The organism is Massilia sp. (genome assembly GCF_031995545.1).
In the GTDB taxonomy this organism is placed as follows: Bacteria; Pseudomonadota; Gammaproteobacteria; order Burkholderiales; family Burkholderiaceae_D; genus Telluria.
Genome location: NZ_DAMAGA010000035.1, coordinates 1 through 57671, shown reverse-complemented (window position 1 = coordinate 57671; position 57671 = coordinate 1). Strand labels below are relative to the sequence as shown.

The following is a 57671-nucleotide window of genomic DNA, read 5'->3' as shown; positions in this document are numbered from 1 at the left end:
AACCATTTGGGCCACTAGCTGGCGCTCTCGAGCGCAAAGATTTTCTATCAGGACCACAATTTGACTTCCACCAGCTCACGCATACCGACGGCAGCGGCACATCCGAATTCCTCTTTTCCCACCATGAACGTGATCGGCTTCACGCCTGGATCGGCTTCACGCCTGGAATAGTGGCTGCGCCTGGTGATGGTAATTTTCGTCGCCAATATCGCCGGCAACCTGATCTCGAGCCGCCTCGCCACCCGCTTCGGCCTGCGTAACACGGTGATCTGGATGGGCGCGGTAGGCAGCGCGATCAGCACACCGCTGCTGTTCTATGTGCCGCAGATGTTCATCGGCGACTTCGCGGTGGCCTGCGCGTTCGGTGCGCTGTACGGCCTGACGCTGGGCGGCTTCGTGCCGCTGTCGGCGCTGATGCCGCTCCTGGTGCCGAAGAACCGCGCCGCTGCCCTGTCGGTGCTGAGCCTGGGCGCCGGCGCCTCGACCTGGGTCGGCCCGGCCATCGTCGCCATCTTCAGCGCCTCGCTGGGCGTGGCCGGCATCATCTGGATCTTCGCCGGCCTGTATGCGCTCAGCGCGTTCCTGATGATTCCGCTGCGCGATCCGGAGGGACTGCGCGACGCGGCGCCGGCCTGACTTACCACCACGTGAAGTTCAGGTCCAGGCCGATCTTTTGGGCCAGGAAGAAGGTGCCGAACACCAGGCCGGTCAGCAGCAGCGCGAAGAGGACGGCAATCTTGCCGACCATGCGCAGCACCGCGCGGCGCTCTTCCTGCTTGCCCTTCTTGCCTTGGTCGTAATGCCACTTCACGGCGAAAAACATGCCGGTACATAGGACGATCACCTTGAACGTGCCGGCGATGATAGGGAACCATTCCATAATATTTGCGTACTTCCAGGTTTGTACTTGAGGATGCTTACTTGGCCGGAGCGATGTCCGGTCAGGTGGGAGGATGGTATTGCTGCGGGTTCTGAGGCATTCTACTCAAAAGCAATTTCCATACATTGAGACAAAATGTCCCAGTTGAAAACCATACAAGATGACGATTCGCCAAGCTGGCTGCCGCACCTGGCCAGGCACGGCGGACCGCGTTTCCTGCAGATCGCCGATGCCCTGCAGGCGGCGCTCGCCAGCGGAACGCTGAAACCGGGCGACCGCCTGCCGCCCCAGCGCCAGCTGGCAGCGCAACTGGACGTCGACCTGACCACGATCACGCGCGCCTACGACGAAGCCCGGCGCCGCAACCTGCTGGAAGGCCGCGGCGCCCGCGGTACCTATGTGGCGGCGCCGAAGGTCGAACTGGACTCGGTCCTCGACCTGAGCATGAACACCCCGCCACCGCCGGACGGCGTCGACTTCGACGACCTGCTGAAACAAGGCCTGTCCCAGGTGCTGATGCAGGCAGACAACGAATTGCTGATGACTTACCACCTGGGCGGCGGAAGCGATGCCGACCGCAAAGCCGGCGCCCGGTGGCTGGCGCCGATGTTCGGACCGCTCGATTCACGCCAGCTGGTCGTCTGCCCGGGGGCGCAGGCGGCGATCGCCGCCTTGATGCTGGCGCTGACCGAGCCCGGCGACGTCATCCTGGCGGAGCCGATGAGTTATCCGGGATTGCGCGCCGCCACCACCCAGTTCGGCCGCCGCATCGTCGCGGTGGGAGCGGACGGGCACGGCATGGTGCCCGAGATGCTCGAGCAGGCCTGCCGCCGGCACCAGCCCGGGCTGGTCTACCTGAATCCGACCCTGCAAAACCCGACCGCCATCACCATGCCCGAACACCGGCGCAAGGCGCTGGCCGGCATCGCGCAGCGCTGCAATGTCCGCATCGTCGAGGACGATCCCTACTGGCTGCTGGCCGATGCCGCGCCGCCGCCCATCGCCGCGTTCGCCCCCGAACACGTGCTCTACATTTCCACCCTGTCGAAATGCCTGACGCCCGGCCTGCGCGTCGCCTTCGTGCTGGTACGCGACCCGCAGGTGCGCGAGCGTTTCCTGGTCGCGCTCAGGTCGTTTGCACTGATGGCCGCGCCGCTGACGGCGGCCCTGGCCACGCAATGGATACTCGACGGTTCGGCCGACCGATTGCTGCAGGGCGTGTGCAAGGAGGCGCGCCTGCGCCACCGGATGGCGCGCGACATCCTGGCCGGGCGCTACGGCGGCGCCGGCGACGGCCTGCACGTATGGCTCGCGCTGCCGGCCTACTGGCACTCTTCGCAGCTGGCGCAGGCCGCCGACAGCGAGGGCATCGCGGTCACCCCGGCCGAGGCCTTCGCAACCGGCGACGCATCGGTGAATGCGATCCGGATCTCGCTGGGCAGCATCAAGGACCGTGGACACCTGCAGGCGGGGCTGCAGCGGCTGTCGCATCTGCTGGCGCAGCGGCCCGAGCCTTTCAACCCTGCCGTTGTTTGACATGCCATCGCGCCAGGCGCATACTGGATGAAGATGTTAGCGCTATCAACTATTAAAAACACCATAGACATCCGGAGACAGACATGCTCAACAGCGGGCCCGAAACGGCGGCCGCCACGCCGCCTGCCGCGCAGTCCAAGGCGCCCCCGGCCGCGCCTTCCACCAGCCAACTAGGCTGGCGCGAAAAGCTCAGCTATGGCGTGGCCGACATGGGCTTCAATTTTTATTGGGCCAATATCGCCACCTTCCTGCTGATCTTCTATACCGATACCTTCGGCATCTCGGCTGCGCAGGCTGCCACCCTGCTCGCTTCGATCAAGCTGATCAACGCCTTCACCGACCCGCTGATCGGCGCCGCCGCCGACCGCACCACTACCCGCTTTGGCAAGTTCCGCCCCTACCTGGTGTGGATGTCGGTGCCGCTGGCCGCCGCCGCCGTGCTCACCTACACCACGCCCGACCTCGGCGCCGACGGCAAGCTGCTGTGGGCCTACGGCAGCTACCTGGCGATGATGGTCTGCTACACCTGCGTCAACATACCGTATAACGCCCTGTCCGGCGTGATGTCGGCCGACCCGCAGGAACGCTCCACCATCAACGGCCTGCGCTTCATCTTCGCCTTCGGCGGCAGCACGCTGGTGACGGCCGCCACGCCATCGATGGTGGGGTGGCTGGGCGCCGGCGACGACGTGCGCGGCTGGCAGCTGACCATGCTGGCCTGGAGCGTGGCCGCCTCGCTGCTGTTCCTCGTCACCTTCCTCAACACGCAAGAGCGCGTAGCGCCGCCGCCGAACCAAAAAAGCGACGTGCTGCGCGACATCCGCGACCTGGCCGCCAACCGTCCATGGGTGGTGCTGTTCGTGCTGGCGCTGGTAATCATGGTGACCATCACCCTGCGCACCACTACCTCGGCCTACTACTTCAAGTACGTGGTCGAGCGCCCCGAACTGATGGCCAGCTTCGTGCCGACCTATATGGTGTTCGCCGCCATCGGCGCCGCCTGCACGCCGCTGCTGACGCGCTTCATCGACAAGAAGCTGTTGATGATCATCCTGATGAGCGCCACCGCCGTGCTGTCGTCGGCCTTCTTCCTGATCCCGCCCGAGCGCATCGACCTGATGTTCGTGCTGCAGGCCGGCCTGGGCCTGGTGCTGGGACCGAAGTCGCCGCTGGCGTTCTCGATGTATGCCGACACTGCCGACTACAACGAATGGTCCACCGGCCGCCGCGCCACCGCCATGACCTTCGCCGCCGCCACCTTCTCGCAAAAGCTCGGTACCGCGGTCGCGGTGAGCGTGATCGGCGCCGTCTTCACCTCGCTCGGCTACGTGCCGAACGCGGCGCAAACGGTCGGCTCGCAGGCCGGCATCGTGTGGCTGATGTCGTTCGTGCCGGCCGCCTTTGCCCTGCTGGCAGTGCTGGTCATGTTCTTCTATAACCTCGACGCCAGGCTGCTGGCGCGCATTCAGCTCGAACTCGCCGCACGCAAGGCGGCGCCATGACATCCACGGAGACCCGATCCATGCTGCACCCGCAAGACGACCGTTATGTGCTGACCAGCCCGACCGCCATGCCGCAGGCCGGCGGCTTCCTGTGGAACCGCAGGATGATGATCCAGGTGACCTGCCGCGGCTATGCCACCGCCCAGTTCATGCAGCCGGAACCGGCCAAGTATTCGCACGCGCCGAACCTGGAAGCCAAGTCCTTCATGCAGCCGGAGCAGGCCTATTACGCCCACCATCCGGGCCGCTTCTTCTACGTCAAGGACGAAGAGACCGGCGAGCTGTTCTCGGCGCCCCACGAACCGGTGCGCGGCGGCGTCGACCGCTTCGAATTCTCGGTCGGCCCGCAAGACCTGCGCTGGACCGTGGAGAAGCTGGGCATCCGCATCGAACTCACCCTCACGCTGCCGCTGGAAGACGTGGCCGAGCTGTGGTCGTTCGCGGTCACCAACCTGTCCGGGCGTAAGCGCAAAATCAGCGTCTACCCCTACTTCACGATCGGCTACATGTCGTGGATGAACCAGTCGGCCGAGTACCGGCACGACCTGGGCGGCATCGTGGCCTCGAGCGTGACGCCGTACCAGAAGCTGGAAGACTATTTTAAAAATCGCCTGTTCAAGGACAAGACGGTGCTGCTGTGCGAGCAGGCGCCGGATGCATGGGAAGTCAACCAGTCCGCGTTCGAAGGCGAAGGCGGGCTGCATGCGCCGTCGGCCGTGAACGAAGAACGCCTGGCCTGCGGCGACGCACGCTACGAAACGCCGGTCGGCGTGGTGCAGTATCGCTTCGATCTGGCACCAAACGCGCAGGAGCAGCGCCGCCTGCTGTTCGGCCCGGCATTCGACGACGCCGAAGTCGCGCAGCTGCGCACGCGCCACCTGAGCGAAACGGCCTTCGCCGCCGCCGCGCGCGAGCAGCAGGCGTACCAGAAGGAAGGCGCCGGCGTGCTGTCGATCGCCACGCCCGATAAGGAATTCGACAACTTCGTCAACCGCTGGCTGGCGCGCCAGGTCTTCTATCACGGCGACGTCAATCGCCTGTCCACCGACCCGCAGACCCGCAACTACCTGCAGGACAATATGGGCATGGCCTACGTCAAGCCCGCCTCGGCGCGTGCCGCCTTCCTGCACGCCTTGAGCCAGCAGGAACCGAGCGGCGCGATGCCGGACGGGATCCTGCTGTTTGCGGGCGCAGAGCTCAAGTACATCAACCAGATCCCGCACACCGACCACTGCGTGTGGCTGCCGGTCTGCCTGCGCGCCTATCTCGACGAGACCGGCGACGACGCCATCCTCGACGAACAAGTCAGCGCCGCCGACGGCAGCACGAAGAGCGCCTTCGAGCGCATCTGCCTGGCGATGGACTGGCTGCTGCACAAGCGCGACGCGCGCGGCCTGAGTTACATCGAGCAGGGCGACTGGTGCGATCCGATGAACATGGTCGGCTACAAAGGCCGTGGCGTGTCCGGCTGGCTGACCGTGGCCGCCGGCTATGCACTGAAACTCTGGAGCGCCATGTGCGCGGCGCGCGGCGAAGCGGCGCTGGCGGCACGCTTCGAGGCCGGCGTGCAGGACCTGAACCGCGCCGCCAACACCCACCTGTGGGACGGCGCCTGGTACGCGCGCGGCATCACCGACGACGACGTCAAGTTCGGCGTCGCGGCCGACCCTGAGGGCCGCATCTACCTGAATCCGCAAAGCTGGAGCTTCCTGTCGGGCGCGGCCAGCGACGACCAGCGTTCCCTGATGCTTGCCCAGATCGACGAGCAGCTGGCCACGCCCTACGGCGTACAGATGTTCGCCCCGCCCTACAGCAAGATGCGCGACGACGTCGGCCGCGTCACGCAGAAGCACCCAGGGTCGGCCGAGAACGGCGCGGTGTACAACCATGCGGCCGTGTTCTACATCTACAGCCTGTACACGATCGGCGAAACCGAGCGCGCTTTCGATGCGCTGCGCAAGATGATTCCGGGGCCGGATCAGGAGGACTACCTGCGGCGCGGCCAACTGCCGGTGTTCATTCCGAACTACTACCGCGGCGCGTACAAGGAATACCCGCGCACGGCCGGGCGTTCGAGCCAGCTGTTCAACACCGGCACCGTGGCCTGGGTGTATCGCTGCGTGATCGAAGGCTTGTGTGGTTTGAGGGGCGACGGCAATGGACTGGCGGTGGCGCCGCAGCTGCCGGCGCACTGGCCCGGCATGTCGGTCACGCGCCACTTCCGTGGCGCGACCTTCGAGGTCGAGATCAAGCGCGGGGCGGTCGATCAGGTCACGGTGAACTGCGATGGTGCGATGCTGCCGGCGCCACGCGTCGACAACATCGAGCCAGGCCGCACCTACCGCCTGGAGGTAACGGTCCCGTAGGGTTGGCGGCTATGCCGCCGACGCGTCGATTGTTACCGGCTCCGATGTCGTATCGGACGACCGTGCCGCCAACGATCACCGCGTCGGCGGCGAAGCCGCCAACCCTACGTTTATTGCATGGTGTACGTCTGCTGCGCCGTATCCACGGCAAATCCGCGCGCCGCATCCCAGTACGTGAACCAGTAGCGCACCGTGTCGCCAACCTTCAACCCACCCGCGGTGTACGTGTTATTGCTGCCGCTAAGCTGCATACGCACGTTCTGCTGCGCCCCGTTGTTCACGGTGTAGTGCACATCGGCCCAGCCCCCGGTAGTGGTCCGGAACTGCAGCATGGTGCTCGACGTCTGCGTCGCCGACGTCGGACCATTGTTCTGCGGCGGCGGCGTCACCGTACCACCGCCACCCGACTCCCACACGATATCGTCGATCGCGAACTGGAAGGCGGACGTCGGCAGACTGCCGTCGATGCTCGAGATCATGAAGATATCGCTCAGCGACTGCGCCGCCACCAGTGTTCCAAGCAGGTTCGAGACCGGAATCGAAGCCTGCGCCCACTGCCCGTTGCGGGTCAGGCCATAGGCCGTGGTATTGGCCGGGAAGTTGACCCAGTTCTGATTGGTGTAGGTATCGCCCACGCCGATGCGGAAGCCCACATTCGCCGGAATCTTGATGCGGAACTTGACCGTGCCGTTGCTGCGGTAGTTGCTCAGGTCACGCGCCTGGCGCGCCTGGATGCCGCCGCCGAACCACTGGCCGGGCGTGGTGTAGTTCCAGGCGATCACGTTGCTGCCTTCGTAGGCCGCGGTGTTGCCGGCGCCGGTGGAGGCGGTATTCCACAGGAAGATGTCGGAGCTGGTACCCGCCACCAGCTTGCCGTTGACGGCCGTGTTATCGGTGAACACGCCGAACTTGCCGGCCACCTCGGGCACGGTCTGGTTGCCCAGCTTGACCTGGCCCTTGCCGTCGAGCTGATACACGCGCACATAGTCGACGTACATCGTGCCCGGCAGCGGCGCCGTGACCTGCCCCGGATTGGCGGCGTCGGTGAAGTTGCCGCCCACCGCCATGTTCAGCAGCAGGTAGAACGGTGCCTGCAGCGCGCTCGAATTGACCGGCAGCGGCGCGTCGTACATATTGCGCTCGACGCCGTTGTCGACCACCGAGAAGCGCATCTCGCTCTCGGTCCAGTAGAAGCGGTAGGTGACGAAACGGTTCGCCAGCGAAGCAGAAGGCACGACCCAGTTCTTGGTCTGCCACGCGGTGGACGCGGCGCAGCTCTCGTTGCCCGGCACGCAGGCCGCCTGCTGCCAGGTAATCACGTTCGAACCGACGAAGTGGTTCGACGACGGCGCATTGCCCTTGGCCCGCTCGACCGCCTTGTGGCCCATCTCCATCACGTCGATCTCGCCGTTGCGCGGCCAGCCCTGCGAACTGGTGCCGAGCAGCCAGGCTGCCGGCCACAAGCCGGTGCCCAGGTTCGGCGTGGCGATGCGGAATTCGATCATCCCGTACTGCACCTGCACCTTGCCGCGTGTATCGAGCCGCGCCGAGGTGAACGCGTTGCTGCCGACTGTCTGGCTGCGCGCCTGGATCGCCAGCGCGCGCGTGCCCGATTCAAACGGCACGTTGACGATCGAGGCGTTATTGGGGCTGTAGGTCTGCAGCTCTGCGTTGCCGTAGCCGCACAGGCCGATCTGGCAGCCGTTGCCGTCCTGGAGGTTCCAGGTGCCGGTGTTGACGCTGTTGCCGTTGAATTCCTCGGACCACAGCAGCTGGCCGATTTGCGGGTTGGTGACGCTGGCGGCGGCTTGCGCGCCGCAGGCCAGCAGCAGGCCGGCGGCGAGCGCGCGCAACGGCTTGCGCTTCGAATGATGGATCGCACGACTGGTCGAACGGTGGTTGTTCACTTTGGCTCCTCTTTTCTCACTTTTTTCACTTCAATGAAAATGTGGCTGTGCCACACTGCGCCAACTTGGGGGTTGGTCTCGAATGAATGTGATCGAAAGCTGGAATTGGAAACCTTTCCAATCGTGTGTGGAAAATATAGTCTGATTTAACCGGGGCGTCAAACCGATGAGAACGCTGCGTGTGGCGTTACCCCACACGCATAAGCGATGGCGGTGGCTTAGCGTTTAGGCGCTGTGGCGCAGGATCTGCTCTACCAGCTGCTCCGGCGTATCGCGGATATCGAGCGTCACGCCCGCCTCGTCCGCCTGCAGCGGCTCGAGCGTCGCGAGCTGGCTGTCGAGCAGCGAGACCGGCATGTAGTGCCCCGGCCGATCGCTCATGCGCTCGGCCAGCACCGCGCGCGGGCCGGCCAGGTGGGCGAAGCGCACGTCGGCCGCGCCGCCGCGCAGCACGTCGCGATACGCGCGCTTGAGCGACGAGCAGCCCAGCACCACGCCACCCGCCGCGTGTCGAGCGATCTCGCCCTGCAGCGTCAGCAGCCAGTCGCGCCGGTCGTCGTCGGTCAGGGCGACGCCGGCCGACATCTTGGCGACGTTGGCGGCGCTGTGGAAGGCGTCGCCTTCGATGAACGGCACGCCGAGCCGATGCGCCAGCAGCGCGCCGATCTTGCTCTTGCCGCAGCCGCTGACACCCATTACCACCCAGGTGGTGGCCGTCGATGCGCTCTGATCCGCGCTCTGATCCGTAGTCATGATGTTTCCTGATAGCGCTAACAAAACCATCGATTGTAGCGCTTTGGGCGCGAATGTAAAGCGCGCCCGGGCGTAACCGCAGGTCAGGGACAGGACTGCGCGGCGTCAGGCGCTCTCGCGCTCCTGCAGCGAGAAGCCGAGGTCGATGCGTCTCTGCTCCGGCTCGCTGCCCTTGATCAGCTGCAGCAGCAGCGACGCCGCCTCGAAGCCGATCCGGTAGCGCGGCGTGCCGATCGTGGTCAGGGACGGCATCATCCAGGCCGACGCCGGCAAGTCGTTGAAGCCGCATACGGCCACGTCCTGCGGGATGCGGATGCCGTGGCGCTGGCAGTGGTAGACCGCGCCGTGCGCCAGGTCGTCGTTGCAGCAGAACACGGCGTCGCAATCGGGTACCTGTTCCAGCATGCGCTTGAGCAGATCGGCGCCAAGCGCGATGGTCGAAGGATCGGGCACCATCAGTTCCAGTGCCTCGTCGAACAGGCCGGCCTCGCGCATCGCCTGGCGATAGCCGTCGGCGCGGCGCAGCGTGCGCTCGTCGAGCTGGGCGCCGATGAAGCCGATGCGGCGGTAGCCGCGCCCGATCAAATGGCGCGTCATCGCCATGCCGGCATCCAGCTGCGAGAAGCCGACCGACAGCACGTTGGGGTCGTCGGACAGGTCCATCATCGACACCGCCGGCACGTTCGACGCCGCCAGCATCGCCGACACCGCCGGGCTGTGGGCCAGGCTCGACAGCAGGATGCCGTCCGGGCTGGACTGCAGGTAGGTGCGCAGCAGCTTTTCTTCCTCGGCTTCCGAGTAATGCGTGTTGCCGATCAGGAGCTGGTACTGGCCCGGCCCCACCGCGTCGTGGATCCCTTCCAGCACCGCCGTGAACACGGCGTTCGACAGCGACGGCACCAGCACCGCGATCACGTGCGACTGGCTCGAGGCCAGCGCGCGCGCCGCGCGATTCGGCACGTAGCCAAGTGTTGCCACGGCCTGTTCGACCTTGGCGCGGGTGGCGTCCGACACCATCTGCGGCTGGCTCAGCGCGCGCGACGCGGTCATGATCGACACGCCGGCCAATCCCGCCACTTCCTCGAGCGTCGCGCGCCCCGTCCCCCTGCCCTTGCCCCTGCTGCCGCCCTGGCCCCGGCTGCCCTTGTCCATCATGCTCCTGTTCCGATCGCTACTGCCGTCATGTCGATGCCGGGCGCCGCGCGCCAGGCCGATGCACAGCATACCATCGGCCGCGCCGCTCCTGTGCAGAGCTCAACGCGACGCCATGCACCGGATGAGTGCGTTATGCTTGACGCGTGACAGCCCCTGCGGCAGAGTGCCGCCATTGTTTACCCAACGCGTCCATGTTCGTCGATTTTCAGCCGCCACCCGCCAGCGCCCCGGCGCCGCAAGCCGATGCCGCCGTCTCGTTCGAGGCGGCCTATGCACGTGCGCGCGAACATGCCAACGGCGGCCAGCCCGAACTGGCGCTGGCCGAGTACAGTGCCCTGCTGGCGCGCTCGCCCGGCAACGCCGACGTGCTGCTGGGACGCGGCATCGTGTATTCGCGCCTGGAACGCTGGGATGAAGCCGAAGCCGACCTGACGGCGGCGGCGCGCGTGGCGCCCGACTATGCCGATGTGTGGTCGGCGCTGGCCGACCTGTATCGCTGGAGCGCGCGCCCACAGCAGGCGATCGCGGCCTACGACCGCCTGATCGCGCTGCAGCCGGACGTTCCAGCACATCGCGCGGCGCGTGCCGCCGTACAAAGTGGTGAAGCCGATGCGGCGCCCGTCACGCAAGAACCGCCGGCCATCGCGCAGCAGCGCGCCGCCAGCCCCGATGCCGCGATCGCCGCCGGCTACAGCTGGCTGGCCAACCTGTCCTCGTCCTGGCTCGACGTCGGCGACACCCCGCGCTGGAACGAGCAGACGCTGAGCGTGCGCCACTACCTGCGCGGCGGCTCGCTCGCCTTCGAGACCCTGCGCGCGCACCGCTTCGAGCAGACCGGGCACGCCTGGGCCCTGGACGCCTACGTCGACCTGTGGCGCGGTGCCTATGCCAACCTGCGCTACCAGAAGGCGCCGGGCGCGCGCCTGTTCCCGGCCAACGCCGGCCGCGTGGAGCTGTACCAGGCGCTCGGACGCGGCTGGGAACTCTCGCTCAGCGACGACGTGCTCGGCTTCGACCAACGCGTGAACATCTACGGCGTCGGCATCGCGCGCTACGTCGGCAACTTCTATCTGCAGCTGCGCCACCAGAACATCGTCTCCGAAGGATCGCACGGTTCGGGCGATCGCCTGCTGGGCCGCTACTATTACCGCGGCGACGCCGACAGCTACGTCGAGCTGCGCGTCAACCGCGGCCGCAGCGACGACGCGCTGTCCCTGACCGGCGGACGCACGCGTTCGGGCGGCGGCGGCATCGACGTGCTGCATTACTTCACGCGCGACTGGGGCGGGCGCTTCGGCGCCAGCCTGTCGCGCGACGGCGGCGCGGGCCGTGAACGGGGCGTGACGTTCGCGCTGTATCGCCGATGGTGACGGCCGTGACAGCACCGCCGCGCACTGCCGGCGCCATCGGCGGCGCACTGGCGCATGCACTTGCTCATGCGCTGGCTGCGCTGCCGGCATTGGCCGCCGCCTGGCTGTGCCTGCGCATCGCCGAGAGTATCCACGCCGGCGCCGCCGGCATGCCGCAATCGACGCTGTTCGGCGCCGCCGTCGGCAACGACGCGCTGGCGCTGCTGCGCTACGCCTTCCTGATCCTGCTGGCCGCGCTGCCGCTGGCATTGACCACGTCGCGCCGCCTGCGCACGGTGCTGCTCGGCGCCGGCTGGAGCGTGCTGCTGTGCGCGCACGCGGCCCTGCTGCAATACCACTGGAGCGCCGGCGTGCCGCTCGGCGCCGACCTGTTCGGCTATGCGCCGGGCGAGATCGGCAAGACCGTGGCCGCCGGCATGGCGTTCGACGCTCGCCTGGCGGGCGCTCTGCTGCTGGCGCTGGCCGTGCTATGGACCCTGCTGCTGCTCATCGAGCGTTTCGCCTGGCCGCGCGCCGGCCGCCTCGGCGTGCTGGCGGCGCTCGGCGCCAGCGTGCTGGCCTTCGCCGTGCTGCCGGGCCACTACACGCCGCGCGTGGTGGAGAGCGATGCCGAACGCGATTTCCTGGTCAACAAAAGTGCCTGGTTCGCAGACCGCAGCCTGGACTGGCTGGCCGGCGCCGCACCTGCGCGCGCGGTGGCGCAGGCACCGGACCGGGCGCCGTGGCAAGGCGCCGATCCGCAGTATCCCTTCCTGCGCGCCGAACGCACGCCGGACACGCTCGGCCCCCTGTTCAAGCCCGCCACCGGCTGGAGCACGCCGCCCAAGCTGGTGTTCATCATTGTCGAAGGCCTGGGCCGCACCTTCTCCGGCCCCGGCGCGCGCCTGGGCAGCTTCACGCCCTTCCTCGACGCGCTGGCCGGGCGCAGCCTGTACTTCGAAAACTTCCTGGCGCCGCAGGGCCGTACCTTCGGCGTCCTGACTTCGGTATTCGGTTCGCTGCCGTTCGGCGAAGGCGGCATGGCGGCGCTGGGCGAGCGCATCCCGCGCCATGCTTCGCTGCCGTCGGTGCTCAAGGAGCAAGGCTACGCCACCCGCTTCTACACCGGCTCCAACGTGGAGTTCGACAACGAGACCCAGGTGCTGCGCGCGATGGGCGTCGAGCAGATCGTCAGCGAGCGTGATTTCGGCCCTCCTTACGTGTGCGCCAACGAATGGGGCTACGGCGACCGCGACCTGATGCGCATGGTGCTGGAGCGCGAACGCGCTCTCGGTGCCGCGCCGGCGCTGACCATCGTCCAGACCACCGGCATGCACAACCCGTTCACCTTCCCCGACCAGGCCGCGTGGCGCGAGCGGGTCGAGCGCCGCGTGGCCACGCGCCGCCTGCCGCCGCTGCCGGTGTACACCGAACAGCGCGACGTCTTCGCCAGTATCATGTACATGGACGACGCGCTGCGCATGTTCTTCGAAGAGGCCAAGAGCCTGCCCGGCTACGACAACACCATCTTCGTCATCACCGGCGATCATCGCCTGCCCGAGCTGCCGATGCAGACGCGCCTGGAGCGCTACCACGTGCCGCTGATCGTGTACTCGCCGCAGCTGAAGGCGCCGCGCGCGATCAAGTCGGTGTCGTCGCAGTTCGACCTGGCGCCGGCGCTCTTGGCCTACCTGTCCAACAATCACCGCATCAAGACCCCGGCGCAAGTGACGTGGCTTGGCGCCGGCCTGGATACCGAGCCGTCGCTGCGCAACCTGCACGCGATTCCGCTCAAGCAGACCAGGACCGAACTGAGTGACTTCATCTCCGGCATGGCCTACCTGGGCCAAGACCGCCTGTACACGCTGGGCGACGGCATGGCGATCGACCGCCTCGACAACGATGTGCTGCTGGACCAGGCACGCGCGCAGTTCGCGTCCTTCCTGCGCGCCAATGCCACGATCGCGAGCGGCGCCGCGCTGGCGCCGGACGGCATTTCCCTGGTGCCCTTCGGCGGCGAACGCACCCTGCGCATCGCGCCGCTGCTGGCCGAAGCCGGGGCGGTCGGCGTCAGCGGAATACGCGTGCGTCCCGGCAGCGGGCGCCTGACGATCGAAGCCACCATCACCAATCACGCCACGGCATCGTCGCGCACCTTCGCGCCGATGCTGGTCGTCGCCGACGAACATGGCGCGCAGCTGGCCGAGAGCGTGGCGCCGGCATTGGTGCTCGGCGCCGGCGAAGCGGTGCGCGTCGCGCTGCAGCCGCCGCGCGAGCTGGCGGCAGGCGTGTATTACGTGTCGGTGATTCCCTCGCACCCCGACACCGGGCGCGCGATCGGCGCCGGCCAGTATCACTTGCCGGTGAAGCTGGACTGAGCTGGGTCATCCGAGTTCGTTGCACTCCTGTCACGCTGTTGTATTCCTGCTGAATTTGCCGAATTCTCGGGTCAATATCGTTTCACCCCAGCAACTGTAGGGTTTATACTTATTGCGAACAGGCAATCCTGCCCTTCGCTGGAGAGAAACCCGCATGCGTCTCAACACCCCGGTCACCGCCAATGAAATCCTGCTCGGCGAAGGCAAGACCATCGTGTCCACCACCGACCTGCAGGGGAATATCCGCTATGCCAACCCGTACTTCGTGCAGATCAGCGGCTACAGCGAAGAAGAACTGATCGGCGCGCCGCAGAACATCCTGCGCCATCCCGACATGCCGGTCGAAGCCTTCGCCGACATGTGGCAATCGATCCGCGCCGGCCGCCCGTGGAGCGGCATGGTCAAGAACCGCTGCAAGAACGGCGACCATTACTGGGTCTATGCCAACGTCACCCCGGTGCTGGAGAACGGCCGTCCGGCCGGCTACATGTCGGTACGCACCGCACCGACGCGCGAACAGGTGACGCAAGCGGCGGCGCTGTACGCCGAGTTCAAGGCCGGCAATCCGCGCCGCCTGGTCCTGCGCAATGGCCGCGTCGAGCGCAGCGGCCTGGCCGGGCGCATGGCCGCGCTGGGCCGCCTGCCGCTGCGCGCCCAGGTCAATGGCGGCATGAGCGCCGTCAGCGCGCTGCTGGCCGCGCTCACGCTGGCCTGCTGGCAGGCCGGCTTGCCGGCATGGACCTCGGCAGCGCCGCTGGCTTGCCTGGTGCTGGTGCTTGGTCTGTGGTCGAGCCTGCGCCGCAACGTGCTCTCGCCCCTGGCCGAAGCCGGCGTCTTCGCGCGCAGCCTGGCCGGCGGCGACCTCACCTGCCGCATCGCGCCGCGCCGCGACGACGAGATGGGCCAGCTGATCGCCGCGCTGCGCCAGTCGGCGGTGAATCTGTTCAGCGTGATCGGCGACGTACGCGCCAACTTCGACGAGATCCGCCATACCAGCGGCGAAATCGCCAGCGGCAACATGGACCTGTCGAGCCGCACCGAGTCGCAGGCATCGAGCCTGCAGGAGACCGCGGCCAGCATGGAGCAGCTCACGCGCAACGTCGGCCACAGCGCCGACGGCGTCAGCTCGGCCAACGCGCTGGCGGCACGCGCGGCGACGGTGGCCGGCGACGGCCAGCGCCGGGTAGCGGAAGTGGTGAGCACGATGGACGCGATCAGCGCTTCGTCGCACAAGGTGCTCGACATCGTCGGCATGATCGACGGCATCGCCTTCCAGACCAACATCCTGGCCCTGAACGCCGCGGTGGAAGCGGCGCGCGCCGGCGAGCAGGGCCGCGGCTTTGCGGTGGTGGCGGGCGAAGTGCGCACGCTGGCCCAGCGCAGCGCAGCGGCGGCCAAAGAGATCAAGGCGCTGATCGACGCCTCGATCGCCACTGTCGACAACGGCAGCCGCCTGAGTGTCGCCGCCGGCGCCGCGATCGGCGAAGTGGTGAGCGCGGTGGGCGACGTCACCCGCGTGATGGACGACATCGCCACCGCCACGCGCGAGCAGTCGGGCGGCCTGGGCCAGGTCAACGGCGCGGTCAACCAGCTCGACACCATCACCCAGCAGAATGCGGCGCTGGTCGAGGAATCCGCCGCAGCAGCAGCTGCCCTGGCGCGCCAGGCCGACGACGTGGCGCAGGCGCTGGCGGTGTTTCAGCTGGAAGGCCGGCGCACGGCATCGCTGCGCCTCGCCGCGTAGGGTTGGCAGCTCAACAAAAATCGCGGCTGCGCGCATCCAGCCCGCCCAGCAGGTGCGACAGATCGACCAGCCGCTTGGCCACCAGGTGGCGCACCTCGCCCTCCTTCTGCCACACCCCGTACACCCCGAGCAGCGGTGCGTTCAGTACCTCGCGCCGCTGCTGCTCCACCAGCGTCGGCCACACGATCACGTTGATGTTGCCGGTTTCGTCTTCCAGCGTCATGAACAGCACGCCCTTGGCGGTGCCGGGCCGCTGGCGCACGGTGACCAGGCCGCAGGCGCGCGCCAGCTGGCCGTTCTGGAAGGTCATCAGGTCGGATGCCGGCATGAAGCGCTGTTTCAGCAAACGCTCGCGCAGCAGCGCCAGCGGATGGCGGCCCAGCGTCAGCCCCTGCGCGCGGTAGTCGCCGACGATCTCCTCGCCCTCGCTCGGCGCCACCAGGCTGGGCGTCTCTTCGCGCGGTACGGTCGGACGCAGCAAGTCCTTGTCGGGCGCCGCGCCGGACGCCTGCCACAGCGCTTCGCGCCGGTGCCCGGCCAGCGATTGCAGCGCGTTGGCCGCGGCCAGCACTTGCAGGTCGCCGCGGTCGAGCTGCGCGCGGCGCGCCAGGTCGGCCACGCTGTCGAACGGCTGCGCCGCGCGCGCCTGCTCGATGCGCTCGGCCGCGTCCTGATTCATGCCGCGCTGGAGCGACAAGCCAAGCCGCACCGCCGGCTGGCGCGAGCGGTCCTCGGGGTCGTATTCTTCCAGCGTCGAATCCCAGCCACTGACCGTGACGTCCACCGGCCGCACCTCGATGCCGTGGCGGCGCGCGTCCTGCACCAGTTGCGACGGACTGTAGAAACCCATCGGCTGGCTGTTGAGCAGCGCGCACAGAAACGCTGCCGGCTCGTGGCACTTGAGCCAGGAACTGGCATACGCCAGCAGCGCGAAGCTGGCCGCGTGCGATTCGGGAAAACCGTATTCGCCGAAGCCCTGGATCTGGCTGAAGATCGCTTCCGCGAATTCCTGGGTGTAGCCGCGTTCCAGCATGCCGCCGACGATGCGGTTGTAATACTGTTCCAGCCCGCCCTTGCGCTTCCAGGCCGCCATCGCGCGGCGCAGCTGATCGGCCTCGCCCGGCGTGAAGCCGGCGCCCAGGATCGCCACCTGCATCACCTGTTCCTGGAAGATCGGCACGCCCAGCGTGCGCTCCAGTGCTACCTTCATCTCGGCGCTCGGATAGTGCACCGGCTCCAGCCCCTGGCGCCGGCGCAGATACGGATGCACCATGCCACCCTGGATCGGCCCGGGCCGCACCACCGCCACCTCGATCACCAGGTCATAGAACTGGCGCGGCCGCATGCGCGGCAACATGCTCATCTGCGCGCGCGACTCGATCTGGAACACGCCCACCGTGTCGGCATTGCAGATCATGTCGTAGGTGGCCGTATCGTCGGCCGGGATGTCCTGCATCTCGAACACTTCACCGTGGCGCAGGCCGACCAGTTCCAGCCCGCGCCGCATCATCGACAGCATGCCCAGCGCCAGCACGTCGACCTTCATCAGGCCCAGCTCTTCGAGGTCGTTCTTGTCCCACTGGATCACGCTGCGCTCCGCCATCGCCGCGTTCTCGATCGGCACCAGGCGCGAGAGCTTGCCGCGCGCGATCACGAAGCCGCCCGGATGCTGCGACAGGTGGCGCGGGAAGTTCAGCAGCGACTGCGCCAAGGTCGCCCACTGGCGCGACAGCGGCGCGTCGGGATCGAGACCGCTCTCGGCCAGGCGCCCCAGCAAATCGGCGCGGCTGTCGAACCAGTGATGGGTCTTGGCCACCTTCTCGACGATGGCGAGATCGATGCCGAGCGCACGCCCGCTGTCGCGCAGCGCGCTCTTGGGCCGGTAGCTGATCACCACCGCCGCCAGCGCCGCCCGTTCGCGCCCGTACTTGCGGTAGATGTACTGGATGACTTCTTCGCGCCGCTGGTGCTCGAAGTCGACGTCGATGTCGGGCGGCTCGTTGCGCTCCTTCGAGATGAAACGTTCGAACAGCAGACTGGCGCGCGCCGGATCGACCTCGGTGATGCCTAGGCAGTAGCACACCGCTGAGTTGGCGGCCGAGCCGCGGCCCTGGCACAGGATCTCCTGCGAGCGCGCGAAGCGCACGATGTCGTACACGGTCAGGAAGTAATGCTCATAACGCATCTCGGCGATCAGCGCCAGCTCGTGCTCGATCTGGGCCTGCACCTTGGCCGGGATGCCGGCGGTGAACCGGCGATGGGCGCCGATCCAGGTCTCGCTGCGCAGGTAGCTGCTGGCGTCGTGGCCGGGCGGGACTACTTCATCGGGATACTCGTAGCGCAGCTCGTCGAGCGAAAAAGTGCACAGGCGCGCGATGCGCACCGTCTCGGCCAGCGCCTCGCGCGAATACAGGTTGGCCAGGCGCAGGCGCGCACGCAGGTGCTGTTCGGCGTTCTGCGCCAGGCCATAGCCGCACTGCGCCACCGGTTTGCCCAGACGGGTGGCGGTGAGCGTGTCCTGCAAGGGTTTGCGCGAGCGCACGTGCATGCACACGTGGCCGAGCGCCACGATCGGCAGGCCGTGCTGCCATCCCACCTCTTCCACCGTGGCGCGGTGGGCGTCGTCGAAGGCGCGGTGCAGCAGGTTCAGCCCCAGCCAGGCACGCCCCGGGAAGGTGGCGGCCACCCACGCGGCCTGCGCGTGCAAGCGGTCGACGTCCTTTGCCTCGTGGCCCGGATAGGGCGGCAGCAGGATCGCCAGGCAATCGGGCATGTGGCGCAGGTGGGCGCTGGCCGGCGCCGGGTCGGCCAGGTCGCCGGGTGTCAGGTAATAGGTGCCCTTCTCGCTGCGGGTGCGCCCGAGCGTGATCAGTTCGGACAGGTTGCCGTAGCCCTCGCGGTTCTGCGCCAGCAAAATCAGGGATGGCGCCGCGCCGCCATCCGGGTCCTTCAAATGGAAATGGGCGCCGACGATCAGTGGCAGGCCGGTCTTCTTGGCTTCGGCATGGGCACGCACCACACCGGCCAGCGAGCATTCGTCGGTCAGCGCCAATGCGAAGTAGCCCAGCTGCGCCGCGCGCGCCACCAGTTCCTCGGCATGCGAGGCGCCCTGCAAAAACGAGAAGTTCGACAGGCAGAACAACTCGGCATAGGGCGGCAGTACCTGGGATGACGGCGGCTGGAATTCAGGCATGGGCTACAATGCTGACAGAACAGCAAATACTGTATAAAAACACAGTATAACCGACTAGCCAACCTGACAAGGATTCTCGTGCTTCCTTCATACACTGCGCATGCATTGCGTTGCTTCGGCGCCGCGCCCGGCGACGGTAATCCGGCCCTGGTGATCGAAGACGACGCCTCGCCCGCAGCGGCGCGGCAAGCCTTTGCACGCGAACGCAATACCACCTGCGTCTGGATCGATCCGGCGCCGCAGGACGGTATCGCCGCAACCGTCGACTTCTACTATCCGCACACGCGCAGTCCCTTGTGCCTGCATGCCACGCTGGCGGCGGCGCAGCTGCTGTTCGCGCGTCACGGCGCCGCAGTACCGCTGACGGTACGCACTGCGGTGCATGGACAGGAACTCGGCCTGGCGCGCATCGGTGACGACCTGTTCGTGCGCCTGGCGCCGCAGGAGGTAGCGCAACCCGCGCTGGACCCCGGCTTGATCCCGCGCCTGCTGCGCGTGTCCGATGCGGCCCTCACCGGCGCGGCGCAGGTGGCCTCGGTCGGCAGTCCCAAGCTGCTGGTCGAAGTGCGCACCGCGGCCGAACTGCATGCGCTGGCGCCGGACCTGGAAGCCATCGCCGCCTGGAGCAAAAACACTGGCGTGAATGGCATGTATGCCTGGTGCCGTCACGCGGACGACGTCTTCGAAGGCCGCAACTTCAACCACCTTGACCCGCGCCTGGAAGACAGCGCCACCGGCGTCGCGGCCGGCGCCCTTAGCGTGCTGCTGGGACGCGGACTGACGCTACGCCAGGGCAAGGCGAGCGGGCGCGATTGCCTGATCCGCACCCGCATCGAAGACGGCGCGGTGCTGGTCGGCGGGCGCGTGGAAGCGCTCCCATGAAGCGTCCGATGTCACCATCTGTCTTCGCTTTGTCACCTTTTGTCGCGGGCTTATGCATGGGCTAGAGTTATAGCTCTACAACGTTGCATTAATGCTACAGTGCGATGGTTATCGAAGGATCAAGCGATTAAACTCCGAATTTCCTTCGGAGAAAATCGTGCCTAACCTGAAAATAATGTCTCGCTCGCTGTTGCTGGCCTTGTACGGCAGCACCGCCCTCGCCGCCTTCCCGGCCATCGCCCAGAACACCCTCGCCACCCCGGCCGCCCCTGGCGTCCAGGCCGGCGACGTGGTCCCCAGCGTCAGCGTGGTCGGTTCGCGCCGCGTCGGCGTCGCTTCCGCCACCGACACCCCGGTCGCGGTCGACTTTATCCCGATGACCAAGGCGGCCGAGCAAGGCGGCCAGTTCGACCTGGCCCAGGCCCTGGCCACCCTGTCTCCGTCGTTCAACTCGACCCGCCAGACCGGCGCCGACGGCGCCGACCTGATCGACTCGGCGGCCCTGCGCGGCCTGGGTTCGGACCAGACCCTGGTGCTGGTCAACGGCAAGCGCCGCCACACGGTGGCGCTGGTGAACCTGTTCGGCGCGCGCAACCGCGGCAACACCGGCACCGACATGAACGCGATCCCGCTGATGGCGATCCGCGAAGTGCAGGTGCTGCGCGACGGCGCCGCTGCCCAATACGGCTCGGACGCGATCGCCGGCGTGATCAACATCGACCTCAAGAAAAACCTGGGCTGCGAATCAGTGGTGGGCTACGGCCAGTACACCGCCGGCGACGGCGAGAACTGGCTGGCCTCGGCCTACTGCGGCGTGGCCGTGGCGGGCGGCGTGCTGGGCATCACCGGCGAATACTATGACCGCGGCCGCTCGAACCGCTCGGAACCGGGCAACCCGCGCATCATCGGCGACACCAAGTCCGAAAACCAGACCGTGTACCTGAACGGCGACTTCCCGGCCGGTCCGGGCAACAAGTTCTACTTCACCGCCGGCGTGCAGAAGCGCGACGCATCGTCGGCCGCCTGGGCGCGCGAAGGCCTGGGTTCGGAAGACATCCCGTCGCGTAACTCTGCCGCGATGTACCCGAACGGCTTCGTCCCCTTCATCAATGGCGACCTCGACGACCGCTGGGGCACCGTCGGCTACCGCTGGACGATGGGCGAATGGAATGCCGACCTGTCGCAGACCTACGGCTACAACCGCCTGAAGTACGACATCGCGAATACCCTGAACGCGTCGATCGCCAACCTGGACCTGACCAACGGCGGCGCCGGCACTAGCGCCAGCAGCTTCAATGCCGGCGGCTTCTCGTTCCGCCAGGCCACCACCAACCTCGATATCAGCCGCTTCTACAGCGGCGTGGCGCAGGGCATGAACGTCGCCTTCGGCCTCGAACACCGCCGCGAAAACTACAAGATCTTCGCCGGCGAAGCGGGTTCGTATATCGACGCCGACGGCGTGGGCGTGGGCGGCAATGCCGGCAGCCAGGGCTTCCCGGGCTTCCAGCCGGGCGACGAGACCGACGCCGACCGCCACAGCAGCGCGGCCTATATCGACGTCGAAACCGACCTCACCGACCGCTTCAAGCTGCAGACCGCGCTGCGCTACGAGCGCTATTCGGACTTCGGCTCGACCACCACCGGCAAGCTGGCCGGCGCATACCGCATCAATCCGCAGGTGCTGCTGCGCGCTTCGGCCAGCACGGGTTTTCGTGCGCCGTCGCTGCAGCAGATGTACTTCTCGTCGACCTTCACCGACTTCGTCAGCGGCCAGCCGCTGGACGTGGTGCTGGCGCCGAACGGCGGGCGCGTGGCCAATGCCGCCGGCATCCCGCAGCTCAAGGAAGAGGAATCGAAGAGCTACACGCTGGGCCTGACCTGGGCGCCGACCCAATCGACTTCGCTCACGGCCGACCTGTACCGCATCGACATCGACGACCGCATCGTGCTGTCGGGCCGCTTCGACGCCGACAACTTCCCGGCACTGGGCGCGACGCTGCAACAGCTGGGCGTGGGCCAGGCGCAGTTCTTCGTCAACTCGGTCGACACCAAGACGCAAGGCCTGGACCTGACCGTGTCGAACCGCGCCACCGTCGGCATCGGCCGCCTGAACACCTACCTGGCCCTGAACTTCAGCAAGACCGAAGTGCAGCGCGTGAAGGCGCCATCGAGCCTGGCCGGTTTCGAGGACGTGCTGCTGTCCGAGCGCGAACGCCTGTTCATCGAAGAAGGCGCGCCGCGCCGCAAGGCCACGCTGGGCTTCGACTGGACGCAGGGCCAGCTCGAGACCTCGCTGCGCGTGATCCACTACGGTCAGCAGACGCTGGGTACCTTCTCGGGCCAGCCGGTGCCGAACCAGCACTATGAAGCCAAGACCTCGGCCGACCTGTCGTTCACCTGGGCCTTCAGCGACAAGACCCGCCTGACGGTGGGCGGCACCAACATCTTCGACGTCAAGCCGACGCGCCAGGATCCGAACGAGACCGACAACGGCTTCAAGTACGAGAGCGTGCAGTTCGGCCTGAACGGCGCGGCGATGTTCGCGCGTCTGGCGCACCGGTTCTGATGCACTGACCGGCTCGCGTTCGAGCACTGCGGCCCGCGATCCTCGCGGGCCGTTTTCTTTTGTGCGCCGGGCCATGCACGCGCTTGTGCAAGAATGGCGCCATCTTTTACCTTCGCAGCCGAACACCATGGACAAACTGATTGCAGAACTGATGAGGCTTTACCTGCCGGCCGGCGCACTCGCCCCCGAACTGCTGGCGCAGCACCTGCAGGGCGAACAGAACGTGCCGGTCAGCCTGACCGGCAGCGACGGCCTGACGCGCGCCATGATGATCCCGTTCCGCAAGGCCAAGGGCGCGCAGGACGACGCCCACTGGAACCAGCTGTGCGAGGTCGCCAACGCACTGCAGGAGCGCCTGGGTTTCCCCGCGCCGGCGGTCAGCATTTCGGGCGGCGACGCCTATTACCTGTGGCTGTCGCTGGCCACGCCGGTGCCGTCCGAGCAGGCCCAGGCCTTCCTGGAACGCCTGCGCGACGCCTACTTCCCCGACACCGAGCTGGCGCCCGACCACGTGCTGGCACCGGTCGCGCTGCCGCCCTGCCTGCATCCGCGCACCGGGCGCTGGGCCGCGTTCATCCATCCGGGCATGGGCGTCTCGTTCGCCGACGAGCCGGGGCTGGAGATGATGCCGCCATCCGGCGGACAAGCCGGCTTCCTGGAGGGACTGGAAAGCATCGACGAAGCGCAGTTCACGAATGCGCTGGCACTGCTGCAGCCGGAGGGCGACGGGCCGCAGGCCAGCCTGGCGCTGGTGCCGGCGCTGCACACGCCGGAGGTCGAGTTCGCGCCCGCTCATCCGCCGGTGTCTCGTACATCGCCTGCGCCGGCGGACGGCCTGCTGCTCAAGGATGCGACGCTGGAAGACATCGTGCGCCATCTGCATGCGCTGGGCATCGAGCCGACCTTCCGCCACGTGCTGCCGCCTGCCCGGCGCTAGCGTTCTGGACGCCGCTCGAAGCGGCTCTATGCCACACTGGCCTTCATCGACATTCGTTTCATGGAGGACAGCATGAGCACTGAACAGCAAGCGAAAGAACAGGAAAAGGACGCGGCGCAGCAACCGGACGCGGAAGCGCAGCACCTCGACACCGATGGGCTGAAGGACAAGAAGCCGGAAGAATTGACGCCGGATGAGTTGCGCCTGATGGCCGACACGATGCCGGGCGAAGGGCCGGGCGACTGAAGCGCCTGACGCCTTCGTTCACGTGAAGCTGCTGCCGGCGCAGCCGGCAGCAGCTTCACGTATTACTTGGTCACGGTAATCACCGACCGCTTGCCGCCTTTGAAACCGTACAGCGTCACGGTGCCATCGCGCACATCGCCACGTTCATCGAACGCGATCGGCCCGGTCACACCCTTGTACTGAATCCTGGCCAGCACCGGCAGATACTTGGCCGGCGCCGACGACCCGGCCTTCACCATCGCCTCGGCCATGGTCATCACCGCATCGTAGGCATACGGCGCATTGATCTGCACGTCGATCCCGAAGCGCTTCTTGTAATCGGCGCGGAACTTGTCCATGCCGACCTTGGCCTCGCCCTGCACACCGCCCGCTTCCGCGCACACCACCTGGCCGTCGGCCATGGTGCCGCCCGACAGTTTGAAGATCTCGTCCGAGCAGATGCCGTCGCCGCCCATCAGGCGCACGTTCATGCCCAGCTGCTTCATCTGGCGCAGCATCGGGCCGGCGGTGGCGCTCATTCCACCGAAGAAGACCATGTCCGGCTTGCTGGCGCGGATGCGGGTGATGATGGTGCTGAAGTCGGTCGCCTTTTCGTGCGTGAATTCGCGCGCCACCACGCTGCCGCCCTGCTTCTGCAGGCTGCGCGAGAACTCGGTCACCAGGCCCTGGCCGTAGGCGGTGCGGTCGTCGACCACGGCGACGCGGCGCACCTTCATGGTGCCGGTCGCGTAGCGGCCCAGCGCCTGGCCCAGCTGCACGTCGTTGGCCACTACGCGGAAGGTGGTGTTGTAGCCTTGCTGGGTGTATTTCGGGCTGGTGGTCGACGGCGAGATCTGCGGGATGCCGGCGTTGTAGTAGATCTTCGAGGCCGGAATGGTGGTGCCCGAGGTCTCGTGGCCGACCATGCCGTTGATCCTGGCATCGACCAGCTTCTGCGCCACGCTGGTGGCCTGCTTCGGATCGCCGCCGTCGTCTTCGGCCATCAGCTGGAAGGTCACCTTCTTGCCGCCGATCGTCACGCCACGCGCGTTGAGCGCTTCGATCGCCATGCGCGCGCCATTCTCGGTATCCTTGCCGAAGTAGGCCACCTGGCCGGTCACGGCGGCCGCGTGGCCGATCTTGATCACTTCCTGGGCCTGCACCGCACTCACCGCCATCGCTGCGGTGGCCACCAACAACTTTTTCTTCATCGCTTCCTCGTCAGCTTGCACGGCGGCGCCCGTGCGCCGCCAAACCGGCCATTCTACCGTGAGTGCTCACACGCTGCATATGCGCTGCCTGCGGTGACAATTCAGTATATTGTCAGGCGCCGGATGCGGTATCCTGCTGCGTTCGTCCGTACGAAGATGCCCGCCCCTCGGCGACAACAATTACAAGCAACGGAGACCATCATCGTGACACCAGCCCGCACCGTGGCTGCCGGCGCGCTCGCCGGCGGCATGCTATTGCTATCGGCATTCCTCCCCGCCCACGCCCTGGATGGAGCGCGCGACGCCGGCAAGGCCCAGGCGCCCCAGGCGCACCAGGCACGCGCCGCCGAGAAGGAAACCACGCCGCGCCGCAAGCCGCTCAAGGCGTCGGCCAGACGCGAATGCGGCCGCATCGACGCCGCGATCCGCGCCAACGAAGAAACCGAACGGCGTGGCGGCGCGCGCGGCGTGATGGAGTCGCTCGAGCAGGATGCCCAGAGCCTGCGCAAGCGCTACCGCGAACTCGGTTGCTGAGCTGACGCCTGCGCCGGTCCCTGCATATTAAAAGTAACGGTCGCCTTCAGCCCGCCCAGCCGCCCGGACTGGTCCAGCGCCAGCGTGGCGCCGTGGCGCTCGGCGATGGCCTTGATGATCGCCAGCCCAAGCCCGCTGCCGGCGGCTTCGCTGCCGGCCACGCGGTAGAAGCGGTCGAACACGCGTTCGCGTTCGTCAAACGGGATGCCCGGGCCGCTGTCCTCGACCTGCACGGTGATCCGCCCGCCCTCGGCATGCACGCCGATGTCGACGGTGCCGCCGCCCGGCGTGTACTTGACCGCGTTGTCGACCAGGTTGCGCAGCAGGATCTGCAGCGCCTCCGGCTGGCCGTCGATGGTGGCCGGGTCGGCCTGCTGCACGCCCAGGTCGACGCCCTTGTTGGCGGCCACGCCGGCCAGGTCGGCCACCGTGCGCCGCGCCAGGTCGGCCAGGTCCACCGGCCGTGGCGCCGCGCCGCCCTGGGCGCTGGCTTCCTGGCGCGCCAGCACCAGCAATTGCTCGACCAGGCGCGTGGCGCGGTCGATGCCGGCGGTGAGGCGGCCCACTGCGATGCGCCGGGTTTCGGGATTGTCGGCGCGGTCCAGGCTTTGCGCTTGCAGGCGCAGCGCGGCCAGCGGCGTACGCAACTCGTGCGCGGCGTCGGCCACGAAATGCTGCTGGGCGTCGAAGGCGGCCTGCACGCGGCCGAACAGCAGGTTCAGCTCCTGCACCACCGGCCGCACTTCGTCCGGCAGGCCGTTATCGGACACCGGCGACAGATCGTCGGCCTGGCGCGACGCCAGCTGCGAGCGCACCCGCGCCACGGGTTTGAGCGAACCGCTGACCACCCACCACACCACCAGCATCAGGATCGGCATCATCACCGCCACCGGCCCCAACGTGCGCAGGGCCAGGTTGCCGGCCATGTTGCGGCGCACGGCCAGATCCTGCGCCACCTGCACCGTCTGGTTGGCGGTCTGGATCGAGAATACGCGGTAGGTGGTGCCGTTGGCGCGCACGTTGGAAAAGCCGAGCACCGCGCGCTGCGGCAGGCGCGCGCGCGAGACGCTGTGGAACATCTGCACGCCGTCCGGGGACCACATCTGCACCACCATGTCGTCGTTGCCGCTGGCGCTGTCGGCTTCGGCGCGGGCGCGCCCTTCGTTGTTCGACAGCGGCGTGCCGGAGCGCAGCGACAGCGCCATCTGCTGCATGTGGTAGTCGAAGATCTGGTCGGCGTCGTGCAGCGCCGTGCGGTAGGCGATGGTGGCCTGGGCCACCGCGGCCAGGGTGATCGCGGCGAGCAGGAACCACAGCAGGCGCCCGCGCAGCGAGTGCGTCATTTTCATACTTTGGGAACCATGTAGCCCACGCCGCGCACGTTCTGGATCAAGTCGCTGCCGAGCTTCTTGCGCAGGCCGTGGATGTACACCTCGACCGCATTGCTGGAGACTTCATCGCGCCAGCTGTACAGCTTTTCTTCGAGCTGGGCGCGCGACAGCACGGCGCCGGGACGCGCCACCAGGGCCTCCAGCACCGCCCATTCGCGCGCCGACAGCGAGACGTTGGCGCCGTCCACCAGCACTTCGCGGGTGGCGGGATTGACGCTGATGTTGCGGTATTCGAAGACCGGTTCGGCGCGGCCGGCGGCGCGCCGCGACAGCGCGCGGATGCGCGCCAGCAGTTCGTCGAGGTCGTAGGGTTTGAGAACGTAGTCGTCGGCGCCGGCGTCCAGCCCGGCGATCCGCTGCGGCACCGAGTCGCGCGCGGTGGCGACCAGCACCGGGGTGCGGTCCTTGCGCGAGCGCATCGAGCGCAGCACGTCGAGGCCATCCTTGCGCGGCAGCCCCAGGTCGAGCAGCACCAGGTCGTAGTTCTGGTTCTGCATCAGGGCCGTGTCGGCCATCTCGCCGTCCTTGACCCAGTCGACGGCGTAGTGCTCGGCCCTGAGCAGGTCGAGCACCACTTCGCCGATCATCGTATCGTCTTCCACCAGCAGCAGTCGCATGAGATTTCCGTTGTTTCTGAACCGGTGCGCTGGAAGGACGCCGAGCTTCCTTAACCGATCCGCACCGGAATGAAGATTTTGTCACTCCCGCGCTGGATCAGCAAGGCCACCGACTTGCTGGCCTTGGACATCACCTCGCGCACCTGCTCGACCGAGTTGACCGGACGGCCGTTGACCGAGATGAGCACGTCGCCCGGTTCGATGCCCGCGATCGCGGCGGCGCCCGAGGCGTCCTCGATCACCAGCCCGGCGGCGATGCCGCTCTGGCGCCGTTCGACCGGTTCCAGCGTACGCAGGCTCAAGCCCAGCTTGGCGCTGTTGTCGAGCGACGCGACTTCTTCGCGCTCGCCACGCTTGGGCTTCTCGCTGGCGTCGGCCAGGGTCGCATCGATGCGCACCAGCTTGCCGTCGCGCCAGACGTCCAGCGCCACGCGTTCGCCCGGCTTGGACAAGGCCAGCATGCCCGGCAGGTCGCCCGAGCCGATGATGGCCTGTCCATTCGCACGGCGGATCACGTCGCCCGACTTCAGGCCGGCCTTCTCGGCGGCGCTGCCGCGCTCCACGCTCGAAATCAGGGCGCCCTCGGGCGACTCGAGCTTGAACGAATCGGCGAAGCTCTGGCCGACTTCCTGCACGCTCACACCGAGCTTGGCATGCTGCACCTTGCCGGTGGCGACGATCTGGTCCTTGATGCGTACCGCCAGGTCGATCGGGATCGAGAACGACAGGCCCTGGTAGCCGCCGGTCTGGCTGTAGATCTGCGAGTTGATGCCGACCACTTCGCCGCGGGTGTTGAGCAGCGGGCCACCCGAGTTGCCGGGGTTGACGGCGACGTCGGTCTGGATGAACGGCACCGTGCTGTCCGGCAGCGAGCGGCCGGTGGTGCTGACCACGCCGGCGGTGACGGTGCTCTCCAGGCCGAACGGCGAACCGATGGCCAGCACCCACTCGCCCACCTGCAGCGACTTCGATTTGCCGATCGGCGTGACCGGCAGGTTCTTGGCGTCGATCTTGAGCACGGCCACGTCGGTACGCGGGTCGGAGCCGAGGACCTTGGCGCGGAATTCGCGGCGGTCCTGCAGCTTGACGGTGACTTCGTCGGCGTTCTGCACGACGTGGGCGTTGGTAAGGATGACGCCGTCCGGGCTTACGATGAAGCCCGATCCGGCGCCGAAAACGGGAGCTTCACGACCGCCGCGCTCACCACCGTAGCGCGGGTCCTGAAACTGCTTGAAGAATTCATAGAACGGGTGGCTGGGGTCGAGGCTCGGCATGCCGCCGCCACGGTTGGCGACCTTGGTCGAACCGACCACGCGGATGTTGACCACCGCCTTGCCGTTCTGCGCGGCGATGCGCGTGAAATCGGGAAGTGCGACCGTGCTCGAAGGCGCGCCGACCGCGGCCGCCGGTGCGGGCGCGGGAGCCGGTGCAGGCGCAGGAGCGGCTGCTGCAACGGCAGGCGCGGCTTCGGCCTTGACGTTATTGTGATTGACTGCGATTGCACCGACCGCGCCGCCAATGACACCCGCGGCACACAGGGCCAGCGTGAGGCGTTTGGCAGTGATGGCAGTAACGGCACTAGGGTTCGACATGGTGTGTGCTCCTGATGAAGTATGTTGAATCGACGATGTGGACTATCGATGAAACGTATCTTCCCGCATGAGCCTTAGACAATACTTAATTTATTAAAGGACTGTCTTAAAGCGCACTTAAGTAGGGTTGGCGACTTTGCCGCCGACGCGGTCCACCAGTGCATGTGCCGCTGTGACGCATTTCGAACCTTACACGTGCGTTGAACGCGTCGGCGGCGTAGCCGCCAACCCTACGCGGGAATACCTGATCCGGACGTGCAAAGGGCGCCCATGTGAGCGCCCTTCTTTCAAACGACTACCGAGGTATCAGCCAGGGCGTCCGGTCAAGCGTTGTTAGTTAAGCGGCTTCGCGCTGTTCCAGGGTCTTGACGTTGCCGGTGTTGCCCTGCGCGTCGCCGATGGCGATCTTGCGCGGCTTGAGGGCTTCCGGCACTTCGCGCACCAGTTCGATGGTGAGCATGCCGTTGTCGAACGACGCGGTGGTGACCTTCACGTGGTTCGCCAGCTGGAAGCGCTGTTCGAAGTCGCGCGCCGCGATGCCGCGGTGCAGGAAGGTACGCTGGGTGGTGTCCTTCAGCTTGCGGCCGGTGACCACCAGGCTGTCACGCTCGGTGACGATTTCGACTTCGTCGCGCGAGAAGCCGGCCAGGGCCATCACGATGCGGTATTCGTCTTCGCTCACCAGTTCGATGTTGTACGGCGGGTAGCTCGGTTGCGCTTCGGCGCGTTGCTCGAGCAGGTTGGCCAGACGATCGAAGCCGATGGCGGAACGGTACAGGGGAGTCAGGTCAAAAGTACGCATGATATTCATATCCTTGTGAAGTTAAGCGATAAGTGACGGACCTCGTTGAGCATCCGTTGGAACCAATCTAATGCCACGCCAGGGCATTTTCAAGACTTATGAAATACGGATTTTTAGCCAATTTATCGAATATTGTTTGCAACATGTTTCAGTGGAAATGACAAGGAAATTTGCGTTTGGCGCCGTGCTACACTCGTTCGCTTGTGCCTAGTTTTCCTGCCTCCACCATGACCGCATCCCGTCGTTTCCTCGCCCCCGCCGCCCGTCCGGCCGGCGCCCTCGCCTTCGCTCTCGCACTCGCCTTCCCCGCTGCAGCCGCCACCCTCGCCGCTCCTGTCGCGGCCCCTGGCTCCGCCGTCCCGGCCGTGGGCAAGGCTGCCTATCCGGGCACCATCGCGCTGCACGTCGATGCATCCAACCTGTCGCAGCAGGTGTTCCGCATGCGCCTGTCGATGCCGGCGCGTCCGGGCCCAATGACGCTCCTGTATCCGCAATGGGCGCCGGGTAACCACGGCCCCAATATTCCGCTGACCCAGCTCGCGGGCCTGAAGTTCAGCGCCGGCGGCAAGCCGGTCGAGTGGACGCGCGACCCGGTCAACGTGTATGCCTTCCACGTCAACGTGCCGCAGGGCGCGGCCACGCTGGAAGCCGAATACCAGTTCCTGTCGCCGCTCGATACCTCGCAAGGCCGCATCACCATGACCGACGACATCCTCGGCGTGCAGTGGCAATCGGTGGCGCTGTACCCGGCCGGCTACGACGCGCGCCGCATCACGGTGCAGCCGACCCTGACGCTGCCAAAGGACTGGCAGTTCGCCAGCGCGCTGGAAGTCGAAGGCCGCACCGGCGACGAGGTACGCTTCAAGCCGCACGACTTCGACACCCTGGTCGATTCGCCGCTGTTCGCCGGCCGCCACTTCAAGCGCATCGACCTGGCGCCGGGCGCCAAGGTGCCGGTGATGCTGAACGTGGTCGCCGACAACGCCGAGAACCTGGAAGCCAAGCCGGAACAGATCGCGCTGCACCGCGCCATGGTCGACCAGGCCATCAAGCTGTTCGGCTCGACCCACTACAAGCACTACGACTTCCTGTTCGCGATCTCGGACGAATTCGGCGGCATCGGCCGCGAGCACCACCAGTCGAGCGAGAATGGCGTCAAGCTCGGCTACTTCACCGAATGGAACCGCAACGAAGCCGGACGCGAACTGCTGCCGCACGAATTCGTCCACTCCTGGAACGGCAAGTTCCGCCGCCCTGCCGGCCAGGACGTCCCCAACTTCAACACCCCGCTGCAGAACGAACTGCTGTGGGTGTACGAAGGCCAGACCCAGTTCTGGGGCAAGGTGCTGGCCGCGCGTTCGGGCCTGGTGTCGCAGAGCCATGCACGCGACGCGCTGGCGATCGACGCCGCGCGCTACGACAACACGCAGGGCCGCGACTGGCGAGCGATGCAGGACACGGTGAACGACCCGATCATCAACGGCCGCCGTCCGATCGGCTGGGGCAACTGGCAGCGCAGCGAGGACTACTACACCGAGGGCATGCTGATCTGGCTCGACGTCGACACCAGGATCCGCGAGCTCTCGGGCGAGAAGCGCAGCCTGGAAGACTTCGCGCGCGGTTTCTTCGGCGTCGAAAACGGACGCGTCGACGCGCTGTACTACAGCTTCAACGACGTGGTCGCGGCACTGAACAAGGTGCAGAAGTTCGACTGGGCGCCGTTCCTGCGCACCCGCCTGGACGGCCACGGCCCGGGCGCTCCGCTCGACGGCCTGGCGCGCGCCGGCTGGAAGCTGGTCTACACCGACACCCCGAGCGACGCCGGCCGCGCCGCCGAAGAACGCAGCAAGAGCGCCGACTTCACCTATTCGCTCGGCTTCTCGGTGCGTGCGGATGGCGGCGTGACCGGCGTGATCTGGGACGGCGTCGGCTTCCGTGCGGGGCTGGCAGCCAACACCACCATCGTCGCGGTCAACAACCGCGTGTACAAGGGCGAAGTGCTGAAGGCCGCGGTGCGCGACGCCAAGGATGGCAAGGGTCCGATCGAACTGTTGGTGAAGAAGGGGAACAACCTGCGCACCATCTCGCTCGATTACAAGGACGGCCTGCGCTATCCGCGTCTGGAGCGTATTGCCGGTACCAGGGATCGGCTGGAAGCGCTGTTCAAGGCCAAGTAAAGCTTGAACGGACGGCGGCCTGCCGTTAACGTAGGGTTGGCGGCTACGCCGCCGACGCGGGATCGCTGCTGGCTCCGATGTCGCGCCGGATGATCTCGCTGCAAACTATCACCGGAGCGCCGGCCGCCGCGTCGGCGGCATAGCCGCCAACCCTACTTGACCGCAGCGCAATGCTGCGGCTAACATGGCCCCATGCCTTTCATCGTGATCATCCTCGCCAGCGCCATCGCTGCCTATTATTCCTACCGCACCACACGGCGGTAGGGGCTATCACGCAACCCGGTCCGCCTGAGGCGGACATCACACGGGCAAACCGGTCTCCCTTGGGCGTTCCACCACCTGGAGACCACATGTCCACTACTTCCGACGTACTCGACCTGCTGCAAGAACGCGGCTTCATCCACCAGTGCACCGACGTCGCCGGCCTGCGCCAGAGCATGGCCAGGGCGCCCGTCACCGCCTACCTCGGTTTCGACGCCACCGCCGACAGCCTGCACGTCGGCCACCTGCAGGGCCTGATGCTGATGCGCTGGCTGCAGCGCGCCGGCCATACGCCGATGCTGCTGATCGGCGGCGCCACCACCCGCATCGGCGACCCGAGCTTTCGCGACACCTCGCGCCCGGTGCTGGACGAGGCCAGCATCGCCGCCAACATCGACGGCATCCGCAGCGCCTTCACGCGCTACCTCGGCCTTGAGGTGCCGGTGGTCGACAACGCCGAATGGCTGGACGGCCTGGGCTACCTCGATTTCCTGGGCAAGGTGGGACGCCACTTCAGCGTCAACCGCATGCTGACGTTCGACGCGATCCGCTCGCGCCTGGAGCATTCGCTGTCGTTCCTCGAATTCGGCTACACCCTGCTGCAGGCCTACGACTTCACCGAACTGGCGCGCCGCCACGGCTGCACGCTGCAGATCGGCGGCGCCGACCAATGGGCCAACATCATCAACGGCATCGACCTCGGACGGCGCCAGTCCTCGCTCGACCTGTACGGCCTGACCATGCCGCTGCTGGCCACCGCCGACGGCAAGAAGATGGGCAAGTCGGCCGACGGCGCCGTGTGGCTCAACGCCCATCGCCTGGCGCCGTACGGCTTCTGGCAGTTCTGGCGCAATGTCGACGACCGCGACGTGGGGCGCTTCCTGGCCTTGTTCACCGAGCTGCCGATGGATGAAGTGCGGCGCCTGGGCGCGCTGCAGGGCGCGGAACTGAACGAAGCCAAGATCGTGCTGGCCAACCAGGCGACGCTGCTGGCACATGGACCGGACGCGCTGGAGTCGGCGCAGCGGGCGGCGGCCGGCGCCTTCGGCGGCGGCGAGCGCGCCGACATGCCGACCTGCGTGCTCGATGCAGCGCGCCTGGCTGCCGGCGTGACGCTGGCCGAACTGGCGGTGGAGTCCGGATTGGCCGCATCGCGTGGTGCGGCGCGCCGGCTGGCGGCGGGCGGCGGCTTGCGGCTCGATGGCGTAACGGCGCCGGATGCCGATGCGGTGCTGGCTGGAGAAAACGGAGAATGGGTGCTGTCGGCCGGGCGCAAGCAGCATGCGCGCATCGTCGTGGTCAGTTGAGTGGAGGTGGCCTGAATTCGTGGCCGGCTGCAAGCGGCGCGTCCTGTGTCACACTGGCGGCATCCATCGTCACCGGTATGCACCCATGAACAAGTTTGCAGCCAAGCCCTACCTCCAGCGGATCTGGCCCGAGTTCGGCAGCGACGTCGACCTCGGCGAGTTTCCGTTCAACGTCCCCGCGGTGCGCGACTTGCAGCAGATCGACTTTCACGCCGACGTCACTTTCTTCGTCGGCGAGAACGGCAGCGGCAAGTCGACCGTGCTGGAAGCGATCGCGCTGGCGCTGGGCTTCGGCGTCGAGGGCGGGCCGATGAGCATCCAGCTGCTCGACACGCTGGGCGAGCGCTCGGCGCTGGCGCGGCACCTGCGCATGTCGCGCAGCTTCAAGCGTCCGCAGTACGGTTACTTCATGCGAGCGGAAAGCTTCTTCAACGTGGCGACCTACATGGACAAGGAAATCAGGGTTCCCTCGTACGGCGGCAAGGAGCTGCATGCGCGCTCGCACGGCGAAGCCTTCATGAGCGTCCTGCTCGATAAATTCAGGGCCAACGGCCTGTACCTGCTGGACGAACCCGAGGCCGCGCTGTCGCCCAATCGCCAGCTGGCGGCGCTGCGCGCGATCGATCAGCTGGTGCAGCAAGGCTCGCAGTTCATCATCGTGACCCACTCGCCGATCCTGCTGGCCTATCCGAATGCGAAGATCCTGGCGTTCGACGCGACCGGCATCAGCGAGATCGCCTACGAGGACACCGAGCACTTCGCGGTGACGCGCGACTTTTTGAATCACTATCCGCGCCGGCTGGAACAGCTGCTGGCGCCGGATTGACGCCATCCCACTGCGGCGCTAACGCCCCATCAACCCCACGTCCCGCGCTGGTTTACCAGGGTCTTCTTGCCCTCGGTGACCACCAGCCGCCCATCGGCGTGCACGGTGTAGGTGACGCGGCCCGAGCGGAACACATAGCCCTGGAAGGCGCACGGCGTGACGCCGTCGCGGCAGGTCGAGTGCATGGTCTTGCCGCGCAGCGTGATCGCCTTGCCGGACTTCTTGCTGGTGCCGGTATAGCTGACGTCATCGCAGGTGACATTGCCCTCTTCGCAGTTCTGCGTGATCGTGACCTTGTAGCCGGGCGTGTCCAGCGTCTGCGCCGTCTGCGCGTGGGCTGACGCCGCAAATACCAGTCCGGCGCAAGCCGCCAGCGTCGTGGATCGTTTCATGCATCCTCCTTGTCGACAGTGTTGGGACGATTATGCATGAGGCGGCAGCTCGATCCGTTCGATGGCGCGCTTATGGGCGCGGCGGGTTATCGATGCCAGAAATCATCACCGGGCACTGCGTGCCAGCCGGTGCAGCGTTTCGGCCACGTGGCGCCCGAACATGCGGGCGGTCTTGATGTCGCCGGCCGGGAACGCGTCGGCCGCCATGCCGTGTCCTGCCTGGGCCATCAGGCCGGTCCATGAACCGAGACGGTTCGCCGCGTCGGTCTCCGGCACGCCGGCGTGCTGCTCGGGCAGGAACGGATTGCCGACCCACAGCATCCCGTGCTGCATGCAGAACGTGAACATCGCCTGCAGCGTGGACTGCTTGTCGCCGGCCGGCAGCGACGACACGGTGAAGCCGGCGGCCAGCCGGCCTTCCAGGGCGCGTGCACGCCACAGCGGACCGGTGGCGTCCATGAACAGCTTGAACGGACCCGAGACGCCGCCGAGGTAGGTCGGCGAGCCGAGGATGTAGCCGTCGTAGCCGGGCAACGCGGCAGGGTCGCGCGTCATCTGCACGGCGTCGAGAACGGCGACGCGGGTGCGCGCCATGCTCTCGGCGCCGGCCGCCACGTGGTGCGCGATGTGGGCCGTATGGCCATGGCCGCTGTGGTAGACGATGGCCAGCGTCTTTGCCTGCTCGTCGCCTGGAGGCTGGGTGGCGGTGCTCATTGCACTGCTCCGGCGATGACGCGGGCGCACAGGTACAGTGCGAAGCCGAACACGATGTGGCTGGCCACGCTGCGCAGGCAGTTGCGCAGCGGCGCCGCTGTTTTTGAGGCGGCGAAGCCGGCGCCCATCGCGGGCTGCATCACGAACAGGGGCGCGGCTACCGTCGCCAGGCCGAACGCCAGCGCCGGCGCCAGCTTCGGGCTGCGCAGCCAGTCGATGCCGGCCAGCGCCACCAGCATGGCGGCGAAACCGATGCCGATCGCGTAATGCAGGAGCCAGCCAAGCGCCGTTTCGTGGCGCACCGGCGCCGCCTTGGCGATCGGCGCGTGGCGCAGGCGGCCGCGCCGCAGGTGGCCGGCCCAGCGCCCCAGCATCGCCAGGTCGAGCGTCGGCACGCCCAGGCGCCGCAGCAGCATCAGCCACGCATCGAGCAGCGCGGTCGCGCCGCAGCCGATCAAAACGATCAACACGATTTCCTTGGTTCCCATGGTTTCCTCCTGGTTGACGGGACTGGCGATGCGGACCACTATAGAAGTTGAAGTCAACTTCAAGTCAAGGGAGATTGCATGGATATCGCGGAAGTCGCGAAGCAGACTGGCGTGCCGGCATCGACGCTGCGCTATTACGAGAAACGCGGCCTGATCGCCTCGGTCGGGCGCCAGGGCTTGCGCCGGCGCTTTACGGACGAGGTGCTCGACCGCCTGGCGCTGATCGCGCTGGGACAGGCGGCCGGCTTGTCGCTGGACGAGATCCAGGCCCTGTTCGTTCCCGGGGCCGAGCCGGCGATCGACCGCACGCTGCTGGCGTCAAAAGCGGATCAGATCGATGCGCTGATCGTGCGGCTGGGCGCGATGAGCAAGGGCTTGCGGCATGCGGCGGCATGCCCGGCGCCGAGTCACATGGCGTGTCCGACGTTCAGGAAATTGCTGGCGTCGGCGGGATCGGGAGCGCTGGAGCGGCGCTGGCGTGGGACGAAGTTGCCGAAGCCGGCCGGTCGGCGCGCATGACAGCTTGGCGGCGCCACGTAGTGCCGTATTGCATCCCTGAGATAGGCCCGGTGGCAGGGCCGATCATGCACTGACGTCATGTTGTGTGGAAATGCGCATGTACTGAATGGTCGTAGCCCATGCCGCTGGAACCATCATGATGGCGCTCCGTGTTTTGCTACGTAGCGTCGGTACTGCCATTCCTGCAGATGCCATGTCGCCAGGCCGAACAGACCTCCCAGGACGAGGCAGGTGGGGCCCATGGTAGCGAGGGACTGCCCGAAGTGACCGTTCAGCCCCCCCAGCAGCAAGTACATGCAACACGTTGGCAGTCCGAATCCAACTACTCCGCGTTTCAGTATCCACTTTGCCAGGCCGGCATCGCGACTTTTCTTCCATTCCAGCGCATGTCTTTCTTTCATTCGTTTCCTGTCCAATCAGTCCATGCGCTGCGCCGCAAGAGATACGGTACGGGACGTCACCACGACCTCGCTGCCGAACACCAGCTTCTCGATATGCCGGCTTACCGCCTCGGCATCCTGTTGTTGCGCGCCGCCTTCGAACTGGATCTCGAGGACGATCGAACCATGACTCGTTGCCGAACTGATGCCGGTGACGCGGGGCAGCTTGAGGAGTGTCCGTTCGAGCGGATTGGTGACTGCCTGCTCCACGCGCTCGGGCGATTGTTCGGTTACCGCATAGCGCACCGCCACGACGGATGGCGCCGGTTCGAATGCGGACGCCGCCTGAGAACCCAGCAACATTGCCGCGGCGAGGACCCATGCTTTCATGGACTGCATCGGGCGCCGCGCCTTATTTGGCGCGATAGATCGCGCACAGCTTGTTGCCGTCCGGGTCGCGCACGTACGCCAGGTGCAGCGCGCCCATATTGCTTTCGCGAAGACCCGGCGGTTCTTCGATGGAAGCGCCGCCATGCGCGACGGCGACGTCATGGAACTGGTGCACCTGCTCGGGCGAGCTGCATTTGAAGCCGATGGTGGCGCCGTTGGCGGCGGTCGCTTCTTCACCGTTGATCGGCTCGCTCACGCAGAAGCTGTTGCCTTCATGACGATAGAACAGGCGGGTGTGGCCCGATGGCGCCTGATTGCGGATCGGTGCGCCCGCGCCGAGCATTCCGAGCACGGCATTGTAAAAACGTTCCGAGCGCTCGATGTCGTTGGTGCCGACCATGATGTGATTGAACATCCTTCAGTCTCCTTGTATGTGATGTGATTTAGTGGCCGCATAGCCTTGGAGGATCAATATAGCATTGCGCCACCGGTCGATCACAGGATCAGCCGTTCCAGTCTGCTGACCACCTGCTTCACATCGCACAGCACGAGAAATCGCGCGCGGCGCATCAATACGCTTTACCGGCCTTTATCCAAACAAACCATGCAAGAACCAGCGCGGCGTCGCATCCTCGCCCGAACCATTGATCCGCTCGCGATACACCCAGTACAGCATATGGTCCTTGCCTTCGGCGATGAAATAATCGCGCGTCTGCGTCTGGCTCCACCATCCTGCTTCGATGCGTTCGGGATTCGACGCCACCCGCAACGGCGATCCATAGAACGGCCGGTGGTCGCGCATCAGCAGCGCGATCGGCTTGGCCAGCAGCCAGCTCGGCCGTGGCAGACTCTGCACATCGGGCGGCATCTGCGCCGCACGGACGGACGGGGTGATTTTCTGCTGCACCGGCACCCAGGCATTGGCCACCTCGGGCCGGTAATCGGCATACGGCAAGAACTGCAGGACGTTATCTTCTCCCAGGCGCGCCACCAGCAGCTCGATCATGCGCATGCGGTCTTCCTCGCTGCCGCCTGGATCGGGGAACAGCGAATCGGTGGGCGGCGCCATCGCCTGCAGTTGCTGTGCCTGCAGGCCGAGGCCGATCACCGGCGCGTCGAGTTCGAGCTTGGCCAGGCGCTCGCGCAGCAGCCGCACCAGGTGCTCGTCGCGCCAGGTGGGTTCGGCCAGCGCCAGTTCGACCGGCGTCGGCGGACGCGCCACCCTGCCTCGCTCGTGTTCGAGCAGCAGCAGGATGCGCTCGACCGCCAGCTGGCGCGCGCACAGCCAGCCGGTCATCTGCAGCACCAGGTGGTGGGCGGCGCTGAGCAGCAGGTCGGCCTGTTCGATGCGGTCGAACAGTTCGAGCCGGGCATGGAAACGCTCCGGCGGCGCGACCCACTTGAACATTTCGTGGGTGTGGCCATAGGCGGCGTCGAGCACGTCGAGCAGTGCGCGGCCGCAGCGCCGCTGCAGGCCGGGACGCGGCAGGCGGCGTAGCGCATCGAGCCGGCGGCACCCGAGTCCTTCGAACCAGGCGGCAAAGGGACGCGCCGGCGGCAGCAGCGCCACCGGCAGGCGGTCGAGGCGGCGCTCCAGCGACGCCATGCGCAGGGCGCGGCCGGCGTTGCGGCGCGCCAGCAGCCAGGCGCCACGCGCGGTGGGCGCGCAGCTGATGCAGGCCGTGAAGCCGAGCGCTTCCATGTTGGCGCGGATGCGCGCGCACAGGCGGCGGATGCCGCCGAACAGGCGCAGGCTGGCGCCGATGTCGAGCAGCAGGGTCGCTTCTTCGGCCAGCGCCACCTGCGGCGTGTACTGCAGCATCGCCATGGCCGCCGCATTCAGGGCCTCGGCTTCGCGCTCGTGGCTGCGTTCGACAATGCGCGCGTCGGGCATCAGCATCAGCACGCCGCCGCGGCGCATGCCGGGCTGGACGCCGGCGGCGCGCGCCGGCGGCGACATCGCCATCACCCGTTCCTGTTCCAGCACGACGCTGCCCGCATCCCCGCAGGCAGCGGCGCCGGAACCAGGTGCGGCTTCAGTGCGCCAGCGCGGGCTGAAGACCTCGAGCGGTAGCTGGGGCAGGTACAGGCCGATCCAGAGGCGCATGGCGTTGCAGCAGTGAAGGTGTAAGGGGAAGGAACAGCGGCTCTTCGCGCAGCGGCCCCCGGCGTTTGACGAAATCGACCGTCATGCCGCCGGCCGCCGGCCGCAGTGCAAGACGCAAAGGCGCGGGAGATGCGTCCTGCGCGGCGGCCAGCGGGCGGAGCATGAAAAACAGCGTGTCGCCACCTTGCGCCGCCAGATGCAGGCGGCGCAGGCTGTCGGCACGCACGTGATTGGCCCAGAACAGCAAGGCCCCGCAACTGCCGCTACGCAGCACCTGCTCGGCCGCCCACAGCGCGTCGGCGCTGCGCTTGCTGCGCAGCCACAGCAACTGGGCCGGGTCGAGGCCGAGCGCGGCCAGCGCCAGGGCTTGCGGCGGATGGGGCGGCTGCAGCAGCACGATGCGGCGTTCGGCGCAGGCCGTCAGCGCGGGACGCAGCAGGCGCATTTCGCCGATGCCGGGCTGCGGCAGGAGCAGGTCGACCATGGTGCCGCTGGGCCAGCCACCACCGGGCAGCTGGCTGGACAACGCCGCATGGCCGGTGTCGATGCAGCGCGTGTCGGCATGCGCCAGTTGCGACGCGCGCCACAACGATGGGTGCAAAGCCTCCGGCGCGGCAAGAATGGATGAACAATTCATGGCAGGTTGGCAAACTAATACTGTATAAACATACAGTACTCTTTGAGGTCGGGTTTGGCAAGGTCTATTCATTTTGGCTATACCAGTTGGGTGATTGGTATTGATCAAAATTAAACCTACCTGCTGAGCCGAAGCCGGGCCGGGACGATCGCAACGCTTGTTTATTGGCGCTTTGGCACCAGATGGTCTGCGCGCGCTTGAGAACCGCGCCAACGCACAAGGAGCATGTATGGAAGACGACATCCTGGTCAGCAAGGCCGCCACCATCGAACGCTGCTGCGCCCGTGCGCGCGAGGAATTCGACAAGGACCCGGCCACCTTTCCCGACGAAGTCACGCGCCAGGACGCCGCCACGCTGAACGTGATCCGCGCCTGGGAAGCGGCGATCGAGATGGGCGACTACGTAATCGGCAGCGCGCGCCTGGGCCTGCCGCAGGACGAGCGCGAAGTCATCACCCTGCTGGCCGAGCACGGCTGGATCGCGCCGACGCTGGCCGAAGACCTGAAACGCACCGGCGAATTCTGCCGCGCCGAATGGGATTACCAGGCCGCGCCGCTGCCCGCGCTGGTGACCATCGTCAAGCGCGGCCTCGACGATTTCACCGATTACGCGGCGGCCTTGCTGGGCGGCGCCCGTACCGTCGACTGAAAGCGGCGCCGCGCAACCATTGCTTGTCAGCGCGCCAACCCTGCCCTAACTGGTATCATGCGCCATTTTCCGAAAGTCCGAAGCGCCGTTTGTCCGACACAAACGCCCGCCAATCCGCACTGATCAAAACAAAAAATGACCACACCAAACAATCTGCCCGGCTTCTTCAGCCGTCTTTCGATCGCCTTCGGCGCCCTGTTCAAATCGCTCGGCGACGCCGAGTTCGCCGCGCGCGTGCGCGATGATGGCATCGGCCCGACCGCTGCTCCTGTGCCAACGCCGGCACCGGCACCAGTCTCAAAGCCAGCTCCAGCCCCTGCACCGGCTCCAGCACCGGCCCCGCTGCGCGCCCCGACCCCGGATTCGGCCCTGCAACTGCTGAGCCTGTTCCAGCGCGAAGCACGCCTGATCGACTTCACGCAAGAAAACCTGTCCGCCTATTCCGACGCCGACATCGGCGCCGCCGCGCGCGTGGTGCATGAAGGCTGCGCCCGCGTGCTGCGCGAGCACTTCACCATCGAACCGGTACGTAGCGAAAACGAAGGCAGCCGCGTCACCCTGGCCGAAGGCTTCGACGCCGCCAGCGTGCGCCTGACCGGCAACGTGGTCGGCAAGGCGCCGTTCACCGGCACCCTGTCGCACCGCGGCTGGCGCGCTTCGAAGGTCACGCTGCCGCAGCTGGCCGAAAGCCACGACGCGCGCGTACTGGCCCCGGCGGAGGTGGAGCTGTGAGCGACCCGCATATCACACGTTATGCCATCGGCATCGACCTCGGCACCACCCACAGCGCCCTGTCATACGTCGACCTGCAGGCCAGCGACGGCGAAAAGGCCGTCGAATCGGTGCTGCCGATCCCGCAGCTGACCGCGCCCGGCACCGTCGAAGCGCTGCCGCTGCTGCCGTCGTTCCTGTACCTGCCGCACCCGGACGAACTGCCGGCCGGCGAACGCGCCCTGCCCTGGAGCGCCGAACAAGCAACCGCAGAAACCGCGATCGCGGGCGAAATGGCGCGCAGCCGCGGCGCCACCACCCCGATCCGCCTGGTGTCGTCGGCCAAGAGCTGGCTGTGCCACCCTGGCGTCGACCGCCGCGGCGCGATCCTGCCGCAGGACGCGCCGGAAGAAGTCACGCGCGTGTCTCCGCTGGCCGCATCGACCCGCTACCTGGAGCACCTGCGCCAGGCCTGGAATGCCGCGCATCCAGAAGCGCCGTTCGACCAGCAATCGGTCACCGTCACCATCCCGGCCTCGTTCGATCCGGGCGCACGCGAACTGACCGCGGAAGCGGCGCGCCAGGCCGGCTTTGCCCCGACCCTGCTGGAAGAGCCGCAAGCGGCCCTGTACAGCTGGATCCAGGGCAGCAACGGCCGCTGGCGCAAGCAGGTGCAGCCGGGCGACATCATCCTGGTGGTCGACGTCGGCGGCGGCACCAGCGACTTCTCGCTGATCGCCATCCTGGAACGCGACGGCAAGCTGGAACCGCACCGCATCGCGGTGGGCGACCACATCCTGCTGGGCGGCGACAATATGGACCTGGCGCTGGCCCACTTCGTGGCGCGCAAGCTGTCCGCGAACGGTACCCAGCTGGATGCCTGGCAGATGCGCGCCCTCACCTACGGCTGCCGCAGTGCCAAGGAAGAACTGCTGGCCAACCCGAACGCGACCACGCACCCGATCGTGGTGCCGAGCCGCGGCTCGAAGCTGATCGGCGGTTCGATCCGCACCGAACTCACGCGCGAGGAAGTCACCGCCTTCATCACCGACGGGTTCTTCCCACGCGTCGAAGCGAGTGCCCGTCCGGCCGTGCGCGCCCGTGCCGGCCTGACCCAGCTCGGTCTGCCGTACGCGCAGGACGCCGCGATCACGCGCCACCTGGCCGCCTTCCTGGCGCGCCAGGCCGGCGCCACCGCCGAACTCGAAGGCTTCCAGGGCCGCGTGAACGCGGAACATAGCTTCCTGCATCCGAGCGCGGTGCTGTTCAACGGCGGCGTGTTCAAATCAAGCATCCTGGCCCAGCGCGTGATGGACACCATCAACGACTGGCTGTACATGGAAGGCGCGGAACCGGCGCGCATGCTGGAAGGCGCCGACCTCGATCTGGCGGTGGCGCGCGGCGCGGCCTACTTCAGCTACGCCCGTCGTGGCGGCGGCGTGCGCATTCGCGGCGGCACGGCGCGTTCGTACTATGTCGGCGTGGAGTCGTCGATGCCGGCAATCCCCGGCATGGAGCCGCCGCTGGAAGCGCTGTGCGTGGCGCCGTTCGGCATGGAAGAAGGCAGCGAACTCGAACTGCCGGGCCAGGAATTCGGCCTGGTGGTGGGCGAGCCGGTCACCTTCCGCTTCTTCGGTTCGACGGTGCGCCGCCAGGACCGCATCGGCGAAGTGCTCGAGTTCTGGGGCCCGGACGAGCTGCAGGAAATGAACGAGATCCAGGCCACGCTGCCGGCCGAAGGCCGTGTCGCGGGCGACGTGGTGCAGGTCAAACTGCATGCGCTGGCGACCGACGCCGGTACGCTGGAACTGGCGGCGGTGGCGCGTGACGGCCAGCGCTGGAAAGTCGAGTTCGACGTTCGTAGTGCTTCCGACGCGCAGTGATCGCTCAGTGACTACGTTAGTCGGCATCGACCTCGGCACCACCAACACGGTGCTGGCCTATGCCGCGCCCGGCCGCAACGGTCCGGGCGCGATCGAGCTGTTTTCGATCGACCAGCTGGTGGCGCCCGGCGAAGTGGGATTGTCCCCACTGCTGCCGTCGATGCGCTACCACCCCGGCGCGGACGAACTCCCGTCCGGCGCCTTGCAACTACCCTGGAATGAACCCGATGCCGCCGGCGTCGAACGTGTCGCCATCGGCCGCCTGGCGCGCCTGCTCGGCGCCGGCACCCCGGGCCGCCTGGTGGCCAGCGCCAAGAGCTGGTTGTCGCATGGTGGCGTCGACCGCATGGCGCCGATCCTGCCATGGGGCAGCGACGCCGATGTGGCCAGGGTGTCGCCGGTGGCGGCCAGCGCCAGCTACCTGGCGCACCTGCGCGCCGCGTGGAACCGGCGCTTCCCCAAACAACCACTCGAACGCCAGCAGATCGTGCTGACGGTGCCCGCCTCGTTCGACGAAGGCGCGCGCGCACTCACACTCGAAGCGGCCAGGCTGGCCGGCCTGCCGGACGTGCGCCTGCTGGAAGAACCGCAGGCCGCGCTGTACGACTGGCTGTATCGCCATCGCGCCAGTCTGCAGGAAGCATTGCGCGATGCGCGCCTGGTGCTGGTGGCCGACGTCGGCGGCGGCACCACCGACTTCAGCCTGGTCAAGGTCGATGTCGCCGACGGCGAACCGGTGCTCACCCGCATCGGCGTCGGCAACCACCTGATCCTGGGCGGCGACAATATGGACCTGGCGCTGGCCCATTTGATCGAGGCGCGCATGGCCGAGCAGGATGGCGCGGGCGCAGCACGTACGCGCCTGTCGGCCGCACGCCTGGCCCAGCTCACCGAACGCTGCCGCGCGGCGAAAGAACAGCTGCTGGCCGACGATGGCCCGGACAGCGTCGGCGTCACCCTGCTCGGCGCCGGCAGCCGCCTGATCGGCGCCAGCCGCAAGGCCGAGCTGCACCGCGGCGACATCGAACGCATCGTGCTGGACGGCTTCTTCCCATTGAATCCCGAACGCGAGGAAGCGCGCCGCGCGCGCGCCGGCATCGTCGAATTCGGCCTGCCGTATGCGAGCGATGCCGCCGTCACGCGCCACCTGGCCGGCTTCCTGCGCCAGCACGCGGCGGCGGCGCGCGAGGCGCTCAGCATCACCGGCGACGATGCGATCCCGGTGCCCGACACCCTGCTGCTCAACGGCGGCGTGTTCCGCGGCGCGGCGCTGGCGCGGCGCTTGACTGACACCCTCGCCGGCTGGCGCGGCGCGCCGCTGCGCGTGCTGCACAACGAAAATCCCGATGTCGCCGTGGCCCGCGGCGGCGTCGCCTACGCATTGGCGCGCCAGGGACTGGCACCCAGCATCGCCAGCGGCGCCGCGCGCAGCTACTACCTGCTGCTGGACGACGGCCGCGGCGACAAGCTGTCCACCGTCTGCCTGCTCCCGCGCGGCACGCCGGCGGCGCACGAAGTAGCGCTGGCCGGACGCAGCTTCGCGCTGCGCGTCGGGCGGCCGGTGCGCTTCCACCTGGTGTCGACGGTCGCCGATGCGGGCGCCGCGCCGCAGCCCGGCGACCTGGTCGAACTCGACCCGGCCGACGTGGTGCGCCTGCCGACCATCGCCACCGTGCTGCGCGCGGCGCGCGGTGCGGGCAAGGGCGAGACACCGGCAGAGATCCCGGTGCAGCTGGTGGCGATGCTGAGCGAAGTCGGCTCGCTCGACGTGCACTGCGTCGCCGAGGACGGCGGCCAGCGCTGGCAGCTGGCGTTCCAGCTGCGCGGCCAGGACGATCTTGATGAAGCGGCTGCCGAAGACGAAGCGCTGCCGCCGCGTTTCGAGGAGGCGATTGAAAAGATCGAGCGCGTGTTCGGCACCCGTTCGAAACAGGTCGACGCGAAGGAAGTGAAACAGCTGCGCGCCAGCCTCGAACACCTGCTCGGATCGCGCGAGCGCTGGACCACCCCGCTGCTGCGGCGCCTGTTCGACGCCCTGCTGGCACGCGCCAAGGGCCGGCGCCGCTCGGCCGAACACGAACGCGCCTGGCTCAACCTGGCCGGCTACAGCCTGCGTCCCGGCTTCGGCCACCCGCTCGACGAATGGCGCATCGAACAGCTGTGGGCGATGTTCGAGGGCGGCGTGCAGCAGCACAAGGACAGCCAGGTGCGCGCCGAATGGTGGACGCTGTGGCGGCGCGTGGCCGGCGGCCTGTCCACCGAGGCACAGTTGCGCGTGCTCGACGATTTCGCTTTCAATCTACAGGCCGACGAATCGGAACGCGGCCGGCGCCCTGTTACGCTGGTCGACGGCAGCGAAGAAGACATGCTGCGCGTGGGCGCCTCGCTCGAGCGCATCCCTTCGGCCTACAAGGCCGAGATCGGTGACTGGCTGCTGGGGCGGATCTCGGAAATCGGCGCCGCCGGCAAGCCCGATGCCCGCGCCATGGCGCGTTACGGACGCTATCTGTGGGCGCTGGGCCGGGTCGGCGCACGCCAGTCGTTCCAGTCGAGCGCGCACGAAGTGGCGCCGCCCGACGTAGCCGAAGGCTGGCTGCAGACGCTGATGCAGCTCGACTGGCGCAAGATCGAGCCGGCCGGCTTTGCCGCCGCCCACATCGCGCGCATGACCGGCGACCGTTCGCGCGACATCGGCGAAGCGGTACGCCTTGAGGTACTGCGGCGCCTGGCCGCCAGCGGCGCGCCGCCGGCATGGACCGCGATGGTGCGCGAGGTAGTGGAGCTGGACCAGGCGGTCGAAACGCGACTGCTGGGCGACGCGTTGCCGCCAGGGTTGAAACTGTTACGTTGAACGCCACCCTACCCTGTACCAAGGCCCTCCCATGAAACAACCGTTCCGCCTGCCCGTCCTGCTGGTCGCCCTGATCGCCGGCATCATCATCTACGCTTTCGTCCAGCGCCCCGTCCCGCCGCCGCCCGCACCGCCGCCGCTGGTTTCGCTCGAAAAAATGGGCCACCTGGTTTCGCTCAAGATGAACTACTCGGACGTGATCGAATTCACCCAGCCCAACGCGGTCGACATCCCGTGGACCAACCGCGAAGTGCCGCTCGGCTCGACCCGCGTGCTCCTGATCGCGCGCGGCGACTGCAGCATCGCCACCGACCTGCGCCAGGCGCGCTACGAGAACATCGACAACGCCGCGCGCACCTTGAGCATCGTGCTGCCGCAGCCGGCGCCGCTGCAGCCGCGCATCAACCACGAGCCGCGCGACAAGGGCGGCTCGTACTTCTACGCCGTCACCGAACACGGCCTGCAGACCATCATCCCTGATGCCAGGACCCGCACCGCCGCCGTCGACAAGGCGCTGGCAACTGCCCAGCAATCGGTGCAGGCGGCCTGCAGTCAGCCGGCGATACTGGCCAGCGCGCGCGACAACGCTGCCAGCGTACTGCAAGCCACGCTGCTCGCCACCGGCTGGACGCCAGAGGTACAGTGGGAGCCGGCAAAGCGCTAATCGCTCCGGCGTGACATTCCGTGAGATTCCGAAGCCAATGCGCTGCTTATACTCATCGGTCCCACTTCCGGAGAAACGATGAAAACGATATTCGCCGCAGCCTGCCTCACCCTTGTCTGCTCGCCGTCCCGCAGCACGCACTGGCGCAAACGCCGGCCGCCGACCGCCAGCAGATCGAAGCCATCGTCGAGACCTTCCGCACGTCGATCATCAACAAGGACAAGGACAGCTTCATGACGCTGTTCCTGCACGAGAACATCACCTGGTCCGGCGTGACCACCGACGCCAGCCTGGAACACATCTACGCCAACCGCAAAGACCCCAAACTGCCGCGCCCGCCGAAATACTTCAGCAGCAACCCGCGCAAGTTCATCGAAGGCATCGCCAGGAACAGCGCGCGGATGGAGGAAACCTTCGAAAACGTGCGCATTGACAGCGACGGCGAAGTGGCCCAGGTCTGGTTCGACTACAACTTCATCGAAGGCGGCGAAAAGCAGAACTGGGGCAAGGAGAGCTGGCAGATGGTACGCACCGAAAGCGGCTGGAAAATCGCCGCCGTGGTGTGGTCGATGGAATTCGGTCCGCCGAAGAAGACAGCCGGCTGATCCCGTGTCGAACGTACTACTACGTACGCAATCCGCATGAGCATTCGTGTAGAATCCTTGCAGCAGGTTATCGAATTACATTAACTATATAGGTGACACAACCATGCGAGTCTTCCCGTCCAAAGGAAAATCCCTCGTCTTCGCTTTCGCAGCGACCGTCCTCTCGGCCAGCGCCTTCGCCCAGAACTGGCCCGACAATAACGTGACCGTGGTCGTGCCATGGCCGGCCGGCGGCCCGTCGGACATCGCGGCGCGCCCGCTGGCCAAAGGCCTGACCACCAACCTGAAACAGTCGTTCGTGATCGATAACCGCGGCGGCGGCGGCGGCAACATCGGTACCGCGGCCGTGACCCGCGCCAAGCCGGACGGCATGACCATGCTGATCACCTCGAGCGCGCCGATCGTGATCAACCCGAGCCTGTACAAGAAGATGCCGTTCGATCCGGCCAAGGACCTGATCCCGGTCACCAACCTGCTGCGCGCACCGCTGGTGCTGGTGGCCCACCCTTCGGTGCCTGCCAAGAACCTGAAGGAACTGATGGCCTTCATCCAGTCGAAGAAGGGCCAGTTCTCGTACGCTTCGTCGGGCAACGGCACCCCGCAGCACCTGACCGGTGAACTGTTCCGCAGCGTGACCAAGCTGGACATGGTGCACGTGCCGTACAAGGGCTCGGCGCCGGCGATTTCGGACCTACTGGGCGGCCACATCCCGATGATGTTCGACAGCACCATCGCCATCATGCCGCACATTAAGAGCGGCAAGGTGAAGCCGATCGCCGTCTCGGGCAACAAGCGCTCGCCGCTGTTGCCGGACGTGCCGACCTTCGCCGAAGCCGGCCTGCCGGCGATCGAATCGTACGCCTGGTACGGTCTGTTCGTGCCGGCCAAGACCCCGAAAGCGATCGTCGACAAGATCAACGCCGAATCGCAGAAGGTCATGAAGCAGCCGGACTTCCAGCGCGTGCTGACCGACACCGGCACCGACTACGTGGGCGACTCGCCGGAAAACTTCGCCAAGTTCGTCGCCGCCGAAAGCCAGAAGTGGTCGAAGGTGGTGAAGGACAGCGGCGCGACCGTCGACTGATTCTCAGCTCAATCCATGAAAAACGGCTGGCGCGTGCCAGCCGTTTTTTTTATTCCTTGCCGGTGCCCGCAGGCGGCGCCGTCCACCCCGCCCGCGTCGCCACATGCATGAAATGCGGCGCCGTCAGGCTCACGCCATGCGCGCCGAACACGTCGACGATCTGCTGGTGCAGGCCGGTGCGCACCTCTGCCCGCGCGCGCGGCTCCTGGGCCTCGGCGTACGCCGTCAGCCGGTACTCGACATAGAAATCCGACAGCGCGGTCTGCACCACGAACGGACGCGGCTCCGGCGTTACGCCCGGGGTAGCCAGGGCCGCCTGCTCCAGCAGCGCGTGCACCTGGCGCCACGGCGTGTCGTAGCCGAAGGTGACGCTGGTCTGGACCATGAAGCCGTCGCCGGGATGGGCGCGCGAATAGTTGCGCGTGGTGTTGCCGAGCACCCAGGCGTTCGGCATCAGGACCTCCTCGCCCATGCCGGTGCGCAGGCGCGTCTCGAACATGCCCAGCTCGATCACCGTGCCTTCGGAATCGCCCACCTTCACGTATTCTCCCTTGCGCAGCGAGCGGGTGTACATCAGGATCAGGCCAGCCGCGCCTTGCGCCACGATGCTCGACGCGCCGATCGACACCATCAGGCCGGCCAGCACCGTCACGCCCTGGAACGCCGCCGTGTGCGATCCCGGCAGATACGGGTATGACATCGCCAATGCGAACAGACCGATCACCAGGTTGACCAGGCGCCGCGTCGGCGCCGCCGTGTCCTGGTCCAGCCAGCCCACCTGCAGTTCTCCGCTTTCGACGCGCTTGAACACCGAGGCCGCGGTCAGCATCACGATGCGCGCCAGCGCCACGATCACCAGGACCACCAGCAGCCCCGGAATCGCGGCCGCCACCGACTGGCCGATGCCAGCCGCCATCTCCAGCAGATAGCCCTTGAGCCACTCGCCCCAGCTGCGCGTGTAGGCGAATTCGCGCAGCAGGAAGGTGATCCAGATGTAGGTGGCCAAGAGGCGCAGCGCCCACACCACCGCCATCGTCACCTGGCTCAGGAAGCGCACATAGACCTGGGCGTCGAGCAGGCGCACATTGCGGAAGCTCACCTGCGCCAGGCGCCGGCCGAGCAGGCGTTCGAAGCGCAGCTTGGCGGCGCGCCGCAGCGCGATCAGGCCGCGCAGCACGAAGGCATATACCAGCGTGGCGCCGATGCACAGCGCGGCCGCTTCCAGCAGCACGCGCGGGTCGCTCGCTTCGCGCCGCGCGGCCAGCGCGCGCTGCAGGCGCTCGGCGCTGTCCTGCGCCACGTCGTGCGGGGTGTCCCCGGCCAGCGCGTTGATGTCGCCCGGCGTCACCAGGAACAGCGGCGCACCGTCCAGCAGCACCTGCGTGCCTTCGGCGATGCCCTGCAGCGTGACGCGCTGCGGGCCGTTCTTCGCCAGCGCCTTGTCCAGGCGGCGCTGCGCCGCTTCCAGGCGTTCCTGCGGCGAATGGCCGGCCAGGGCGGCGCGGAACACGAACACCTTGCGCGTGGCGACCGAGAAGTCGGCGCGCGTGGCCAGTGCGGATGGGGCGGCGAGCGCCGCCGGCGCAGCAGCAGCACCACCAGCAGCGGGCTCGGCGGCGCGCGCCGGTGCCAGCAGCGCCAGCATCAAGGTCAACAGGAACAGCCTGAACAGCGATCGAAACGGCAGCATGGACAAATCACGCAAAATCGGCAAAGTCGGAATGTTACCCTAGATCATCAATGTAGCGTCAGCGCTGAACTCAAGACTGTTGCGATCTTGCTGCCCAGCTACCGTATGCCATGCCTTTTCGATAACGACTAACATCTTCGGCACCGACGTGGCCACCAGTTGAGGCCGTTCATCACCATCAAGGAGCAAGCATGGATTCGCAAGACAAGAAGCCAGAAGAAGGCGTGACGCCGTCGCGCCGCCGTTTCGTCAGCACCGTCGCCGCCGGGGTCGCCGCTTCGGCCGCCGCCGTTCCGGCCCTGGCCCAACAGGCCGGCGCGGCTGGCAGCCAGCCGGCCGCCGGCGCCGCGCGCGAAGCCGCCAAGCGCTATCCGCGTCCGCCGTTCCCGAAACAGGACCAGTCGTGGCCGGCCCTGGCCAGCAAGATGACGCCGCGCCCTGACCATGGCGAAACCACCTACCGCGGCAGCGGCCGCCTCGCCGGGCGCAAGGCCCTGATCACCGGTGGCGACTCGGGCATCGGCCGCGCCGCCGCCATCGCCTATGCGCGCGAAGGCGCGGACGTGGCGATCGGCTACCTGCCGGCCGAGGAACCGGACGCGCGCGAAGTCATCCAGCTGATCCGCGCCGCCGGCCGCAAGGCGGTGGCGATTCCGGGCGACATCCGCGACGAAGCCTTCTGCAAGAAGCTGGTGGAAACGGCGGTACGCGAACTGGGCGGCCTCGACATCCTGGTCAACAACGCCGCGCGCCAGCAGAACAATGCCTCGATCCTGGACATCACCAGCGAGCAGTTCGACTGGACCATCAAGACCAATGTGTATGCGGTGTTCTGGATCACCAAGGCGGCGATCCCGCACATGGCGGCCGGCAGCGCCATCATCAACACGGCGTCGCAGACGGCCTACGATCCGCCGGAACAACTGCTGGATTATTCCGGCACCAAGGCCTTCGAGGTGGCGTTCACCAAGTCGCTGGCCAAGCAGATGGCGGCCAAGGGCATCCGCGTGAACGCGGTGGCGCCGGGTCCGGTGTGGACGCCGCTGCAGCTAGCGGGCGGCAATTCGCCGGAAGGTCGGGAAAAGTTCGGGGAAGATACGCCGATGAAGCGCCCGGGCCAGCCGGCCGAGCTGGCGGGCATCTACGTGCTGCTGGCGTCGGATGAAGCGAGCTTCACCACCGGCCACGTGTATGGCGCGGCTGGCGGCGGCGGTCAGCCGTAATCGTACGATCGGTCTGCCCGGCAGCGCCGGGCGGACTGTCAGCGGCGCAGCAGGCGCGCCAGCAGCGACGAGACCGAGCGGGTCGGGATCAGTTTGCCCAGCGGGCCGCCATAGTTGCAACGCGACGTAACAGTCATTTCCACACTCCTCCGAACATTATTAGCAATGTAATCAGAGTTGCCGTACGGTTCTGTGCGCTAACTCGCTTAGTCATTTCTCTCAAGCTAGCGCGCGCACTCCGATCCGAATGAGTCCTATCATTGATGTGGTGGCGCCGCGTCCTATCCCCGACGATCGGGCAGCAGCACCACGACGAATCCCGACACCGGTTCGTAGCAGCGCGCGCCAACAGCGCAGCATCACCCACTCTCAACCACATGGAGGACGACATGGGCTACGCAGATCGTGACAAATACGGCATCTACCGCGGCAGCAGCAGCGCGGGCCCGGGCCCGGCGCTGATGGGCGCCGACACCCTGATCGGCGACGGCGTCGTGAACGCGGCCGAGGAAGACCTGGGCGACATCAAGGAAATCATGCTCGACATGCAGACCGGCCAGGTGGCGTATGCCGTGCTGGCCTTCGGCGGCTTCCTCGGCATGGGCGAGAAACTGTTCGCCGTGCCATGGCAGGCGCTGCACCTGGACACGGTGAACAAGCGCTTCGTGCTGAACGTCGACAAGGACCGCCTGAAAGGCGCGCCCGGCTTCGACAAGGATTCCTGGCCCGACATGAGCGACATGAGCTGGGCCAGCGGCATCCACAGCTTCTACGGCACCGACGTCAACCGTTCCAGCGCCCCGACCATGGGGCCGGGCGTGCCGATGGGCGGCATGGTGGGCGGTAGCGGCACCGGCAGCGCGACCTATGCGGGCGGCGCGATGGGGTCCACGGGCGGCGGCGCCGGCAGCGGCCTGGGTTCGAGCGGTGCGGGCGGCAGCGTCGATCCGCGCCCGGGCAATCTGGGCGACGACTCGGATATCAGCAAGATCCGGGGTAGTAATATTGGTTGAACATCCACGATCACGTAGGGTTGGCGGCTTTGCCGCCAACCCTACGCATTACCGCAGCATCGACTCCCACACCTTCTGCAAACGCTTGGCCGACACCGGCATCGGCGTGCGCAGCTCTTGCGCGAACAGCGACACGCGCAGCTCTTCCAGCATCCAGCGGAACTCGATCATGCGCGGATCGTTGTTCTTGCCGGCCCCGTTCTTGAGCGTGCGCTGGAACTGGGCGGCAGCGTTCTGCCACTCCGCCATCAGCTGCGCGTCGCGCGACGGATTGCCACGCAGCTTCTCCAGGCGCACGTTGATGCCCTTGATGTAGCGCGGGAAGTGCGCCAGCTGGCTGTACTCATTGTCCGCGATGAAGCGCTTGTGGATCAGGCCCTGCAGCTGCGACTGGATGTCCGCCGCCACCGGCGCCGGCAACGCCTGCACCCGCTTGGGCAAGCCATGGAACTCGCCCAGGATCTGGCCCGCCAGGCGCGCGACCTCATTGATCAACAGGCCGATGCGGCCCTTGCCCTCGTCCTTGCGCTTGTTGAACGAGGCCGCGTCGACCGGCAGCGGATCCTGCAGGCAGGCGATGTCGATCGCTTTGGCCACGATCTGGTCGCGCAGGTCTTCCTGCGAGCCGATGTTCATGAACTGCATGCCCATGCCCTGCAGGCCAGGGATGTTCTTCTCGGCGAACTTGAGCTGCTCCTTGAACTGCAGCGCGAACAGGCGGCGCAGGCCGATGCGGTGGGTGCGCGCCGCCACGTTCGGGTCGTCGAACACTTCCAGGTCGCAGTGCGTGCCCTTGTCGACCAGCGCCGGGAAACCGATCAGCGTCAGCTTGCCTTGCGTGATCTCGAGCAGTTCCGGCAGCTCGCCGAAGGTCCAGCTGGTGAGGCCCGTGTGGGCGCCCTGCGCGGCCGGCGCAGGCGCGGCGACCGGCACTGCGCCCTTGCCTTTGCCGCTAGCGGCAGGGGCAGGCGCGGCAGCTACAGCCATCGGCTTGGCTGCCTGCGCACGCCCCGCCGCCGCGGTCGGCGTCGCTTCCGCCATCTTCTGGAAACTCTGGCGCGCCTGCCCGCCCAGTTCGCCCTGCAGCGTGGCCAGGTTGCGGCCCATGTCGAGCTGACGGCCATGCTCGTCGATGACCTTGAAGTTCATCGTCAGGTGCACCGGCAGCGTCTCGAGCTTGAAGTCGCCCGTGAGCACGGCGATGCCGGTCTGGGCGCGGATGTCCGCGATCAGCACGTCCACCAGGTCGCCGCGGCCGAAGGACCCGGCGGCATCGATGCGCTCGACAAATTTCGCCGCGTAGTCCGGCAGCGGCACGCAATGGCGGCGCAACTTCTGCGGCAGGGATTTCAGCAGCAGGTGCACCTTCTCCTTCAGCATGCCCGGCACCAGCCAGCCCGCACGCTCTTGCGGAATCTGGTTCAGCGCGAACAGCGGCACCGCCAGCGTGACGCCGTCGCGCGGGCTGCCCGGCTCGAAGTGGTACGTCAAGCCCATCTCGATGCCGGTGACGATCATCGTCTTCGGGAACAGCTCGGTGGTGACGCCGGCCGCTTCGTGCCGCATCAGTTCTTCGCGGTTCAGGTACAAGAGCTTCGGATTGTCGCGCGCGAGGTCCTTGTACCACTTCTCGAAGCCGGCGCCATTCACGATGTCGAGCGGGATCTCCTTGTCGTAGAACGCGGCGATCAGCTGGTCGTCCACCAGCACGTCCTGGCGGCGCGACTTGTGCTCGAGGTTCTCGATGTCCTTCACCAGCTTGTGGTTGTGGATGTAGAACGGCAGGCGGGTCTCGTAGTCGCCCGCCACCAGCGCGTCGCGGATAAAGATCTCGCGTGCCTCGCGCGGGTTGCGCTGGCCGTAGTTGATGCGCCGGCCGCCATACACCACGATGCCGTACAGCGTCGCGCGCTCCAGCGCCGTGACCTGCGCCTGCTTCTTTTCCCAGCGCGGCTCGCCCCACGATTTTTTCAACAGGTGCGCCCCGACCTTCTCGAGCCACTCGGGCTGGATCTGGGCGACGGTGCGTGCGTACAGGCGCGTGGTCTCGACCAGCTCCGCCGCCATGATCCAGCGGCCGGCCTTTTTGCCCAACGTCGAACCGGGCCAGATGTGGAACTTGATGCCGCGCGCGCCCAGGTACACGCCGCCCTGCTCGTCCTCGGCCTTGAAGCCGATATTGCCCAACAGGCCAGTGAGAAGCGCCAGGTGCAGCTGCTCGTACGTGGCCGGCGATTCGTTCAGGCGCCAACCCTGCTCGCGTACGATCGTCAGCAGCTGCGAATGCACGTCGCGCCACTCGCGCAGGCGCAGCTGCGACAGGAAGTTGGCGCGGCAGTTGTCCGCAAGCTGGCGGTTGGTTTTCTTGTGCTCGATCGCGTCCTCGAACCAGTTCCAAATCTTGAGGTAGCTGAGGAACTCGGACTTCTCGTCGGCGAACTTCTTGTGCTTCTCGTCGGCCTGCTGCTGGTATTCGATCGGGCGGTCGCGCGGATCCTGCGTCGACAGCGCCGAGGCCACGATCAGCATCTCGCTCAGGCAGTGGTTGTCGAGCGCGGCCAGAATCATGCGGCCCACGCGCGGGTCGAGCGGCAGCTTGGCCAGCTTGCGGCCCAGCGGCGTCAGTTCATTGGTGTCGTCGACCGCGCCGACTTCCTGCAGCAGCTGGTAGCCGTCGGCGATGGCGCGGCCCTGCGGCGCCTCGATGAAGGGGAAGGTCTCGACATCCAGCAGGCGCAGCGACTTCATGCGCAGGATGACGGCCGCCAGCGACGAGCGCAGGATCTCGGGCTCGGTGAATTTCGGACGCTTGAGGAAATCGTCTTCCTCGAACAGGCGGATGCAGACGCCGTCGGCCACGCGGCCGCAGCGGCCGGCGCGCTGGTTGGCGGCCGACTGCGCGATCGGCTCGACCTGCAGCTGCTCGACCTTGTTCCTGAAACTGTAGCGTTTTACACGCGCCAGTCCGGTATCGACCACGTAGCGGATGCCCGGCACGGTCAGCGAAGTCTCGGCCACGTTGGTGGCCAGCACGATGCGGCGCGCGTTGCCGCTGGGGCGGAACACCCGGTCCTGCTCCTCGACCGACAGCCGCGCGAACAGCGGCAGGATGTCGACGTGCGGCGGATGGTGCTTGCGCAGCGCTTCGGCGCAGTCGCGGATCTCGCGCTCGCCCGGCAGGAACACCAGCACGTCGCCCGAACCGATGCGGCACACCTCGTCGACCGCGTCGACCACGCCGTCCATCAGGTCGCGCTTCTCGCGCGCGGCCTGGGCTTTCGGCAGCGGCTTGGTCGGATCGGACGGCGCCGCACCGGGAACCGGATCGCGGTCGATCGGACGATAACGCACCTCGACCTTGTACAGGCGGCCCGAGACCTCGATCACCGGCGCCGGCTTGTCGTTGGCCGCGAAATGGCGCGCAAAGCGCTCGGCGTCGATCGTCGCCGAGGTGATGATCACCTTCAGGTCGGGACGGCGCGGCAGCAGGCCCTTCAGGTAGCCGAGCAGGAAGTCGATGTTCAGGCTGCGTTCGTGCGCCTCGTCGATGATGATCGTGTCGTAGTTGCGCAGCAGCGGATCGGTCTGGGTTTCGGCCAGCAGGATACCGTCGGTCATCAGCTTGACCGAGGCGCCCTTTTGCAGCGTGTCGTTGAAACGCACCTTGAAGCCGACGTGCTCGCCCAAGGGCGAGCCGAGTTCCTGCGCGATGCGCTTGGCGGTCGACGACGCGGCGATACGGCGCGGCTGGGTGTGGCCGATCAGGCCTTTCGATCCACGGCCCAGTTCCAGGCAGATCTTCGGCAGCTGGGTGGTCTTGCCGGAACCGGTTTCGCCCGAGACGATGACGACCTGATTTTCGCTAATCGCCTTCGCGATCTCGGCGCGGCGGCCGGATACCGGCAGGTCTTCCGGGAACGTAATCGGCGGTAGCGGGTTACGCACGACGGGAGTTTCTTCGCGCGGCGCGCGTTCCTGGCGCGGGCGCTGGCCTTCACGCTGTCCCTGTGGACGTGCCTGACCCTCCGGCCGTGGACCTTGCGGACGCTGGCCTTCGCGGGCCGCACCTTCCGCACGCGCATTGGCGCGACGCGGCCCGCCGTCGCGGCGTTCCGGTTTGGTCTGCAGTTCGCCGTTCGGCGTCTGCGTCATTGGCGCGCGGGTTTCCACCGAAGTCGAAGCGTTATCGTTGCTTGCTGCGCGCGCCGGTTGCGGCGAAGGCTTGTTACTCTGTTCAGACATTGATTTTTACAAGGGAATTTGGTGCGCACGACGCGCAGCGAATTATAATGCGGCAAATGGAAAATCCTACCCAATTCGTCCAGTGGCTGCGCTCGGTCGCGCCGTATATTCACGCCTTCGGCGGCAAGACTTTCGTGGTCGCTTTTCCCGGCGAACTGGTTGCGGCCGGCGCCCTGCCGGTGCTGGCGCACGACCTTTCCCTGCTGGTCGGCCTCGGCATCCGCATCGTGCTGGTGCACGGTTCGCGGCCGCAGGTGGCCGAACAGCTGGCATTGCGTAATGTCGAAGGCCGCTTCCATAACGGTATCCGCATCACCGACACCGCAGCGCTCGAATGCGCCAAGGAAGCCGCCGGCGAACTGCGCCTCGACATCGAGGCCGCCTTCAGCCAGGGCCTGCCCAACACGCCGATGTCGAACGCCCAGATCAGCATCGTCTCGGGCAACTTCGTGGTCGCGCGCCCGCTGGGCGTGATCGACGGCGTCGACTTCGAACTGACCGGCGTCACGCGCAAGATCGCGGCCGAGAAGATCCACCCGATCCTGAAGACCGAAGACAACCTGGTGCTGCTGTCGCCGCTGGGCTTCTCGCCGACCGGCGAGATCTTCAATCTGACGCTGGAAGACGTCGCCGCCTCGGCCGCGATCGCGCTGCGCGCCGACAAGCTGATCTTCCTGACCGAATCGCCGATGCTGCAGGACGCCGCCGGCGCCGAGATGCGCGAACTGTCGTCGCACCAGGCCGAAGCCGTGCTGCAGGCCGGCTTCCTGCCCGACGCCGCCGCGTTCTACCTGCAGCATGCGATCCGCGCCTGCAACGCCGGCATCGACCGCGCCCACATCATCCCGTTCGACATGGACGGTTCGGCCCTGCTCGAAGTGTTCACCCACGACGGCGTGGGCACCATGATCACCCACGAGAACCTGGAAAGCCTGCGTCAGGCCACAATTGAGGACGTCGGCGGAATTATCAAGCTCATCGAACCACTGGAAGCCGACGGCACCCTGGTGTATCGCGGCCGCGAGCTGATCGAACGCGAGATCGACCAGTTCTCGGTGATCGACCACGACGGCGTGATCTTCGGCTGCGCCGCGCTGTACCCTTTCCCCGAAGAGAAGATGGGCGAGATGGCCTGCCTGACGGTAAGCTCGGACGCGCAGGCCCAGGGCGACGGCGAACGGATTCTCAAGCATATGGAAAACCGCGCGCGCGCCGCAGGGCTGAGCAAGCTGTTCGTGCTGACTACGCGCACCTCGCACTGGTTCAAGAAGCGCGGCTTCATGCCGGCCACGGTGGACGACTTGCCGAAGGACCGCCAGCACATGTACAACTGGCAGC

45 protein-coding genes are annotated in these 57671 nt (G+C 67.0%); 26 read left to right on the top strand and 19 right to left on the bottom strand.

Translation table 11 applies throughout. The annotated features are described in order from the left end of the window. Positions 1–186: 186 nt before the first annotated feature. Complete coding sequence (locus RTQ83_RS19560; protein WP_312518203.1) at positions 187–636, top strand: MFS transporter; 450 nt, start codon at positions 187–189, stop codon at positions 634–636. Position 637: 1 nt separating this feature from the next. Here RTQ83_RS19560 and RTQ83_RS19555 read toward each other — a convergent pair whose 3' ends face one another. Beyond that, positions 638–880 carry a hypothetical protein gene (locus RTQ83_RS19555; protein ID WP_312518200.1) on the bottom strand — a complete coding sequence of 81 codons (243 nt, stop codon included), beginning with the start codon at positions 878–880 and terminating at the stop codon, positions 638–640. 135 nt (positions 881–1015) lie between these two features. On the opposite strand from RTQ83_RS19555, the gene RTQ83_RS19550 reads away from it, so the two are divergent. The 3 genes from RTQ83_RS19550 (at position 1016) to RTQ83_RS19540 (ending at position 6284) form a co-directional block, all read left to right on the top strand. Beyond that, on the top strand, positions 1016–2416 hold the full coding sequence (locus tag RTQ83_RS19550) for a PLP-dependent aminotransferase family protein (protein WP_312518197.1): 1401 nt from the start codon (positions 1016–1018) through the stop codon (positions 2414–2416). Between the two features lie 83 nt (positions 2417–2499). Then, positions 2500–3918, top strand: coding sequence for an MFS transporter (locus RTQ83_RS19545; protein WP_312518195.1), 1419 nt, complete (start codon positions 2500–2502; stop codon positions 3916–3918). Positions 3919–3938: 20 nt separating this feature from the next. Further along, positions 3939–6284, top strand: coding sequence for a GH36-type glycosyl hydrolase domain-containing protein (locus tag RTQ83_RS19540; RefSeq protein WP_312518192.1), 2346 nt, complete (start codon positions 3939–3941; stop codon positions 6282–6284). A 110-nt stretch (positions 6285–6394) separates the two neighbouring features. Here the strand turns inward: RTQ83_RS19540 and RTQ83_RS19535 are convergent, their stop codons facing one another. The 3 genes from RTQ83_RS19535 to RTQ83_RS19525 form a co-directional block, all read right to left on the bottom strand. After that, positions 6395–8191, bottom strand: a complete 1797-nt coding sequence (locus tag RTQ83_RS19535; protein WP_312518189.1) for a glycoside hydrolase family 16 protein — start codon at positions 8189–8191, stop codon at positions 6395–6397. Between the two features lie 225 nt (positions 8192–8416). After that, a complete protein-coding gene (locus RTQ83_RS19530) occupies positions 8417–8944 on the bottom strand; it encodes a gluconokinase (protein WP_312518186.1) in 528 nt (175 codons plus the stop codon). A gap of 105 nt (positions 8945–9049) precedes the next feature. Further along, entirely contained in the window at positions 9050–10099 is a 1050-nt protein-coding gene (locus RTQ83_RS19525; protein WP_312518183.1) for a LacI family DNA-binding transcriptional regulator, read from the bottom strand. A gap of 191 nt (positions 10100–10290) precedes the next feature. Between RTQ83_RS19525 and RTQ83_RS19520 the strand changes: the two genes are divergently transcribed. The 3 genes from RTQ83_RS19520 to RTQ83_RS19510 all read left to right on the top strand — a co-directional run bounded on the left by RTQ83_RS19520 (position 10291) and on the right by RTQ83_RS19510 (position 15570). Then, positions 10291–11469: a YaiO family outer membrane beta-barrel protein gene (locus tag RTQ83_RS19520; RefSeq protein WP_312518180.1), complete on the top strand. Its 1179-nt coding sequence runs from the start codon at positions 10291–10293 to the stop codon at positions 11467–11469. A 5-nt stretch (positions 11470–11474) separates the two neighbouring features. Further along, on the top strand, positions 11475–13826 hold the full coding sequence (locus RTQ83_RS19515; RefSeq protein WP_312518177.1) for an LTA synthase family protein: 2352 nt from the start codon (positions 11475–11477) through the stop codon (positions 13824–13826). 154 nt (positions 13827–13980) lie between these two features. Then, positions 13981–15570 (top strand): methyl-accepting chemotaxis protein, encoded by a 1590-nt coding sequence (locus tag RTQ83_RS19510; RefSeq protein ID WP_312518174.1) that lies wholly within the window; start codon positions 13981–13983, stop codon positions 15568–15570. Positions 15571–15580: 10 nt separating this feature from the next. Here the strand turns inward: RTQ83_RS19510 and RTQ83_RS19505 are convergent, their stop codons facing one another. Beyond that, a complete protein-coding gene (locus RTQ83_RS19505; protein ID WP_312518171.1) occupies positions 15581–18763 on the bottom strand; it encodes an error-prone DNA polymerase in 3183 nt (1060 codons plus the stop codon). A 78-nt stretch (positions 18764–18841) separates the two neighbouring features. Here RTQ83_RS19505 and RTQ83_RS19500 point away from each other — a divergent pair, with 78 nt between their 5' ends. The 4 genes from RTQ83_RS19500 (at position 18842) to RTQ83_RS19485 (ending at position 23394) form a co-directional block, all read left to right on the top strand. Continuing rightward, entirely contained in the window at positions 18842–19645 is an 804-nt protein-coding gene (locus RTQ83_RS19500; protein WP_312518169.1) for a PhzF family phenazine biosynthesis protein, read from the top strand. Positions 19646–19820: 175 nt separating this feature from the next. After that, positions 19821–22211, top strand: coding sequence for a TonB-dependent receptor (locus RTQ83_RS19495; RefSeq protein WP_312518166.1), 2391 nt, complete (start codon positions 19821–19823; stop codon positions 22209–22211). Between the two features lie 127 nt (positions 22212–22338). Further along, positions 22339–23148: a hypothetical protein gene (locus RTQ83_RS19490; RefSeq protein WP_312518163.1), complete on the top strand. Its 810-nt coding sequence runs from the start codon at positions 22339–22341 to the stop codon at positions 23146–23148. 72 nt (positions 23149–23220) lie between these two features. Beyond that, a complete protein-coding gene (locus RTQ83_RS19485; protein WP_312518161.1) occupies positions 23221–23394 on the top strand; it encodes a hypothetical protein in 174 nt (57 codons plus the stop codon). A 62-nt stretch (positions 23395–23456) separates the two neighbouring features. Here RTQ83_RS19485 and RTQ83_RS19480 read toward each other — a convergent pair whose 3' ends face one another. Further along, positions 23457–24584, bottom strand: coding sequence for a branched-chain amino acid ABC transporter substrate-binding protein (locus RTQ83_RS19480; RefSeq protein WP_312518158.1), 1128 nt, complete (start codon positions 24582–24584; stop codon positions 23457–23459). 204 nt (positions 24585–24788) lie between these two features. Here RTQ83_RS19480 and RTQ83_RS19475 point away from each other — a divergent pair, with 204 nt between their 5' ends. Then, entirely contained in the window at positions 24789–25118 is a 330-nt protein-coding gene (locus RTQ83_RS19475) for a hypothetical protein (RefSeq protein ID WP_312518155.1), read from the top strand. Here RTQ83_RS19475 and RTQ83_RS19470 read toward each other — a convergent pair. From RTQ83_RS19470 to RTQ83_RS19455, 4 genes are all read right to left on the bottom strand, one after another. Then, positions 25097–26467 (bottom strand): ATP-binding protein, encoded by a 1371-nt coding sequence (locus tag RTQ83_RS19470; RefSeq protein ID WP_312518152.1) that lies wholly within the window; start codon positions 26465–26467, stop codon positions 25097–25099. The genes RTQ83_RS19475 and RTQ83_RS19470 overlap by 22 nt on opposite strands. Continuing rightward, positions 26464–27126 carry a response regulator transcription factor gene (locus RTQ83_RS19465; protein WP_312518149.1) on the bottom strand — a complete coding sequence of 221 codons (663 nt, stop codon included), beginning with the start codon at positions 27124–27126 and terminating at the stop codon, positions 26464–26466. The genes RTQ83_RS19470 and RTQ83_RS19465 overlap by 4 nt, the downstream gene beginning before the upstream one ends. Before the next feature lie 50 nt (positions 27127–27176). Beyond that, the gene (locus RTQ83_RS19460) at positions 27177–28718 is read right to left on the bottom strand and encodes a Do family serine endopeptidase (RefSeq protein ID WP_312518146.1); all 1542 of its coding nucleotides are present in this window, start codon (positions 28716–28718) and stop codon (positions 27177–27179) included. Between the two features lie 337 nt (positions 28719–29055). Beyond that, entirely contained in the window at positions 29056–29520 is a 465-nt protein-coding gene (locus tag RTQ83_RS19455) for an Hsp20 family protein (protein ID WP_312518144.1), read from the bottom strand. Between the two features lie 227 nt (positions 29521–29747). On the opposite strand from RTQ83_RS19455, the gene RTQ83_RS19450 reads away from it, so the two are divergent. From RTQ83_RS19450 to RTQ83_RS19440, 3 genes are all read left to right on the top strand, one after another. Further along, complete coding sequence (locus RTQ83_RS19450) at positions 29748–31697, top strand: peptidase M61 (RefSeq protein ID WP_312518141.1); 1950 nt, start codon at positions 29748–29750, stop codon at positions 31695–31697. A gap of 350 nt (positions 31698–32047) precedes the next feature. Continuing rightward, positions 32048–33265: a tyrosine--tRNA ligase gene (gene tyrS, locus RTQ83_RS19445; RefSeq protein WP_312518139.1), complete on the top strand. Its 1218-nt coding sequence runs from the start codon at positions 32048–32050 to the stop codon at positions 33263–33265. A gap of 85 nt (positions 33266–33350) precedes the next feature. Further along, a complete protein-coding gene (locus RTQ83_RS19440; RefSeq protein WP_312518135.1) occupies positions 33351–34091 on the top strand; it encodes an AAA family ATPase in 741 nt (246 codons plus the stop codon). A 29-nt stretch (positions 34092–34120) separates the two neighbouring features. Here RTQ83_RS19440 and RTQ83_RS19435 read toward each other — a convergent pair whose 3' ends face one another. The 3 genes from RTQ83_RS19435 to RTQ83_RS19425 form a co-directional block, all read right to left on the bottom strand. After that, entirely contained in the window at positions 34121–34483 is a 363-nt protein-coding gene (locus RTQ83_RS19435) for a hypothetical protein (RefSeq protein WP_312518133.1), read from the bottom strand. A 105-nt stretch (positions 34484–34588) separates the two neighbouring features. Next, entirely contained in the window at positions 34589–35197 is a 609-nt protein-coding gene (locus RTQ83_RS19430) for a flavodoxin family protein (RefSeq protein WP_312518130.1), read from the bottom strand. After that, positions 35194–35685 (bottom strand): DUF2938 domain-containing protein, encoded by a 492-nt coding sequence (locus RTQ83_RS19425; RefSeq protein ID WP_312518127.1) that lies wholly within the window; start codon positions 35683–35685, stop codon positions 35194–35196. Before RTQ83_RS19425 ends, RTQ83_RS19430 begins: the two co-directional genes overlap by 4 nt. A gap of 78 nt (positions 35686–35763) precedes the next feature. Here RTQ83_RS19425 and RTQ83_RS19420 point away from each other — a divergent pair, with 78 nt between their 5' ends. Next, the gene (locus RTQ83_RS19420; RefSeq protein ID WP_312518124.1) at positions 35764–36204 is read left to right on the top strand and encodes a helix-turn-helix domain-containing protein; all 441 of its coding nucleotides are present in this window, start codon (positions 35764–35766) and stop codon (positions 36202–36204) included. A gap of 416 nt (positions 36205–36620) precedes the next feature. On the opposite strand, the gene RTQ83_RS19415 is transcribed toward RTQ83_RS19420, so the two are convergent. The 4 genes from RTQ83_RS19415 to imuA all read right to left on the bottom strand — a co-directional run bounded on the left by RTQ83_RS19415 (position 36621) and on the right by imuA (position 39718). Further along, complete coding sequence (locus tag RTQ83_RS19415) at positions 36621–36974, bottom strand: efflux RND transporter permease subunit (protein WP_312518121.1); 354 nt, start codon at positions 36972–36974, stop codon at positions 36621–36623. A 22-nt stretch (positions 36975–36996) separates the two neighbouring features. Further along, positions 36997–37389: a VOC family protein gene (locus RTQ83_RS19410; RefSeq protein WP_312518119.1), complete on the bottom strand. Its 393-nt coding sequence runs from the start codon at positions 37387–37389 to the stop codon at positions 36997–36999. Positions 37390–37563: 174 nt separating this feature from the next. Next, positions 37564–39081 carry a DNA polymerase Y family protein gene (locus RTQ83_RS19405; protein WP_312518117.1) on the bottom strand — a complete coding sequence of 506 codons (1518 nt, stop codon included), beginning with the start codon at positions 39079–39081 and terminating at the stop codon, positions 37564–37566. Then, positions 39011–39718 carry a translesion DNA synthesis-associated protein ImuA gene (imuA, locus tag RTQ83_RS19400; RefSeq protein WP_312518115.1) on the bottom strand — a complete coding sequence of 236 codons (708 nt, stop codon included), beginning with the start codon at positions 39716–39718 and terminating at the stop codon, positions 39011–39013. The genes RTQ83_RS19405 and imuA overlap by 71 nt, the downstream gene beginning before the upstream one ends. Before the next feature lie 229 nt (positions 39719–39947). Here imuA and hepT point away from each other — a divergent pair, with 229 nt between their 5' ends. The 7 genes from hepT (at position 39948) to RTQ83_RS19365 (ending at position 48165) form a co-directional block, all read left to right on the top strand. Next, on the top strand, positions 39948–40367 hold the full coding sequence (gene hepT / locus RTQ83_RS19395; protein ID WP_312518113.1) for a type VII toxin-antitoxin system HepT family RNase toxin: 420 nt from the start codon (positions 39948–39950) through the stop codon (positions 40365–40367). 135 nt (positions 40368–40502) lie between these two features. After that, positions 40503–41099 carry a DUF2760 domain-containing protein gene (locus RTQ83_RS19390; RefSeq protein ID WP_312518110.1) on the top strand — a complete coding sequence of 199 codons (597 nt, stop codon included), beginning with the start codon at positions 40503–40505 and terminating at the stop codon, positions 41097–41099. After that, positions 41096–42961: an Hsp70 family protein gene (locus RTQ83_RS19385; RefSeq protein ID WP_312518107.1), complete on the top strand. Its 1866-nt coding sequence runs from the start codon at positions 41096–41098 to the stop codon at positions 42959–42961. The genes RTQ83_RS19390 and RTQ83_RS19385 overlap by 4 nt, the downstream gene beginning before the upstream one ends. 7 nt (positions 42962–42968) lie before the next feature. Next, on the top strand, positions 42969–45812 hold the full coding sequence (locus RTQ83_RS19380; protein ID WP_312518104.1) for an Hsp70 family protein: 2844 nt from the start codon (positions 42969–42971) through the stop codon (positions 45810–45812). Between the two features lie 31 nt (positions 45813–45843). Then, complete coding sequence (locus RTQ83_RS19375; protein ID WP_312518101.1) at positions 45844–46476, top strand: DUF4230 domain-containing protein; 633 nt, start codon at positions 45844–45846, stop codon at positions 46474–46476. A gap of 20 nt (positions 46477–46496) precedes the next feature. Continuing rightward, complete coding sequence (locus tag RTQ83_RS19370) at positions 46497–47081, top strand: hypothetical protein (protein WP_312518098.1); 585 nt, start codon at positions 46497–46499, stop codon at positions 47079–47081. A 103-nt stretch (positions 47082–47184) separates the two neighbouring features. Beyond that, complete coding sequence (locus RTQ83_RS19365) at positions 47185–48165, top strand: tripartite tricarboxylate transporter substrate binding protein (protein WP_312518095.1); 981 nt, start codon at positions 47185–47187, stop codon at positions 48163–48165. A 49-nt stretch (positions 48166–48214) separates the two neighbouring features. Here the strand turns inward: RTQ83_RS19365 and RTQ83_RS19360 are convergent, their stop codons facing one another. Next, the gene (locus tag RTQ83_RS19360) at positions 48215–49855 is read right to left on the bottom strand and encodes a mechanosensitive ion channel family protein (protein WP_312518092.1); all 1641 of its coding nucleotides are present in this window, start codon (positions 49853–49855) and stop codon (positions 48215–48217) included. Between the two features lie 191 nt (positions 49856–50046). On the opposite strand from RTQ83_RS19360, the gene RTQ83_RS19355 reads away from it, so the two are divergent. Together RTQ83_RS19355 and RTQ83_RS19350 are read left to right on the top strand one after the other, a co-directional pair. Next, positions 50047–51078, top strand: coding sequence for an SDR family oxidoreductase (locus RTQ83_RS19355; protein WP_312518089.1), 1032 nt, complete (start codon positions 50047–50049; stop codon positions 51076–51078). A 389-nt stretch (positions 51079–51467) separates the two neighbouring features. After that, the gene (locus tag RTQ83_RS19350) at positions 51468–52091 is read left to right on the top strand and encodes a PRC-barrel domain-containing protein (RefSeq protein ID WP_312518086.1); all 624 of its coding nucleotides are present in this window, start codon (positions 51468–51470) and stop codon (positions 52089–52091) included. A 48-nt stretch (positions 52092–52139) separates the two neighbouring features. On the opposite strand, the gene hrpA is transcribed toward RTQ83_RS19350, so the two are convergent. After that, positions 52140–56333 (bottom strand): ATP-dependent RNA helicase HrpA, encoded by a 4194-nt coding sequence (hrpA, locus tag RTQ83_RS19345; RefSeq protein WP_312518083.1) that lies wholly within the window; start codon positions 56331–56333, stop codon positions 52140–52142. 56 nt (positions 56334–56389) lie between these two features. Here hrpA and argA point away from each other — a divergent pair. Then, positions 56390–57671 (top strand): amino-acid N-acetyltransferase (gene argA, locus RTQ83_RS19340; protein WP_312518080.1); only part of this gene is annotated, 1282 nt, incomplete at its 3' end.

Coding starts and splice junctions, on each gene's coding strand:
- RTQ83_RS19560 (WP_312518203.1), top strand. CDS start 187: ATGGTAATTTTCGTCGCCAATATCGCCGGCAACCTGATCTCGAGCCGC.
- RTQ83_RS19555 (WP_312518200.1), bottom strand. CDS start 880: ATGGAATGGTTCCCTATCATCGCCGGCACGTTCAAGGTGATCGTCCTA.
- RTQ83_RS19550 (WP_312518197.1), top strand. CDS start 1,016: ATGTCCCAGTTGAAAACCATACAAGATGACGATTCGCCAAGCTGGCTG.
- RTQ83_RS19545 (WP_312518195.1), top strand. CDS start 2,500: ATGCTCAACAGCGGGCCCGAAACGGCGGCCGCCACGCCGCCTGCCGCG.
- RTQ83_RS19540 (WP_312518192.1), top strand. CDS start 3,939: ATGCTGCACCCGCAAGACGACCGTTATGTGCTGACCAGCCCGACCGCC.
- RTQ83_RS19530 (WP_312518186.1), bottom strand. CDS start 8,944: ATGACTACGGATCAGAGCGCGGATCAGAGCGCATCGACGGCCACCACC.
- RTQ83_RS19525 (WP_312518183.1), bottom strand. CDS start 10,099: ATGATGGACAAGGGCAGCCGGGGCCAGGGCGGCAGCAGGGGCAAGGGC.
- RTQ83_RS19520 (WP_312518180.1), top strand. CDS start 10,291: ATGTTCGTCGATTTTCAGCCGCCACCCGCCAGCGCCCCGGCGCCGCAA.
- RTQ83_RS19510 (WP_312518174.1), top strand. CDS start 13,981: ATGCGTCTCAACACCCCGGTCACCGCCAATGAAATCCTGCTCGGCGAA.
- RTQ83_RS19505 (WP_312518171.1), bottom strand. CDS start 18,763: ATGCCTGAATTCCAGCCGCCGTCATCCCAGGTACTGCCGCCCTATGCC.
- RTQ83_RS19495 (WP_312518166.1), top strand. CDS start 19,821: ATGTCTCGCTCGCTGTTGCTGGCCTTGTACGGCAGCACCGCCCTCGCC.
- RTQ83_RS19490 (WP_312518163.1), top strand. CDS start 22,339: ATGGACAAACTGATTGCAGAACTGATGAGGCTTTACCTGCCGGCCGGC.
- RTQ83_RS19485 (WP_312518161.1), top strand. CDS start 23,221: ATGAGCACTGAACAGCAAGCGAAAGAACAGGAAAAGGACGCGGCGCAG.
- RTQ83_RS19480 (WP_312518158.1), bottom strand. CDS start 24,584: ATGAAGAAAAAGTTGTTGGTGGCCACCGCAGCGATGGCGGTGAGTGCG.
- RTQ83_RS19470 (WP_312518152.1), bottom strand. CDS start 26,467: ATGAAAATGACGCACTCGCTGCGCGGGCGCCTGCTGTGGTTCCTGCTC.
- RTQ83_RS19465 (WP_312518149.1), bottom strand. CDS start 27,126: ATGCGACTGCTGCTGGTGGAAGACGATACGATGATCGGCGAAGTGGTG.
- RTQ83_RS19460 (WP_312518146.1), bottom strand. CDS start 28,718: ATGTCGAACCCTAGTGCCGTTACTGCCATCACTGCCAAACGCCTCACG.
- RTQ83_RS19455 (WP_312518144.1), bottom strand. CDS start 29,520: ATGCGTACTTTTGACCTGACTCCCCTGTACCGTTCCGCCATCGGCTTC.
- RTQ83_RS19450 (WP_312518141.1), top strand. CDS start 29,748: ATGACCGCATCCCGTCGTTTCCTCGCCCCCGCCGCCCGTCCGGCCGGC.
- tyrS (WP_312518139.1), top strand. CDS start 32,048: ATGTCCACTACTTCCGACGTACTCGACCTGCTGCAAGAACGCGGCTTC.
- RTQ83_RS19440 (WP_312518135.1), top strand. CDS start 33,351: ATGAACAAGTTTGCAGCCAAGCCCTACCTCCAGCGGATCTGGCCCGAG.
- RTQ83_RS19435 (WP_312518133.1), bottom strand. CDS start 34,483: ATGAAACGATCCACGACGCTGGCGGCTTGCGCCGGACTGGTATTTGCG.
- RTQ83_RS19430 (WP_312518130.1), bottom strand. CDS start 35,197: ATGAGCACCGCCACCCAGCCTCCAGGCGACGAGCAGGCAAAGACGCTG.
- RTQ83_RS19425 (WP_312518127.1), bottom strand. CDS start 35,685: ATGGGAACCAAGGAAATCGTGTTGATCGTTTTGATCGGCTGCGGCGCG.
- RTQ83_RS19420 (WP_312518124.1), top strand. CDS start 35,764: ATGGATATCGCGGAAGTCGCGAAGCAGACTGGCGTGCCGGCATCGACG.
- RTQ83_RS19415 (WP_312518121.1), bottom strand. CDS start 36,974: ATGAAAGCATGGGTCCTCGCCGCGGCAATGTTGCTGGGTTCTCAGGCG.
- RTQ83_RS19410 (WP_312518119.1), bottom strand. CDS start 37,389: ATGTTCAATCACATCATGGTCGGCACCAACGACATCGAGCGCTCGGAA.
- RTQ83_RS19405 (WP_312518117.1), bottom strand. CDS start 39,081: ATGCGCCTCTGGATCGGCCTGTACCTGCCCCAGCTACCGCTCGAGGTC.
- imuA (WP_312518115.1), bottom strand. CDS start 39,718: ATGAATTGTTCATCCATTCTTGCCGCGCCGGAGGCTTTGCACCCATCG.
- hepT (WP_312518113.1), top strand. CDS start 39,948: ATGGAAGACGACATCCTGGTCAGCAAGGCCGCCACCATCGAACGCTGC.
- RTQ83_RS19390 (WP_312518110.1), top strand. CDS start 40,503: ATGACCACACCAAACAATCTGCCCGGCTTCTTCAGCCGTCTTTCGATC.
- RTQ83_RS19375 (WP_312518101.1), top strand. CDS start 45,844: ATGAAACAACCGTTCCGCCTGCCCGTCCTGCTGGTCGCCCTGATCGCC.
- RTQ83_RS19365 (WP_312518095.1), top strand. CDS start 47,185: ATGCGAGTCTTCCCGTCCAAAGGAAAATCCCTCGTCTTCGCTTTCGCA.
- RTQ83_RS19360 (WP_312518092.1), bottom strand. CDS start 49,855: ATGCTGCCGTTTCGATCGCTGTTCAGGCTGTTCCTGTTGACCTTGATG.
- RTQ83_RS19355 (WP_312518089.1), top strand. CDS start 50,047: ATGGATTCGCAAGACAAGAAGCCAGAAGAAGGCGTGACGCCGTCGCGC.
- RTQ83_RS19350 (WP_312518086.1), top strand. CDS start 51,468: ATGGGCTACGCAGATCGTGACAAATACGGCATCTACCGCGGCAGCAGC.
- hrpA (WP_312518083.1), bottom strand. CDS start 56,333: ATGTCTGAACAGAGTAACAAGCCTTCGCCGCAACCGGCGCGCGCAGCA.